Origin of the sequence: Haemophilus haemolyticus (assembly GCF_003490935.1) — a bacterium.
Classification (GTDB): Bacteria; Pseudomonadota; Gammaproteobacteria; order Enterobacterales; family Pasteurellaceae; genus Haemophilus; species Haemophilus haemolyticus_M.
In genome coordinates this window covers 57,672-115,342 of the sequence record NZ_QQGD01000005.1, presented here as the reverse complement: position 1 = coordinate 115,342, position 57,671 = coordinate 57,672, and the positions used below count along the sequence as shown (strand labels likewise).

Annotated in this window: 57 protein-coding genes, 3 tRNA genes and 1 other annotated feature (2 of these 61 cut by a window edge); of the genes, 25 read left to right on the top strand and 35 right to left on the bottom strand. The window is 38.2% G+C overall.

Annotation, left to right across the window (positions count from 1 at the left end; all coding sequences use genetic code 11):
- Positions 1-206, bottom strand: partial view of a cystathionine beta-lyase gene (gene metC / locus DV417_RS07380; protein WP_118879249.1) — the start only. Its footprint begins 982 nt before the window's first position; the window shows 206 of its 1,188 coding nt (coding positions 1-206); its start codon is at positions 204-206; the stop codon falls past the left edge of the window.
- 136 nt (positions 207-342) lie between these two features.
- Between metC and DV417_RS07375 the strand changes: the two genes are divergently transcribed.
- The 5 genes from DV417_RS07375 (at position 343) to DV417_RS07355 (ending at position 2,050) form a co-directional block, all read left to right on the top strand.
- Entirely contained in the window at positions 343-945 is a 603-nt protein-coding gene (locus tag DV417_RS07375) for a peroxiredoxin C (protein ID WP_005625599.1), read from the top strand.
- 100 nt (positions 946-1,045) lie between these two features.
- Positions 1,046-1,603 carry a CDP-diacylglycerol--glycerol-3-phosphate 3-phosphatidyltransferase gene (gene pgsA / locus DV417_RS07370; protein WP_118879248.1) on the top strand — a complete coding sequence of 186 codons (558 nt, stop codon included), beginning with the start codon at positions 1,046-1,048 and terminating at the stop codon, positions 1,601-1,603.
- A 154-nt stretch (positions 1,604-1,757) separates the two neighbouring features.
- Positions 1,758-1,833: transfer RNA gene (locus DV417_RS07365), tRNA-Gly, on the top strand.
- Positions 1,834-1,837: 4 nt separating this feature from the next.
- Positions 1,838-1,924 (top strand) — tRNA-Leu (locus tag DV417_RS07360).
- Positions 1,925-1,974: 50 nt separating this feature from the next.
- A tRNA-Lys gene (locus tag DV417_RS07355) sits at positions 1,975-2,050 on the top strand.
- A gap of 207 nt (positions 2,051-2,257) precedes the next feature.
- On the opposite strand, the gene thrC is transcribed toward DV417_RS07355, so the two are convergent.
- From thrC to thrA, 3 genes are read right to left on the bottom strand one after another with little or no spacing between them, the layout of a single operon-like run.
- A complete protein-coding gene (gene thrC / locus DV417_RS07350) occupies positions 2,258-3,532 on the bottom strand; it encodes a threonine synthase (protein ID WP_118879247.1) in 1,275 nt (424 codons plus the stop codon).
- Between the two features lie 31 nt (positions 3,533-3,563).
- Complete coding sequence (gene thrB, locus DV417_RS07345; protein ID WP_118879246.1) at positions 3,564-4,514, bottom strand: homoserine kinase; 951 nt, start codon at positions 4,512-4,514, stop codon at positions 3,564-3,566.
- An 11-nt stretch (positions 4,515-4,525) separates the two neighbouring features.
- On the bottom strand, positions 4,526-6,973 hold the full coding sequence (gene thrA, locus DV417_RS07340; RefSeq protein WP_118879245.1) for a bifunctional aspartate kinase/homoserine dehydrogenase I: 2,448 nt from the start codon (positions 6,971-6,973) through the stop codon (positions 4,526-4,528).
- A 35-nt stretch (positions 6,974-7,008) separates the two neighbouring features.
- Positions 7,009-7,127: a sequence feature (Thr leader region), on the bottom strand.
- Between the two features lie 170 nt (positions 7,128-7,297).
- Between thrA and DV417_RS07335 the strand changes: the two genes are divergently transcribed.
- The gene (locus DV417_RS07335) at positions 7,298-7,999 is read left to right on the top strand and encodes a YggS family pyridoxal phosphate-dependent enzyme (protein ID WP_118879244.1); all 702 of its coding nucleotides are present in this window, start codon (positions 7,298-7,300) and stop codon (positions 7,997-7,999) included.
- A gap of 77 nt (positions 8,000-8,076) precedes the next feature.
- Here the strand turns inward: DV417_RS07335 and DV417_RS07330 are convergent, their stop codons facing one another.
- The 7 genes from DV417_RS07330 to DV417_RS07300 form a co-directional block, all read right to left on the bottom strand.
- Positions 8,077-8,832 carry a class I SAM-dependent methyltransferase gene (locus DV417_RS07330; RefSeq protein ID WP_118879243.1) on the bottom strand — a complete coding sequence of 252 codons (756 nt, stop codon included), beginning with the start codon at positions 8,830-8,832 and terminating at the stop codon, positions 8,077-8,079.
- A gap of 132 nt (positions 8,833-8,964) precedes the next feature.
- Positions 8,965-10,110, bottom strand: a complete 1,146-nt coding sequence (gene nagA, locus DV417_RS07325; protein ID WP_118879242.1) for an N-acetylglucosamine-6-phosphate deacetylase — start codon at positions 10,108-10,110, stop codon at positions 8,965-8,967.
- A gap of 57 nt (positions 10,111-10,167) precedes the next feature.
- Complete coding sequence (nagB, locus tag DV417_RS07320) at positions 10,168-10,971, bottom strand: glucosamine-6-phosphate deaminase (protein ID WP_009500377.1); 804 nt, start codon at positions 10,969-10,971, stop codon at positions 10,168-10,170.
- Between the two features lie 178 nt (positions 10,972-11,149).
- Entirely contained in the window at positions 11,150-12,028 is an 879-nt protein-coding gene (gene nanA / locus DV417_RS07315) for an N-acetylneuraminate lyase (protein WP_118879241.1), read from the bottom strand.
- Positions 12,029-12,038: 10 nt separating this feature from the next.
- Entirely contained in the window at positions 12,039-12,905 is an 867-nt protein-coding gene (locus tag DV417_RS07310; protein WP_005625613.1) for a MurR/RpiR family transcriptional regulator, read from the bottom strand.
- Positions 12,898-13,800, bottom strand: coding sequence for an N-acetylmannosamine kinase (locus DV417_RS07305; RefSeq protein ID WP_118879240.1), 903 nt, complete (start codon positions 13,798-13,800; stop codon positions 12,898-12,900). The genes DV417_RS07310 and DV417_RS07305 overlap by 8 nt, the downstream gene beginning before the upstream one ends.
- Positions 13,801-13,844: 44 nt before the next feature.
- On the bottom strand, positions 13,845-14,531 hold the full coding sequence (locus DV417_RS07300) for a putative N-acetylmannosamine-6-phosphate 2-epimerase (protein ID WP_118879239.1): 687 nt from the start codon (positions 14,529-14,531) through the stop codon (positions 13,845-13,847).
- A gap of 359 nt (positions 14,532-14,890) precedes the next feature.
- On the opposite strand from DV417_RS07300, the gene DV417_RS07295 reads away from it, so the two are divergent.
- The 5 genes from DV417_RS07295 to DV417_RS07275 all read left to right on the top strand — a co-directional run bounded on the left by DV417_RS07295 (position 14,891) and on the right by DV417_RS07275 (position 21,100).
- Positions 14,891-15,877, top strand: a complete 987-nt coding sequence (locus tag DV417_RS07295) for a sialic acid TRAP transporter substrate-binding protein SiaP (protein ID WP_118879238.1) — start codon at positions 14,891-14,893, stop codon at positions 15,875-15,877.
- A 71-nt stretch (positions 15,878-15,948) separates the two neighbouring features.
- Positions 15,949-17,799, top strand: a complete 1,851-nt coding sequence (locus DV417_RS07290) for a TRAP transporter large permease subunit (RefSeq protein ID WP_118879237.1) — start codon at positions 15,949-15,951, stop codon at positions 17,797-17,799.
- 123 nt (positions 17,800-17,922) lie between these two features.
- A complete protein-coding gene (locus DV417_RS07285; RefSeq protein ID WP_192878566.1) occupies positions 17,923-19,050 on the top strand; it encodes an N-acetylneuraminate epimerase in 1,128 nt (375 codons plus the stop codon).
- A gap of 88 nt (positions 19,051-19,138) precedes the next feature.
- Positions 19,139-20,602 (top strand): N-acetylglucosamine-specific PTS transporter subunit IIBC, encoded by a 1,464-nt coding sequence (gene nagE, locus DV417_RS07280; RefSeq protein ID WP_118879235.1) that lies wholly within the window; start codon positions 19,139-19,141, stop codon positions 20,600-20,602.
- 63 nt (positions 20,603-20,665) lie between these two features.
- Positions 20,666-21,100 (top strand): methyltransferase family protein, encoded by a 435-nt coding sequence (locus DV417_RS07275; RefSeq protein WP_118879234.1) that lies wholly within the window; start codon positions 20,666-20,668, stop codon positions 21,098-21,100.
- A gap of 42 nt (positions 21,101-21,142) precedes the next feature.
- Here the strand turns inward: DV417_RS07275 and hflC are convergent, their stop codons facing one another.
- The 14 genes from hflC to yceD form a co-directional block, all read right to left on the bottom strand.
- Entirely contained in the window at positions 21,143-22,030 is an 888-nt protein-coding gene (hflC, locus tag DV417_RS07270) for a protease modulator HflC (RefSeq protein WP_005625632.1), read from the bottom strand.
- The gene (hflK, locus tag DV417_RS07265; RefSeq protein WP_192878565.1) at positions 22,030-23,265 is read right to left on the bottom strand and encodes an FtsH protease activity modulator HflK; all 1,236 of its coding nucleotides are present in this window, start codon (positions 23,263-23,265) and stop codon (positions 22,030-22,032) included. The genes hflC and hflK overlap by 1 nt, the downstream gene beginning before the upstream one ends.
- Before the next feature lie 752 nt (positions 23,266-24,017).
- Entirely contained in the window at positions 24,018-24,206 is a 189-nt protein-coding gene (locus DV417_RS09375) for a hypothetical protein (RefSeq protein ID WP_153063336.1), read from the bottom strand.
- A gap of 292 nt (positions 24,207-24,498) precedes the next feature.
- Positions 24,499-24,717, bottom strand: a complete 219-nt coding sequence (locus tag DV417_RS07255) for a hypothetical protein (RefSeq protein ID WP_118879231.1) — start codon at positions 24,715-24,717, stop codon at positions 24,499-24,501.
- 252 nt (positions 24,718-24,969) lie between these two features.
- Entirely contained in the window at positions 24,970-25,353 is a 384-nt protein-coding gene (locus tag DV417_RS07250) for a hypothetical protein (RefSeq protein WP_118879230.1), read from the bottom strand.
- Positions 25,354-25,440: 87 nt separating this feature from the next.
- Positions 25,441-26,148, bottom strand: a complete 708-nt coding sequence (locus tag DV417_RS07245; RefSeq protein WP_118879229.1) for a 4'-phosphopantetheinyl transferase family protein — start codon at positions 26,146-26,148, stop codon at positions 25,441-25,443.
- A gap of 60 nt (positions 26,149-26,208) precedes the next feature.
- Positions 26,209-27,540 (bottom strand): anaerobic C4-dicarboxylate transporter, encoded by a 1,332-nt coding sequence (locus tag DV417_RS07240; protein WP_118855280.1) that lies wholly within the window; start codon positions 27,538-27,540, stop codon positions 26,209-26,211.
- Between the two features lie 204 nt (positions 27,541-27,744).
- Positions 27,745-27,975, bottom strand: a complete 231-nt coding sequence (gene acpP / locus DV417_RS07235; protein ID WP_005627318.1) for an acyl carrier protein — start codon at positions 27,973-27,975, stop codon at positions 27,745-27,747.
- Between the two features lie 272 nt (positions 27,976-28,247).
- Complete coding sequence (gene fabG, locus DV417_RS07230) at positions 28,248-28,976, bottom strand: 3-oxoacyl-ACP reductase FabG (RefSeq protein ID WP_046949580.1); 729 nt, start codon at positions 28,974-28,976, stop codon at positions 28,248-28,250.
- Between the two features lie 12 nt (positions 28,977-28,988).
- Entirely contained in the window at positions 28,989-29,927 is a 939-nt protein-coding gene (fabD, locus tag DV417_RS07225) for an ACP S-malonyltransferase (RefSeq protein ID WP_118879228.1), read from the bottom strand.
- 625 nt (positions 29,928-30,552) lie between these two features.
- Positions 30,553-31,503, bottom strand: coding sequence for a beta-ketoacyl-ACP synthase III (locus DV417_RS07220; protein ID WP_118879227.1), 951 nt, complete (start codon positions 31,501-31,503; stop codon positions 30,553-30,555).
- A gap of 20 nt (positions 31,504-31,523) precedes the next feature.
- A complete protein-coding gene (gene plsX, locus DV417_RS07215; RefSeq protein ID WP_118879226.1) occupies positions 31,524-32,543 on the bottom strand; it encodes a phosphate acyltransferase PlsX in 1,020 nt (339 codons plus the stop codon).
- 21 nt (positions 32,544-32,564) lie between these two features.
- Positions 32,565-32,735: a 50S ribosomal protein L32 gene (gene rpmF, locus DV417_RS07210; protein WP_042593587.1), complete on the bottom strand. Its 171-nt coding sequence runs from the start codon at positions 32,733-32,735 to the stop codon at positions 32,565-32,567.
- Between the two features lie 22 nt (positions 32,736-32,757).
- Positions 32,758-33,282: a 23S rRNA accumulation protein YceD gene (gene yceD, locus DV417_RS07205; protein ID WP_118879225.1), complete on the bottom strand. Its 525-nt coding sequence runs from the start codon at positions 33,280-33,282 to the stop codon at positions 32,758-32,760.
- Between the two features lie 464 nt (positions 33,283-33,746).
- Between yceD and DV417_RS07200 the strand changes: the two genes are divergently transcribed.
- The 5 genes from DV417_RS07200 to yedF all read left to right on the top strand — a co-directional run bounded on the left by DV417_RS07200 (position 33,747) and on the right by yedF (position 39,782).
- On the top strand, positions 33,747-36,413 hold the full coding sequence (locus DV417_RS07200) for an autotransporter outer membrane beta-barrel domain-containing protein (protein WP_118879224.1): 2,667 nt from the start codon (positions 33,747-33,749) through the stop codon (positions 36,411-36,413).
- A gap of 139 nt (positions 36,414-36,552) precedes the next feature.
- Positions 36,553-37,422: an archaetidylserine decarboxylase gene (gene asd, locus DV417_RS07195; RefSeq protein WP_192878568.1), complete on the top strand. Its 870-nt coding sequence runs from the start codon at positions 36,553-36,555 to the stop codon at positions 37,420-37,422.
- 24 nt (positions 37,423-37,446) lie between these two features.
- Positions 37,447-38,070, top strand: a complete 624-nt coding sequence (locus DV417_RS07190) for a BamJ family beta-barrel-assembly machinery protein (RefSeq protein WP_118795585.1) — start codon at positions 37,447-37,449, stop codon at positions 38,068-38,070.
- A 204-nt stretch (positions 38,071-38,274) separates the two neighbouring features.
- On the top strand, positions 38,275-39,495 hold the full coding sequence (gene yedE, locus DV417_RS07185) for a selenium metabolism membrane protein YedE/FdhT (RefSeq protein WP_118788835.1): 1,221 nt from the start codon (positions 38,275-38,277) through the stop codon (positions 39,493-39,495).
- Positions 39,496-39,512: 17 nt separating this feature from the next.
- Positions 39,513-39,782, top strand: a complete 270-nt coding sequence (yedF, locus tag DV417_RS07180) for a sulfurtransferase-like selenium metabolism protein YedF (RefSeq protein ID WP_065249346.1) — start codon at positions 39,513-39,515, stop codon at positions 39,780-39,782.
- A gap of 47 nt (positions 39,783-39,829) precedes the next feature.
- Here the strand turns inward: yedF and DV417_RS09695 are convergent, their stop codons facing one another.
- The 6 genes from DV417_RS09695 to suhB form a co-directional block, all read right to left on the bottom strand.
- Positions 39,830-40,012, bottom strand: a complete 183-nt coding sequence (locus DV417_RS09695) for a hypothetical protein (protein WP_420897221.1) — start codon at positions 40,010-40,012, stop codon at positions 39,830-39,832.
- A gap of 221 nt (positions 40,013-40,233) precedes the next feature.
- Positions 40,234-41,439 carry a BaiN/RdsA family NAD(P)/FAD-dependent oxidoreductase gene (locus DV417_RS07170; protein ID WP_118879222.1) on the bottom strand — a complete coding sequence of 402 codons (1,206 nt, stop codon included), beginning with the start codon at positions 41,437-41,439 and terminating at the stop codon, positions 40,234-40,236.
- The gene (nrfF, locus tag DV417_RS07165) at positions 41,436-42,593 is read right to left on the bottom strand and encodes a heme lyase NrfEFG subunit NrfF (RefSeq protein ID WP_118879221.1); all 1,158 of its coding nucleotides are present in this window, start codon (positions 42,591-42,593) and stop codon (positions 41,436-41,438) included. Before nrfF ends, DV417_RS07170 begins: the two co-directional genes overlap by 4 nt.
- Complete coding sequence (locus DV417_RS07160; RefSeq protein ID WP_118879220.1) at positions 42,590-43,120, bottom strand: DsbE family thiol:disulfide interchange protein; 531 nt, start codon at positions 43,118-43,120, stop codon at positions 42,590-42,592. Before DV417_RS07160 ends, nrfF begins: the two co-directional genes overlap by 4 nt.
- Entirely contained in the window at positions 43,120-45,027 is a 1,908-nt protein-coding gene (nrfE, locus tag DV417_RS07155; RefSeq protein ID WP_118879219.1) for a heme lyase NrfEFG subunit NrfE, read from the bottom strand. Before nrfE ends, DV417_RS07160 begins: the two co-directional genes overlap by 1 nt.
- 239 nt (positions 45,028-45,266) lie before the next feature.
- Complete coding sequence (suhB, locus tag DV417_RS07150; RefSeq protein ID WP_065246117.1) at positions 45,267-46,070, bottom strand: inositol-1-monophosphatase; 804 nt, start codon at positions 46,068-46,070, stop codon at positions 45,267-45,269.
- A 199-nt stretch (positions 46,071-46,269) separates the two neighbouring features.
- Between suhB and DV417_RS07145 the strand changes: the two genes are divergently transcribed.
- From DV417_RS07145 to degS, 8 genes are all read left to right on the top strand, one after another.
- Positions 46,270-46,788, top strand: coding sequence for a type II secretion system protein (locus DV417_RS07145; RefSeq protein ID WP_065246118.1), 519 nt, complete (start codon positions 46,270-46,272; stop codon positions 46,786-46,788).
- Positions 46,782-47,498: a PulJ/GspJ family protein gene (locus DV417_RS07140; protein ID WP_065246142.1), complete on the top strand. Its 717-nt coding sequence runs from the start codon at positions 46,782-46,784 to the stop codon at positions 47,496-47,498. Before DV417_RS07145 ends, DV417_RS07140 begins: the two co-directional genes overlap by 7 nt.
- Complete coding sequence (locus DV417_RS07135) at positions 47,498-48,181, top strand: DUF2572 family protein (protein ID WP_065246119.1); 684 nt, start codon at positions 47,498-47,500, stop codon at positions 48,179-48,181. The genes DV417_RS07140 and DV417_RS07135 overlap by 1 nt, the downstream gene beginning before the upstream one ends.
- Positions 48,174-48,461 (top strand): DUF5374 domain-containing protein, encoded by a 288-nt coding sequence (locus DV417_RS07130; RefSeq protein ID WP_065246120.1) that lies wholly within the window; start codon positions 48,174-48,176, stop codon positions 48,459-48,461. The genes DV417_RS07135 and DV417_RS07130 overlap by 8 nt, the downstream gene beginning before the upstream one ends.
- Before the next feature lie 46 nt (positions 48,462-48,507).
- Positions 48,508-51,858, top strand: coding sequence for an exodeoxyribonuclease V subunit gamma (gene recC, locus DV417_RS07125; protein WP_118879255.1), 3,351 nt, complete (start codon positions 48,508-48,510; stop codon positions 51,856-51,858).
- A gap of 83 nt (positions 51,859-51,941) precedes the next feature.
- On the top strand, positions 51,942-52,391 hold the full coding sequence (gene nrdR / locus DV417_RS07120) for a transcriptional regulator NrdR (protein ID WP_005627362.1): 450 nt from the start codon (positions 51,942-51,944) through the stop codon (positions 52,389-52,391).
- A gap of 2 nt (positions 52,392-52,393) precedes the next feature.
- The gene (gene ribD / locus DV417_RS07115) at positions 52,394-53,512 is read left to right on the top strand and encodes a bifunctional diaminohydroxyphosphoribosylaminopyrimidine deaminase/5-amino-6-(5-phosphoribosylamino)uracil reductase RibD (RefSeq protein WP_118879218.1); all 1,119 of its coding nucleotides are present in this window, start codon (positions 52,394-52,396) and stop codon (positions 53,510-53,512) included.
- A complete protein-coding gene (gene degS, locus DV417_RS07110; RefSeq protein WP_005636938.1) occupies positions 53,513-54,535 on the top strand; it encodes an outer membrane-stress sensor serine endopeptidase DegS in 1,023 nt (340 codons plus the stop codon). It begins immediately after the preceding gene.
- A 61-nt stretch (positions 54,536-54,596) separates the two neighbouring features.
- Here degS and mutM read toward each other — a convergent pair whose 3' ends face one another.
- From mutM to radC, 4 genes are all read right to left on the bottom strand, one after another.
- Positions 54,597-55,412 (bottom strand): DNA-formamidopyrimidine glycosylase, encoded by an 816-nt coding sequence (mutM, locus tag DV417_RS07105; RefSeq protein WP_118879217.1) that lies wholly within the window; start codon positions 55,410-55,412, stop codon positions 54,597-54,599.
- Positions 55,413-55,483: 71 nt separating this feature from the next.
- Positions 55,484-55,654, bottom strand: a complete 171-nt coding sequence (rpmG, locus tag DV417_RS07100; RefSeq protein ID WP_005613503.1) for a 50S ribosomal protein L33 — start codon at positions 55,652-55,654, stop codon at positions 55,484-55,486.
- 11 nt (positions 55,655-55,665) lie between these two features.
- Positions 55,666-55,902: a 50S ribosomal protein L28 gene (rpmB, locus tag DV417_RS07095; protein WP_005542826.1), complete on the bottom strand. Its 237-nt coding sequence runs from the start codon at positions 55,900-55,902 to the stop codon at positions 55,666-55,668.
- Positions 55,903-56,115: 213 nt separating this feature from the next.
- Positions 56,116-56,781, bottom strand: a complete 666-nt coding sequence (gene radC / locus DV417_RS07090; protein WP_118879216.1) for a RadC family protein — start codon at positions 56,779-56,781, stop codon at positions 56,116-56,118.
- 163 nt (positions 56,782-56,944) lie between these two features.
- On the opposite strand from radC, the gene coaBC reads away from it, so the two are divergent.
- Positions 56,945-57,671 carry the 5' portion of a bifunctional phosphopantothenoylcysteine decarboxylase/phosphopantothenate--cysteine ligase CoaBC gene (gene coaBC, locus DV417_RS07085; protein WP_118789836.1) on the top strand. 476 nt of this gene lie beyond the right edge of the window, so 727 of the gene's 1,203 nt are visible here — the first part of the coding sequence; the start codon lies at positions 56,945-56,947; its stop codon lies off the right edge, out of view.

Here is a 57,671-nt window from a genome sequence, read left to right as displayed (position 1 = left end):
TCTTGTAAAGCAAAATGTGTTAGTGTACCTCTTCTGCCATAAAATAATTCGCCTTTTGCTCTATGTTTAGTGGCATGTTTTTTATCTTCAATACTGTCAAATACTAATGAAGAAGCTCGTTGTAAAACGGGGTTTACAGCTCCTTGTGAAAAGCGTTTTTTACGCCCTGCATGGACAAATGTTGTTGAGAGATTGTGTTGTTGCATATTTCCACCTTATTTTAGATAAGATTAATTGCTTTAATAGATAAAATCGAGTATAAAATGTCGGCGTTTCAAATAGAACCGCGCCGCTATTTTGTGTGGCAAAACTTTAACTTAACTTTATATAGGAATTATGACTATGGTATTAGTAACCCGTCAAGCACCAGATTTTACTTCATCTGCTGTATTAGGCAATGGCGAAATCGTTGATAACTTCAACTTTAAAAAACACATTGCTGGAAAAGCTGCAGTAATCTTTTTCTACCCATTAGACTTTACCTTTGTTTGCCCTTCTGAGTTAATCGCATTTGACCACCGTTATGAAGAATTCAAAAAACGTGGCGTAGAAGTAGTTGGTGTTTCTATCGACTCTCAATTTACTCACAATGCATGGCGTAACACCCCAACTGAAAATGGTGGTATCGGCCAAGTTAAATATGCATTAGCAGCAGACGTAAAACACGAAATTGCTCAAGCATACGGCATTGAACACCCAGAAGCAGGCGTTGCATTACGTGCTTCATTCTTAATCGACAAAAATGGCGTCGTTCGTCACCAAGTTGTAAACGATCTTCCATTAGGCCGTAACATCGATGAAATGTTACGTATGGTTGATGCATTACAATTCCATGAAGATCACGGTGAAGTTTGCCCTGCCCAATGGGAAAAAGGTAAAGAAGGGATGAAAGATAACCCTGAAGGCGTTGCAAAATACTTAAAACAAAACGCTGATAAACTTTAATCCGTAATTATTTACAAGAAAGCCACATAATGTGGCTTTTTTTATAGTCTTAGATACTTTAGAATAGGCGTATCTCTAACACCAAGAGCGGTTCATTTCTATGAAATTTAATATTCCTATTTTCCTAACGATGTTTCGCGTAATCCTGATTCCGTTTTTCGTGATTGCATTTTATTTACCTATCGGATCCTCTCCTTTTATTACTACATTCATATTCTTTATTGCCGGTGTTACTGATTGGCTTGATGGTTATTTGGCTCGTAAATGGAAACAAACTACAAGATTTGGCGCTTTTTTGGATCCTGTTGCAGATAAAGTAATGGTTGTCGCAGCCTTGGTTCTCATCGTTGAATACCAACACTCTCTTTGGATTACGATTCCTGCCATTATTATGATTTCTCGCGAAATTATTATTTCTGCATTACGTGAATGGATGGCTGAACTCGGAGAACGTAGTAAAGTCGCTGTTTCTTGGTGGGGAAAATGGAAAACAACCGCACAAATGTTAGCCCTAGGAGGATTATTATGGCGTTACAATAACTATATGGAAATTGCCGCTATAATCTTGCTTTACATCGCAGCCATTTTAACAGTATGGTCAATGATCCAATATTTACAGGCAGCAAAAGGTAGCCTACTAGATGATCTAAAACTCTAATTCTGGATAAAGCGCGGTATTTTCTACCGTACTTTTATTATTTTGTCTTATTTTTAATCAAACAAAGTTTTTTTTTATTTTTTCATTTGACACAAGACTATAAAACCGTAAAATACGCCCCGTTGTCATACAGCAATGCTGATTGATGATAAATGCGGGAATAGCTCAGTTGGTAGAGCACGACCTTGCCAAGGTCGGGGTCGCGAGTTCGAGCCTCGTTTCCCGCTCCAATTTGCCCGAGTGGTGGAATCGGTAGACACAAGGGATTTAAAATCCCTCGCCTTTCGAGGCGTGCCAGTTCAAGTCTGGCTTCGGGCACCATTTAAACACCAATTCAAAGATTTTAAAATTTACTTTAAAATCATCTAATTGGGTCGTTAGCTCAGTCGGTAGAGCAGCGGACTTTTAATCCGTTGGTCGAAGGTTCGAATCCTTCACGACCCACCACTTAAAAATAAAGTAAGCACCGAAAGGTGTTTTTTATTGCCTAAATATAGTACTACTTTTCAAATTACTGGCTTATTGAAAAATAGCTATTCTCTCTATCCAATCTAAAATAATTAATATATTTTATTGCTACGTATATTTTCTAAAATAAAATAGCGCCTGAAAATCAAGCGCCATCAAAATACAATAAAAATTTACCGCACTTTATTACTTCAATAAGTAAGCCCGTAGTTGTGCAAAATCATTATCCATTTCATCAGAAAGCAATGGCAGCTGATTATGTTTATCTAGAGCTTCTGGCAATGGTAACTGAATACCAAGAATACGTTCTACGGATTCTTTAAATTTTGCTGGATGTGCTGTACATAGGAAGATTCCTGTCTCACCCGCTTTAAGTTGATCTTTCAACACCTGATAAGCAATCGCTCCGTGCGGTTCACATAAATAACCTTTTGCCTGCATCGCTTTTAAGGTATCTTCTGTTTCGCTATCACTTAGCATTCCCGAACCTAAATCAGTTAAATCCCAACCATTTCGTTTAAACAGTTCTTCCACTCTTGGCCAGTTATTTGGGCGACTTACATCCATTGCATTAGAAAGGGTTGCAACTGTCGTTTTAGGATCCCAATTACCCGATTTCAAATAACGTGGCACCGTATCATTTGCGTTTGTTGAGGCGACAAAGCGTTTTATTGGCAAGCCTAAAGTTTTTGCAATTAACCCCGCAGTTAAGTTACCAAAATTACCACTTGGCACAGAAACCACAACATTATCACGTTTTTCTTTTGGCAATTGTGCGACAGCCTCAAAGTAATAACAAACTTGAGCTAATAGGCGACTAATATTAATAGAATTTGCAGAATTAAGCCCGATAGCTTGGCGCAATTCAACATCATCAAAGGCTTGCTTAACTAAAGCCTGACATGCATCGAAATCAGCGTTAATCGCAACTGTACGAATATTCCCACCTAAAGTACAGAATAGCTTTTCTTGCAATGGACTGATTTTACCTTTTGGATAAAGGATAACTACATTAATATTTTCTAATCCATAAAACGCATGTGCTACAGCAGCCCCAGTATCGCCAGACGTTGCCGTTAAAATAGTAATTTTGCCATCACCACGAACTGCTGCAAGCGCCTGAGCCATAAAACGGCCCCCAAAGTCTTTAAATGCCAATGTAGGCCCATGAAATAATTCAAGTGCATAAATATTATCTTCAACTTTTTCTAACTGTGCGGTGAAAGTAAACGCATTTTTCACCATCTCATCTAACGTTGCTTTCGGTAATTCTTCACCAATTAATGCACCTAGAATTTTTTGGCTACGCTCAATAAGAGGTAATTCAAGTAATTCATCAATGTTATTAAGTTGAGGAATAACTTCAGGAAAGAATAAACCTTGATCCCGACCAAGCCCTTGCCGAACAGCCTGAGAAAAAGTGACTTGTTCTTCGGGATGTTTGATATTGTATAAATTCATATTTAATCCGTTTTTATCTGATTTTATCTATTTAAATTAATTTAATTTCTCTTGCGCCTTCGTTATCGACCTTACATACATGCACAAAACCTTCATTATTTTGTAAATAATGATTCTCTAAATAAGTTGAAAGTTTAATTGCAGTTTGTAAATCTGGGGCAATAGAGAAAATTGTTGGGCCTGAGCCTGAAATACCTGTGGCAAGTGCACCTAAATCGCGTGTAGCTTGTTTTACTTCAGCAAAATTAGGTAGCAGAGATTCACGATAAGGCTCGGCAATGACATCTTTCATCATAATCGCCGCAAGGTTTTCCTGATGGGTATGGCAAGCATGCACAAAGCCACCTAAATGACGACCATGGGCAATCACGTCTTGTCGAGTATAGCTTTTCGGTAAAATTGCTCGAGCTTCAGCAGTAGAAACTTCAATTCCCGGATATGCTAACACCCAATACCAATTATCAAAAAATGGCAATTTTTGACAAATATTGCCGAGCGATTGCACCATAAATTGCACACCGCCAAGATAGCAAGGTGCGACATTATCATAATGGATAGAACCAGAAATACGCCCTTCCAATTCGCCCATCATTTCAAGCAATTCCATTTTCGAAAAAGGTTCATTATGAAACTGATTTAATGCTACTAATGCAGCAACAATAGAACAAGCACTAGAGCCTAAACCAGAGCCTATAGGCATATTTTTTTCGAGCGTTAAACGCAAAGGCTTCACATTTCCTCCGCGTAATTTTAATTGCTCGCTAAATAGCACATAAGCTTGGTAAACAATATTTTTTTGTGGTTCTTTCGGTAATTTGCGAACAAAATAGCCCGCACTTTCTAACTCAAAACCACTTGAAATAGATTCTATTTGAACCACATCACCTAACAGAGAACCATCAATAGGAGAGATCGCGGCGCCTAAAGTATCGAAACCTACGCTAATATTCGCGCTAGATGCAGGGGCGTAAATTCTTAACATGGGAATCCTTATTAATGTTGTAATGTTCTTAAAATATCTGCAAAGATACCTGCCGCAGTAACCGCATTGCCTGCGCCATAACCACGTAATAAAAGTGGGATAGGTTGGTAATAACGAGTATAAAATGCCAAAGCATTTTCACCATCTTTCACTTTATAAAGCGGGTTATTCTGATCGACTGCAACAATAGATACTTTACATTTACCTTCACAAATTTTTCCAACATAACGCAATACTTTGCTTTCAGCTTTAGCGGTGGAAACACGAGCTTTAAACTCTTCATCAAGCTGTGGCAACATTGCCATAAATTCATCTGCAGATTTTCCTTCAGAGAAGCCTTTCGGCAATACACCTTCAACTTCAACATCAGAAAGTTCAAGCTCAATTCCTGCTTCACGAGCAAGAATTAATAATTTGCGCGCTACATCTTGTCCAGAAAGGTCATCTCGAGGATCAGGCTCAGTAAAGCCTTTTTCTCGAGCAAGTGCGGTGACTTCTGAAAGAGAAAGTCCCTCTTCTAATTTACCAAAAATAAAGGAAAGGGAGCCAGATAAAATGCCTTCAAAATATTCAAGTTCATCACCCGCAGCAAGTAAGTTTTGAAGATTTTCAATTACTGGTAAACCAGCGCCCACATTCGTTTCATATAAGAATTTATGTTGGCTTGCTTGAGCGTTTTGGCGTAACTCATTGTAATAAGCTAATTCTCGTGTATTCGCTTTTTTATTTGGCGTGACTACATGGAAACCTTCTTTTAACGCACGAGCATAAAGCCCCGCTACAGATTCGGCTGAGGTACAATCTACAAATACTGGATTCACCACATGATGTAATTTAATGAAAGAAAGCAATACATCAAAATCTGATGGCTGAGTTGCATTTTCTAAATCGGTTTTCCAATCGTCTAAACATAATCCATTTTCATCGAGCAACATACGGTTGGAATTCGCAATAGCACAAACTCGGATTTCAACATTCTTCTTTGCTAGATACTCCTTTTGGCGCTTTACCTGCTCAATTAATTCTCCGCCTACTCCACCAACGCCCACTAAAAACATATCCACTACTTTTTTATTATTGAAAAGCGCCTGATGAGTAGCTTTCACTGCTTCAATTGCTTTATTTTGTGGCACAACCGCAGAAATTGAACGTTCACTAGAACCTTGTGCAATCGCCACAATGCTAATATTTGCCTGTGCTAACGCAGAGAAGAAACGAGCAGCAATGCCTTTCGCTTGCTTCATTCCATCGCCCACAACAGAAATAATGGATAAATCTTTAATCACTTCAATTGGTTCTAATTGATGTTCATTTAATTCATTAGCAAACTCAGTTTCTAGTACGGTTTTCGCGACTTCTGCAGATTTCACTGGCACGCAGAAGCTAATACTATATTCAGACGAAGACTGGGTAATTAAAATGACTGAAATGCCTGCACCTGACATAGCTGAAAATACGCGAGATGCCATGCCTACCATGCCTTGCATACCAGGGCCTGATACATTAAACATCGCCAAGTTATCTAAGTTAGTGATACCTTTGACTTGTAAACTTTCTGATTTCACATTGCCATCAATAATCGAACCTGGTGCAGAAGGATTTCCTGTATTTTTAATGACACAAGGAATATTTTGTGGCAACAATGGGCCAATCGTACGAGGATGAATCACTTTTGCACCGAAATAAGAAAGTTCCATCGCTTCACGATAAGAAAGAGTTGGTAATAAACGTGCATCAGGCACTAAACGCGGATCACAAGTATAAACGCCATCCACATCGGTCCAAATTTCGCATACACTTGCGCCTAAACAAGCGGCTAAACAGGCTGCAGAATAATCTGAGCCATTACGACCGAGCAGCACCAACTCACCTTTTTCGTTACCCGCAGTAAAGCCTGCCATAAGCACCACTTTATCTTTTGCGATACTTGCTGCATCAACACGTTTTGTTGATTCTTCAATTTCAACTGAAGACTCAAGATAACCGCCTTTTGCTAATAATTGTTTGACCGGATCCACAATATATACGCTATAGCCACGCGCTTCAAACCAAGCTTTCATCATTGCGATAGAAAGTTTTTCACCACGGCAATCAATCGTCGCTTTAACTGCATCTTCTACTTTTCCTGCCTGACGAATTTCTTCTAATAATCCTTTAATTTGAGCAAATTCAGCATCAATAAGCGCTTTGGTGCTATTTAAGTCGAATTGATTATTTTCGGCATGTAAGCCATTGATGATGTTATAGAAAATTTCGATTGCTTCGTTGAAATGCGTATCGATTGGTTGATTTAATGCAGCTTTTTCAGAAAGGGCGACGAGATGATTAGTTATTTTTGCTGGTGCTGATAAAACACCTGCAGCCTGCTCTTCTAAATGAGCTTGCTCGATCAATTTCGCTGCTTGGGAAAAACGTTCCGGATTTGCAAGCGAAGTGCCGCCAAATTTAAGTACGCGCATGATTGGTTCTCCTAGAGATATTGTGTTTTTAAATTTATAAAAAAACCCGCTATTCAGTTGAATCGCGGGTTTTCTGTATCCTGTTTTTTGGTGCACTAACCCGCGCCATTAATCATAGTAATGGTCATCATAATGGTGGTAATCGTGCTAATGATTACGGATAAAGTGCGGTTATTTTTCATTGTGTTTTATCTTGAAAAACGAATGCGTAAAGAAATACCGAAATTTCCCGAGCTTGTCAAACAGAAAGTAACAAATTTTTCAGAAATTTTCTCAGTAAATAAATTTCGTGTAAACTAACCGCACTTTTATAAAGGAGAACCTATGGATATTCAACATAATCTCAACCTAATTCATCAAAAAATTGAAACGGCTTGCGAAGAAGCTAAACGCAATCAAAATACCGTAAAATTACTTGCCGTATCTAAGACCAAACCTATTTCCGCGATTCTTTCAGCTTATCGGGCTGGACAAAGGGCTTTTGGTGAAAATTATGTGCAAGAAGGTGTAGAAAAGATCCAATATTTTGAGTCTCAAGGTATTAACCTTGAATGGCATTTCATCGGTCCATTACAATCGAATAAAACACGTCTCGTTGCAGAACATTTTGATTGGATGCAAACACTTGATCGAGCAAAAATTGCAGAGCGTTTAAATGAACAACGACCGACGAATAAGGCACCGTTGAATGTCTTGATTCAGGTTAATATCAGTGATGAAGAAAGTAAATCAGGTATTCAACCTGAGGAAATGTTAACACTGGCAAAACACATCGAAAATTTACCGCACTTACGCTTACGTGGCTTAATGGCAATACCCGAGCCGACCGATAAAATCGCAAAACAAGAAGCTGTGTTCAAAAAAATGTCAGACCTATTTGAACAACTTAAACAAGCCTTACCCAATCAACAAATTGATACACTTTCTATGGGAATGACGGATGATATGCCGAGCGCAATAAAATGCGGCTCTACTATGGTACGTATTGGTACTGCGATTTTTGGTGCAAGGGATTATTCAAAATAAATCTAAAAAATTCTATTGAAAAAATTGTCGTAAGAAAAAAATGAACCGCACATAAAAGTGCGGTTCATTTTTTTATATTATTTTTGGCTACATACAGCAATAAAATGTAATTTATGTTCAGGATCATTAAAGGTTTTGAACATTCTTTTAAATTGCTCACGATTTTCCGCTTTCATGGCATTACGGATGATTTTTAACGTCCCAAGAAGACCCTCATCATAAATCATCCCTTTTGGTGAAAGTAAGGTCATCTCACCAGAGAAAGTATCGACATTTCTAAAGCCACTTTCTTGGAATATTCCTTTCCATCCATCTTTCGTTAATGGCGTTACCGTCACGTTAATCGCTTTGCGCATATTTTCTAGAATCGTTTGATGATCATTCCCCACCAGCATAACATCGTGAGTAAGCAATAAACCATTGGGTTTTAACACTCGAAAATATTCTGCAATGGCTTTTTTCTTAGCTTCCACGGGTAACATTGTGAGCATCGCTTCATTGATGACAATATCAAAACTTTCATCCTCGAAAGGCAACTTCATCGCATTCGCTCGCTGCACATGAATTTTTTCTTGCAAGCCATTTGCTTCGATATTTGCTTGTGCTTTTTCTAATGCATGTTCGTCTAAATCAACACCTTCAATATGGCAACCAAATTGTTTCGCCAATCCAATTGCTGTCGTTCCCATATTACAGGCAACCTCTAACACTTTTTTATCTTGGCTAAAATCGCCATTGGCTATTAACCAATCTGTCGCTTTTTTACCGCCTGGACGCAAACGAGTTTTACCTAAACGTGCAAGAAAATTATGCCCTACTTCATCTTTTGCCATATCTATCTCCTAGTAATTAACTTGGTTTTTATATTATAGATGAAAATTATTCTTATTAAAGTAGTAAAGCAAAAAATAACCCAACCGATTGGCTGGGCTATAAAAAATCAGGAAAATTTACCGCACTTTAAATCAATTAGGTTTCCATTCACCATTGAGCACGGTTGCTGTCACTTTATAATCTGACGTAAACACGGCTAAATTCGCGATTTTTCCTTTTTCTACCGAACCTAAACGATCATCCACACCAATTGCTCGTGCTGGATAAAGGTTACTCATTCGAATTGCTTCAGCAAGCGGAATTTCTACAAACTCCACTGCATTTTTAATAGACTCGATCATGGTAATTGATGCACCAGCGATCGTACCATTTGCATCAAAACAGCGACCATCTCGGATATAAATAGTTTTTCCTACGAAGGTGAAGGTTTCCAATTCAGGTGGGGCACCTGCTGCAGCGAGAGAGTCAGTCACAATACAAAGTTTGTCACCTTTGATTTTTTTATCAATGCGAACATTGCCGTAATTGATATGCACACCATCCACGATAATACCGGTGTAAACATCAGAATCTAGTACCGCACCTACTACGCCCATAGCACGACCAGAACTAATTGGCGACATTGCATTATGCAAGTGAGTCGCAAAAGTTGCGCCTTTGTGGAATGCAGCTTTAGCGACTTCATAGCTTGCATTGGAATGCCCTACAGATACAATAATGCCAGCTTTCACAAAATCAGGTGTATAGTTAATGGTTGGGTTTTCTGCGGCAATGGTAATTTTTGTAATAACATCACCATTTTCACAGAGGAAATCCTTCATTTCAGGCGTAATTTCACGAATATATTCAGGACGGTGTACACCTTTTTTCTCAACACTGATAAACGGCCCTTCAATGTGTAAACCAAGTGCTTGGTTTTTATGCTTATTTAGATATTCACGCATAATTTTCACCGCACTTTTTATGTTTTCATCTGGTGCCGTGATAAAAGTAGGAAGGAAACTTGTACAACCTGATTTCAAGTTAGTTTCCTGCATAATTTCCAAGGTTTCAACGCTAGTTTGGTCGTTAAACATCACACCACCACAACCATTTAATTGAAGATCAATAAAACCAGCCGTTAAATTATTACCTTGTAAATCAATGGTTTTGATACCTGTTTCTAATTCAGCTTGTGGAACTACCGCTTCAATAATTTCACCGTTAATAATTACAGCAAAATCACGTAAAACATCATATTTTGTGTAAATCACACAATTCGTTAATGCATATCTCATTTTTTGTCCTTAAATAAAATAATCAGAAAAATTACCGCTCTTTTGAGCGGTAGGATCTTATAACACGCTATGAATGGCGCGTTGTTCTAATTCAGTAAAATATTTAACAGTTTTTACTTTCAATTCTTGTTGAGCAGGTTCATCACAAACTAACACAAAATGGCGATGTAGCTGAAGTGCACTCACTGTCCACATATGGTTCACACCACCTTCTACAGCAGCTTGAACTGCAAGTGCCTTATGATGGCCTGTCGCAAGGATCATCACTTCTTCGGCATCTAATAATGTGCCTACGCCAATAGTTAAAGCATATTTAGGCACTTTATTCACATCATTATCAAAGAAGCGTGAATTTGCGATCAGTGTGTCTTGAGTTAACGTTTTAATACGAGTACGGGAACTTAATGATGACGCTGGCTCATTAAAGGCGATATGACCATCATTACCTACTCCGCCCATAAATAAATTAATTTTTCCGTAAGATTTAATTTTTTCTTCATAACGGCGACATTCCGCATCATGATCATCCGTGTTGCCATTAAGAATATTGATATTTTCTGGCTGAATATCGATATGATTGAAAAAATTGTTATACATAAAACTATGATAACTTTCAGGATGTTCCTCTGGTAAACCCACATATTCGTCCATATTGAATGTTACCACATGCTTAAAGCTCACCTCTCCCGCTTTACAAAGTGCGATTAATTCTTGGTAAGTTTTTAATGGCGTACCACCAGTTGGTAAACCGAGAACAAAAGGGCGTTCAGCCGTAGGATTAAAATGATTGATACGATCAACAATATGGCGTGCAGCCCAACGACTCACCTGTTGTTCGTTGTGTAGAGGAATAAGACGCATACTATACTTCCTTTATTTTCAATACCGTGGATAAACAAACCAACGGTTAAACATAATGGTTCCCCACTACGAAATAGAAAAACTGAGAAGCAGGAAACGAGAATTGCTACCCCAAAAGGGATAAATTATGAGTAACCTAGGGAAATCACTCCCCTAGGTTCTCACGATATTCCATTAATTATAAAAATTTCGCTTTCAACTCTTTTGCTTTAGCAAGCTGAGCATCTGTTGCTTTTGCTGTCATTGGCTCACGGCAATAACCCGCATCCACACCTTCTAATTTAAGCAATTCTTTGATGGTTAAATATAAACCGTTTGCTAAAATACCTTCGATTAAATCGTTGGTTACATGTTGAATTTCTAACGCTTCGGCTAATTTACCCGCTTTGGTTAATTCAAAAATTTGACGAGCACGAACGCCGTTTACGTTGAAAGTTGAACCAATTGCACCATTCACACCAAGTGCGGCCGCAGGTAACATCATTTCATCGAAACCTGCCCAAATTAAGTGGTTTGGATAAGCTTTTTTCAAACGTTCTAATAAATAGAAATCACCTGCTGTGAATTTTACCCCTAATACTTTCGGGTTTTTGTAAAGTTCACCAAATTGTTCAATTCCCATATTCACGCCAGTTAAGAACGGAATAGAATACACGATCATATTATTGCCCGTTTCTGCAATAATGGTGTCATAATAATGCTTGATTTCAGGAAAACTAAATTTATAGTAGAACGGAGTAACTGCAGATAAGCTATCGTAGCCTAATTCTGTTGCATATTTACCTAATTCAACTGCTTCTTTTAAGTTTACGCTACCCACTTGAGCAATTAGCGCGATTTGATCTTTTGCTTCATCTTTTGCAATACGGAAGATTTCTTTTTTCTCTTCAGTTGAAAGCATAAAGTTTTCGCCTGTTGAACCACCCACATATAAACCATCAACTTTCATTTTGTCGATATTATGGCGGATAATTTGACGTAAACCTTTTTCATTAATTGTGCCATCTTCATTAAATGACACTAATAATGCACTGAAAATACCTTTTAAATCACGCATAAGTTTTCTCCTATTTTATACGTTGTTCAAGAATCACATTGAGAGTTTTTTGCTTGGTTTGAGCAGCAAGTTCTTCTTCGCCCTGCACTAACAAAGCATAAATTAAATCTAATACAAAAAGCTGTGCAATTTTGGTACCAATGGAGTCACCTTGTAGCTTCCCTTGTTTATTACCATTTACCAAAACATAATCAGCATATTCTGTAACGGGGGAACGCAAACTGTGAGTTAATGCCACTGTCGTTGCACCATTTTGTTTAGCAATTTTGAGTGTGTGCGCTGTTTCTGCGGAATATCCTGAATGACTTAAACCAATTGCCACATCAGAAGACGTAAGTAATGCCGCCTGCATATACATAAAATGATTATTACCTGTTGCATCCACTTGGAAACCGATACGCATCAACTTATTTTTTGCATCTTCAGCTGTCACACCAGATGATCCCACGCCGAATAAAAAGATACGACGTGCTTTTTTAATGGCTTTAACCACTTGTTCAAGCTGTTTTAAATCTAATAAATTAACCGTTTCTTCCATTACATTAGAAACTGCCGCTTGCAACTTTTGTGCAATCGTTAAAGAATCATCGCTCGGCATAATTTCTGTTTCGAGCACAGTTTCATCATTGTTATCTTTCGTAGCAAGCTCAATGGAGAGTTCTAATTTAAAATCGCTGAAACCTTTAAAACCAATGGTTCGACAAAAACGGACGAGCGTAGCTTCTCCAACTTCCAAATGCTTAGCGATTTCTGAAAGGGGGCATTGGGACACCAAATCAGGCGAACGCAAAATCGTATCGGCAATTTTTTTCTCTGATTTGGTTAGGCTGTGGTAAAGCGAACTAATGGTGTTTAACACATTTCCGGATTTAGCCATAAATGGTTCCTTTTGGTTTATCAAGCAGAACATCTTTCACCCAATAAGCTGCGCCCACTAATCCAGCATCTTGACCAAATTTAGCAGATTCAATGTCACAGCTATATACAGCAGGCATATCCTGTAAGAAACGTTTGACTAATGGTAAATAACCTTCAGCCAACCCTACACTACCACCTACAACAACTTTTTGAACATCCAACCCAATCACTAAATCTGCCACTAAATTGGCAATGGCTTGGGCTGAACGTTCTATAAGTGCGGTAGCTTTTTCATCATTTTTTCTAAAACGTTCAAAAACTTCTCTTGGCTCACAAGGATCGTCCCATTGGGAAGATACCGCTTCAATAGCACGACCCGCAGCAACTGCTTCTACACAACCACGACGACCACAACCACACATTGGGCCATTAGGATCCGCTAATGTATGCCCGATATGTCCCGCGATTCCCTTTGGACCAGTTTGTAATTGTTGGTTTAATATGACACCGCCACCCACGCCAGTTGAAACAGTAATAAAAACAAAGTTTGATACTTTTTCTGAATCTTGAAGTTGGTATTCCGCATAGGTTGCGGCTTGCGCATCATTTAATAAGCCAATTGGTTTATCCGTGTGTTTAGCAATACTTTCTTTTAGTGGAAATTGATTCAAACCACCTAAATTTTTAGGATTAAGTGCGGTTAAAACACCGTCATTTATAATACCGGTTGAAGCCACCGCCACATAATCAAATTGACCCGCATAATGAGTAAGAAGTTGTTCTAATGCTTGATGCATTCCTTCTACCACATTTTCACGCGGTGTATGAATTTGTTGGCGTTGTTCAACTTCGCCATTTTTTACGATAGCCGCTGCGATTTTTGTACCGCCAATGTCTAGAGCTAAACAACGCATAACTTATCCTTATAGTATGAAGTATTTTCTCACACGTCTTACGACTATCTTGCTGATTTTACAGAATTAGCAAACCAACTCACGATATGCTCAAGGCGAGTTAAGGCTGAACCAACAGTGACGCAATCTGCGCCAATTTCAATGGCTACTTTTGCCAATTCAGGGGTGTTATAGCGACCTTCTGCCATCACAAAACAGCCCGCTGCCTTTAAATCTTTCACTAATTGATAATCAGGTTCTTCGGGTACTGGACCACCTGTATAACCGGACATTGTGCTGCCCACAATATCAAAACCGAGTTTTTGACAATACAAGCCTTCTTCTAAATTAGAACAATCTGCCATGGCCAAACAGCCCATTTCATGGATTTTTTTCACCGCACTTTCAATATCAACTGGACGAGGACGGCTAGTGCCATCTACCGCAATAATATCTGCCCCAGCATTGGCAAGATCTTCAATATCTTGCAGGAATGGCGTAATACGAATCGGACTATCAGGTAAGTCACGTTTTACAATACCGATAATTGGAATGTTTACGAAAGGACGTGTCGCTTTAAGGTTATCTACACCTTCAATACGTAAACCTGATGCGCCACCAGCAACAGAAGCTTGGGCCATAGCAGAAACAATTTCTGGTTTATCCATTGGGCCATCATCAACAGGTTGGCAAGAAGCAATGAGACCATATTGAATTTGAGAAAGCACATCTTGATAAGATAATTTCGACATAATATCACTCCTAAATATATTGAGGCCGATAATGCTTAAATGCTTTATTACAAGCCATCTAGGCGTTAGCATTATTTAGACTCAATCATCCTCAAAAATATAACTGAGCCCGCATTTTCGTCAGTGCTCAGCATTATATAAAAACATAACTCCATTTTAAAAGTTTTTTTGAAGTATTTTTTTGTAAATGTGATCTACCTCTCAATTTTGAAATAAAACTTCAAAGAGCAGTTCAAAAAGTATTTTTTTACTTTAGAATAGCGCCCGAGTAGTTTTTTTGATGTCTAGAACATCAAGCATTCACTTTCAATCCAAGCCAATTATGGCTTATATCAACATAGGTTCACACAGGAGCGAACATTATGAAATTTACTAAACTTTTCCTTGCAACTGCTATCACATTAGGCGTTTCTTCAGCCGTTTTTGCCGCAGATTATGACTTAAAATTTGGTATGAATGCGGGTACTTCATCTAATGAGTACAAAGCAGCAGAAATGTTTGCAAAAGAAGTAAAAGAAAAATCACATGGTAAAATTGAAGTTTCACTTTATCCAAGTTCACAACTTGGTGATGACCGTGCAATGTTAAAACAATTAAAAGACGGTTCTCTTGACTTCACTTTTGCTGAATCAGCTCGTTTCCAATTATTCTATCCTGAAGCAGCAGTGTTCGCATTACCCTATGTCATCACCGACTACAATGTTGCACAAAAAGCATTAAAAGAAACTGCATTTGGTAAAGATTTAGTTCAAAAAATGAATAAAGAATTAGGCTTAACCTTATTATCACAAGCTTATAATGGTACTCGCCAAACAACTTCAAATAGAGCAATCAACAGCATTGCAGATATGAAAGGTTTAAAACTTCGTGTACCAAATGCGGCAACTAACTTAGCTTATGCAAAATATGTAGGCGCATCTCCAACACCTATGGCATTCTCTGAAGTATATCTTGCACTTCAAACTAACTCTGTAGATGGTCAAGAAAATCCATTAGCAACAGTACAAGCACAAAAATTCTATGAAGTGCAAAAATTCTTAGCGATGACTAACCACATTTTGAATGACCAACTTTATTTAGTGAGTAACGAAACTTATAAAGAATTACCTGAAGATCTTCAAAAAGTAGTCAAAGACGCCGCTGAAAATGCAGCAAAATACCATACTAAATTATTCGTAGATGGCGAAAAAGATTTAGTGACATTCTTTGAAAAACAAGGGGTGAAAGTAACTCGTCCTGATTTAACGCCATTCAAAGATGCGATGAAACCATTCTATGCTGAGTTTGTAAAACAAACTGGTGAGAAAGGTGAAAAAGCATTAAAAGAAATCCAAGCTATTAAATAATCTCTATCACGTGCGCCAGCAATTTGGTTGGCGCACTCATTTTCGTTCTCCACAATCTCTCGGAGTGAAGTATGAAATTTTTTAACAAACTTGAAGAATGGATTGGTGGCGCACTGTTCCTTGTGATCTTCGGTATTCTTGTAGCCCAAATTCTATTCCGTCAAGCTTTCCACTCGCCGTTAATTTGGAGTGAAGAACTCGCTAAACTATTGTTTGTTTATGTAGGAATGCTCGGTATTAGCGTGGCAATTCGCAAACAAGAACACGTTTACATTGATTTCTTAACCAATTTGATGCCACCTTCAGTTAAAAAAGTCGCAAACTCTTTTGTACAGTTAGTGATTTTCCTTGGTATTATTTTCTTTATTCATTTTGGTATCAAAACTTTCCTAGGTTCTAGTTTTCCGATTGATGCATTAGGTGGAATTTCAGAAAAATGGATTTACGCTTCTTTACCGATCATTTCTATTCTAATGTTAGTGCGTTTTTTCCAAGCACAAGCGGACAATTTTAAAGAAGATAAAAGCTATTTACCTGCAACCTTCTTTATTGTAAGTGCGGTCATTTTATTAGGCATTTTATTTACGTTCCCAGAGTGGTACAAAGTATTACGCATTACAGAATATGTGAAGTTTGGCTCAAACGCAGTATACGTTGCCCTAATATTCTGGCTGGTTATTATGTTCCTCGGCGTGCCAGTAGGTTGGTCATTATTTATCACCACATTACTTTATTTCTCAATGACCCGATGGAACGTAGTAAACGCAGCGGCTGAAAAACTGACTATGAGTTTAGACAGTTTCTCATTACTTGCTGTGCCGTTCTATATCCTAACGGGTATTTTAATGAATACTGGAGGTATCACAGAACGTATCTTTAACTTCGCGAAAGCCTTACTCGGTCACTACACTGGTGGTATGGGTCATGTAAATATTGGCGCAAGTTTATTGTTCTCAGGCATGTCTGGTTCTGCACTTGCTGATGCGGGCGGCTTAGGTCAGTTAGAAATCAAGGCTATGCGCGATGCAGGTTATGATGATGATATTTGTGGTGGTATCACAGCAGCATCTTGTATCATTGGTCCATTAGTTCCACCAAGTATCGCCATGATTATTTACGGTGTAATCGCCAACGAATCCATTGCGAAACTCTTCGTTGCAGGTTTTGTACCAGGCGTACTCGTTACGATTGCTTTGATGATCATGAACTACTACGTATCCAAAAAACGTGGTTATCCAAGAACACCAAAAGCAACTCGTGAAGAACTTTGCACATCATTCAAAAAAGCATTCTGGGCAATTTTAACCCCATTACTCATCATCGGTGGTATCTTCTCTGGCTTATTTAGCCCAACAGAATCTGCCGTTGTTGCTGCGACTTATTCCGTAATCATTGGTAAATTCGTTTATAAAGAATTAACCATGAAAATGCTCTTTAATAGCTGCATTGAAGCTATGGCAATTACTGGTGTGGTTGCATTAATGATTATGACCGTGACCTTCTTCGGAGATATGATCGCACGTGAACAAGTTGCAATGCGTATAGCAGATGTATTCGTTGCCGTAGCTGATTCTCCACTTATGGTATTAGTCATGATCAATGCGCTCTTGCTCTTCTTGGGTATGTTCATTGATGCATTAGCATTGCAATTCTTAGTCTTACCAATGTTAATTCCAATCGCAATGCAATTTAATATCGACTTAGTATTCTTCGGTGTAATGACTACTTTGAATATGATGATCGGTATCTTAACACCGCCAATGGGTATGGCTCTGTTTGTGGTGGCGCGTGTGGGTAATATGTCAGTATCCACTGTGACTAAAGGTGTATTGCCGTTCTTAATACCGATATTCTTAACATTAGTATTAATTACGATTTTCCCACAAATTATTACTTTTGTACCAAATCTATTGATGTCTTAACACTAAAGTGCGGTTAAAAAAAGTAAAGCTTTTATAACCGCACTTTTTTTATAAAATAAATCCTATTCAATGCGGTTTTATGAATAGCAAACCATAAACATAACTTAATAAATGAGGTTTATTATGACATTGACAAAAACAGCATTATGCGCCGCACTTTTTGCAACTGTTGCATTTTCAGCTAACGCACAAGCCTATCCAGATTTACCAGTAGGCATCAAAAGCGGAACTGGCGCACTCATCGGCGATACCGTATATGTAGGCTTAGGTTCGGGTGGCAATAAATTCTATTCTTTAGACTTAAAAGATCCTGCTGCACAATGGAAAGAAATTGCAGCATTCCCTGGTGGTGAACGTAATCAACCTGTTGCAGCAGCTGTAGATGGAAAACTTTATGTATTCGGTGGTTTGCAAAAAAATGAAAAAGGTGAACTACAACTTGTTAATGATGCTTACAGCTACAATCCAGCTGATAATACTTGGGTGAAACTTCCTACTCGCTCTCCGCGTGGATTAGTCGGTTCAAGCAGCGCATCTCACGGCGATAAAGTTTATATTTTAGGTGGTTCTAACCTCTCTATATTTAATGGTTTCTTCCAAGACACCGTGGCAGCAGGTGAAGATAAAGCGAAAAAAGATGAAATCGCAGCAGCTTATTTCGATCAACGTCCAGAAGATTATTTCTTCACAACAGAATTATTGAGCTATGAACCATCAACCAATAAATGGCGCAATGAAGGTCGTATTCCATTCTCTGGTCGTGCTGGTGCGGCATTCACCATCCAAGGTAATGACTTAGTGGTGGTCAATGGTGAAGTGAAACCAGGTCTTCGTACCGCAGACACGCATCAAGGCAAATTCACTGCTAAAGGTGTGCAATGGAAAAACTTACCTGACTTACCTGCGCCAAAAGGTAAATCACAAGATGGTTTAGCCGGTGCACTCGCAGGCTATAGCCATGGCCATTATTTAGTCACGGGTGGCGCAAACTTCCCTGGTTCAATTAAACAATTCAAAGAAGGCAAACTTCATGCGCATAAAGGTTTAACCAAAACATGGCATAACGAAGTTTATACTTTAAATAATGGTAAATGGAGTATCGTTGGTGAATTACCAATGAATATTGGCTATGGTTTCTCTGTATCTTACAACAATAAAGTATTGCTCATCGGTGGTGAAACTGACGGTGGTAAAGCGTTAACCAGCGTCAAAGCCATTAGCTACGATGGTAAAAAATTGACCGTTGAATAATTTGGCATAGAATAATATATAAGGCTTGAGGCAAAGAATGGGCTCAAGCCTTTTGATTTCATCAAAATATAAAAATTAAGGAGATTATATGAGTGTACTTAGTTACGCACAAAAAATCGGTCAAGCCTTAATGGTGCCTGTAGCAGCCTTACCTGCTGCGGCATTATTAATGGGTATTGGCTATTGGATCGACCCAGATGGTTGGGGTGCAAACAGTCAATTAGCAGCATTATTAATTAAATCTGGCGCAGCAATTATTGATAACATGGGCTTACTCTTCGCTGTAGGCGTCGCGTTTGGTCTTGCAAAAGACAAACACGGTTCCGCCGCACTTTCAGGTCTTGTTGGTTTCTACGTAGTAACCACCCTACTTTCCCCTGCAGGTGTAGCACAATTACAACACATTGATATTAGTGAAGTGCCTGCCGCATTCAAAAAAATCAATAACCAATTTATCGGGATTTTAATTGGTGTGATTTCAGCTGAACTTTACAACCGTTTCTATCAAGTTGAATTACCAAAGGCACTTTCGTTCTTTAGCGGAAAACGCCTCGTCCCAATTTTGGTTTCTTTCGTGATGATCGCCGTATCATTTGCCTTACTCTATATTTGGCCGCATATTTTTAACGCGCTCGTTTCATTTGGTGAATCCATCAAAGATTTAGGTGCAGTCGGTGCGGGGATCTACGGTTTCTTCAACCGCTTATTAATTCCTGTTGGCTTACACCATGCCTTAAACTCTGTATTCTGGTTTGACGTAGCTGGTATCAACGATATTCCAAACTTCTTGGGCGGCGCTAAATCCATTGCCGAAGGCACTGCCACTGTGGGTGTAACTGGCATGTATCAAGCTGGTTTCTTCCCTGTGATGATGTTTGGTTTACCGGGTGCTGCTCTTGCAATTTATCACTGTGCAAAACCAAATCAAAAAGTACAAGTGGCCTCAATTATGCTTGCGGGTGCATTAGCTTCTTTCTTTACAGGGATCACTGAACCGCTTGAATTCTCATTCATGTTCGTTGCGCCTGTACTTTATGTATTGCATGCATTATTAACGGGTATCGCTGTATTTATTGCAGCCACCATGCACTGGATTGCAGGATTCGGATTTAGTGCTGGTTTAGTGGATATGGTACTTTCTAGCCGCAATCCACTTGCCGTTAGCTGGTATATGTTACTTGTACAAGGTATTATATTTTTTGCTATCTATTATTTTGTGTTCCGTTTTGCAATTAATGCCTTTAATCTCAAAACGCTAGGACGTGAAGATAAAGCAAAAACAGCTGCAGCCCCAACACAAAGCAATCAATCTCGCGAAGAAAGAGCGGTGAAATTTATCGCTGCTTTAGGTGGTTCAGAAAACTTCAAAACTGTAGATGCTTGTATCACGCGCTTACGCTTAACTTTAGTTGACCATCACAATATTAATGAAGATCAACTTAAAGCGCTTGGTTCAAAAGGTAATGTAAAATTAGGTAATGATGGATTACAAGTCATTTTAGGGCCTGAAGCTGAACTTGTAGCAGAAGCGATTAAAGCAAAATTAAAATAAATTTTGACCGCTCTTTACATGCCGCCTATCACTAGGCGGCATTTTTATTAATGAGATTTAACGATGTTGTTTATTCCACCACCACTACTCTGTTTATTAATTGGCACAGCAATGTATTTTTTGCCAAAAGTTGCCAGTTATTCTGTCCATTTTGCAGTTATTGCCTTTGTCATTACTCTTTCATTTTTGATTGCAGGGGGCAGTGTGCTTCAATTTTTTATCCGCAAAACGACTATCAATCCTCATGACTTTAAACATACAACACAATTAGTTTCTACAGGCATATTTCGATTTAGCCGTAATCCAATGTATTTAAGTTTGCTGTTAATGTTAATTGCGTGGGCTCTTTGGTTAGGTAATAGCGTGGCTTGGTTAGGCGTGATTGTCTTTATACTAGTTATGAATCGCTTTCAAATAGCCAGAGAAGAAGCCTATTTGGAAAGTAAATTTGGCGATGAATATCGTCGTTACAAACAAAAAGTAAGACGCTGGCTATAAAAAAACACCTTCACAAGGAAGGTGTTTTTATCAATTTTAAATCTATTTCTTCGGTGCCTGCATAAAGCGGAAGAAATCACTATCTGGTTTTAAAATCATCATATTGTCAGAGCTTGCAAAACTCGCTTCATAGGCTTTTAAGCTACGTACAAAAGTAAAGAATTGTGGCTCTTGTGCAAAAGCATCTGAATATAATTTTGCCGCAGCTGCATCGCCTGAGCCTCGTAATTCTTGTGCAGTTTTATTTGCATTAGCAAGAATCAACGTCACTTTACGATCTACATCAGCTTGGATAAATGCAGCTTTTTCTTTACCTTGAGAACGGTGTTCACGCGCGACTGCATCACGTTCTGCACGCATACGTTGATAAATTGAAGAAGATACTTCGTCCGGTAAATTAATTTGTTTTACACGCACATCAATCACTTCAATCCCTAATTCTGCCGTACTATCTTGCCCTGAATTTAAAGCTTTTTTTGCCCCTTCCATTAATTCACCACGCGTACCAGAAACGATATCTTTAATGGTTCTTGTACCAATTTCAGAACGCAAACGGTCATTTACTTTACGGCTTAACAAGCTTGAAGCTTGGGTATAATCGCCACCACCAGTAGATGTGTAAAATCGACCAAAATCACTAATTTTCCATTTCACATAAGAATCTACTAGCAAGTCTTTTTTCTCAACAGTAACAAAACGTGTTGCCGATCCATCTAAAGTACGAATACGCGCATCTAAAACTTTAATGCTATCAATCAAAGGCACTTTAAAATGCAAACCTGGTTCATATACAACCACTTTGTTATCTGCATCACGTTGTACTTTGTTGAATCGCAACATAATACCGCGAGTACCTTCCGTCACGACCACGACACTGGAATACACTACTGCCGCAATGACAAAAATAGCTGGTAATAAAAATTTACGCATTAGTTAAATCTCCCTTGGCGAATCGGCTCAACAATGCTTGGTAGCTGGCTTGAAGAATGATTAATACGCTCTGGCTGTGATAAAACAGGCGCAGATTCTACCGCTCTTTCTGTTACGGCTGGCGCTTTAGCTGATACTTTTTTACCCATGATTTGTTCTAAGGGTAACACGGTTAAATTGTTACCATTATTGCCATCAAGCATCACTTTTGGGGTATTTGCCATGACTTTTTCCATGGTTTGAATATATAAACGCTCACGCAGTAAATCTGGCGCAGCTTTAAATTCAGGCAACAAACGCTGCAAACGTTCCACTTCGCCTCGTGCATCTAACACGATACGATCTTTATAAGCTGTCGCTTCTTCAATAATACGTTGTGCATCACCACGCGCAATCGGCTCTTTCTCACGGGCATAAGCTTCCGCTTCACGAATGAAACGCTGTTCATCTTCCTGCGCTTTAATTGCATCATCAAAGGCATCTTTTACTTCTTCAGGTGGGCGCGCAGATTGGAAGTTCACATCAATCACCTCAAGTCCCATATCATAGGATTTAATAATGTCATTTAACGCTTTCCACGTATCTTCACGAACAACCGCACGGCCTGTTGTTAAAATATCATTCATTGACATATGACCGATCACATAACGCAATGCACTATCAGTCGCTTGACCTAAACTATCATCAGCATTCGTCACGCTAAAACGATATTTAGCAGGATCTTGCACACGATATTGCACGGTCATTTCTACACGAACCATATTTTCATCTTTAGTCAGCATTGAACCCTGTGTGCGAAGTTCTTTAACTTGCTCTACATTCACTGGCAATACTTTATCTACAAATGTTGGTTTCCAGTTTAAACCTGGTTGAACAATAGAATGCAATTCACCAAAACGAAGCACTACACCACGCTCAGCCTCTTTAATAGTGTAGAAACCACTTACGCCCCAAATAATCGCACCAATCGCCACGGCAAGCGGCACCACTTTTCCAAAATTAAATGGCGTATTGTTTTGAGAACTACCATTATTTTGACCGCTCTTTTTATTTCCACCACCTAATTTTCTGAGAAGGTTATTAAAAATCTCCTCAATATCTGGCGGAGACTGTTCTTGATTCCCACGATTTTGATTGTTATTCCATCCATTATTATTGGATGAATTTCCCGGCTGTTGGTCATTGCTTTGCCCTGGTTTACTCCAAGGATCGCGATCTGAACCGTTCTGTGACATTTCATTCTCCATTTGTCAAAAAATTGTTAAGAGTTTAGCTAAATAAATGGGGCGCGTCTATGAAAATGCAAGAGGGGATAACCATTAATTTCGCCGCACTTTCAAGTTATGCCCCTTAGGAGCGGAGATTTTTTGCCGTTAGTGTTAGATAGCTTTTACTATTTGCTATCGTAGCAGTTACTGCCTTAACAGATTTTTAAATTAAGATTGCCTTTAATAGCAATACGCACATTTTCAGAAAAAGCGATGTTAATTCTCATCGCAGCTTAGGTGTCTTGCTCTCTCGTGATATTTCCGTAGAAAATCGGATATGCTTACGCTAGATTGGATGTAAAATTATAAGGTTTGATTAACACAAGCATCGTTTAAAATACAAAAGTGCGGTCAATTTTTGAGAAGTTTTAAAACTCTTTGAAAATTGACCGCACTTTGTACTTCAGTATTTTAAATTGTAGTCTATTTAAATATCAAACAGACTACAAATTTCTAATAACTTAACATCAGAAATTAAACACTTTCTATACTATCCACCTCTTAGTTTTTTAGATATAAGAATTGATAATACTATTAATGGCGATAATCTGGAAAAACCATATAAGTTAAATGACAATACGTCAAGAATATCTTTCATAGAGATATTTCCAAAACTCACAATAAATTTAAATAATATAATAAGAGAAGAAATACCAACAAAACAAAATATAAACACGAACAAAGAATAACCAGTAAAATAAACTAAAAAACTCATTAATCTACTTAGCATATAAACGCTCTCTGGAAAAATTTCTAATATCTTGCTCATTGCTTTCTAAAAATTTATTTAATGACTCACCTGTAAACGAGTCAGCTGCAACCCCCACGATGGCGCGCGTCTCCTGACGCGTGCCAAAAATATCAATTTCGTTTAATGATGATTTTACTATTTTCATTAACAACTTCATTTTGTTTATTTTTAGATAGATATAAGCACGCGTCAGGAGACGCGCGCTATCTTGAGGGCTTGTGTTATCTGAGGATTATTTTCTATAGAAACATAAAATTGAAACAAAAAATATAAAAACATGCATAAGAATCATTTTTAAGCGCTCAATAAAACCATCATTAAAATAATCCAATAAATGTATATTAAATAAATCCATATTATTTTCAAAATTATAAAGAATTCTGGCAATCAAAAACATTGAGATACTTAATAGAAAACTTCCAAAAATAATTATTAAGATATATAAAAATTTATTTTTCATTATTTTTACCTTTCCAATTACTATATTCATATTGAAACCATCTATTACTTGATTCTCCACCTAAAGCTCCTCCGATGCTAGGTATAATATTTCTTCTATATACATCAACATAAGGAACTTTATCATTTAAAGGCTGAGAGTTATATTTAGCCCACATGCGATCCAGGTTAATCTTCTTATCTAACGATACTTCAATGGCTTTACCCATACCGTAACCAATAGCCGAACCAATACCGCTAAAGATTGCACCATTGAATACAGATTGATCGGTGACATAAGAATTAATTGCCCCTTCTGCTGTATTTCCCCTACAGTAATAATAGCTCCTTTTCCTTTTAATAAGTAAGCCGTAGTTAAATCTATTCCTAGCATTTTATATCAATAGTGCAAATTGCTTATAGTTAAAATCTTTAGTTATTCTGGACTCTATTATATTCCACAATACTTGTTTAGGATTTATTTATCCATCTACAGTCTCTTTGCAATAATGATCATCATATGAATACCTTAATAAGGTATTTTTATTCAAATATAATACTTTTATTGAATTACCATCTTTACAAAAAGTTAAATTATCCATTTTTAGATAACCATGCTTAATAATAAAACTCTCATATTTATCTTTTTCTCCAGATAAAGTTATATTAATTTCATAAAACCTAAAATTATCTACATTCAATATATCCCTAGATAAATTTTCTTTATATAAAAAATTTAGTAATCTTTCTCCAGCTTGTGACCTATATGTAACTAACTTCCCCTTATCACTACATGAATAAATAGATGTTATTGTAAAAAATAAAATAAGAAATATCACGACAGCTATACTTTTTACTCTCCCCATCTTTTCATACCCTCTCCGCCTAAAGAATATCCCCACCTAATCCAAAACCTATCGTTTGGTGAGGTTTTAAAGATAATAATAATCCCTCTAGTTCACACGATAAAAGCTGAATTCTTGTAGTATTTTAAGTTGCAATTGTTCTCCACTCCATTCATAAAAGTGCGGTAATTTTTCTTGATGATTGACAAAAGCGGCTAAATAAACAGAGAGTTCATCTGTAAACCACAACTGGCCTTGAGGACAATAATCTGAAAAAATTTTTTGTTGTTCAGGAAAATGACGAACATTGGATAACTTTACGATTCCAAATCCTTGGGATTTCAATACAGCTTCTCGCAAACACCAACAACGATAAAAAGTCTTCAAAGAATCCTGCTGATGATGAAACCAATCAATTTCTTCCTTTGGTGCAATATGTTCCATCAACGCCGTAAAATTTCTTATTTTAGGAAATTCAATATCAATTCCCACCGCACTTTTTTCTTCATTTCTAATATCTAATATTACCGCCACCCAATCACCAGAATGGCTAATATTAAAATCTATTCGCTCATCAAGAAAATAGGGTCTGCCACTTTCGGTACGATGAATTTGAGATAAAAGTGCGGTGGATTTTCCTGATATTTTTAAAAGTTGGAAAAGTAATAAGTGAGCAAGCCTGCGGCACTGATGACGCTGAAAAACACGCGAGCTATCCGTTTCAGTTTGATATAGATTTTCTGGAATCAATTCATCGGGTAATGATTCCAAAGAAAAAGGTTGATTTATATTGCCGTAGGCGATGTAGGTTGTCATAAAAATAAAAGCACCATTTAAAGGTGCTTTTATATTAAAAGGATTTAGTTTGTGTGTAAATTAGCGAATCACTAATTCTGCTACAGAAACACCGACCAAGCAAGCAACAACAACCCCAATTAAACCTGGCACCATGAAACTGTGGTTAAAATAATATTTACCAATTTTCGTTGTACCCGTTACGTCAAAGTTTACTGTTGCAATGTCTGATGGATAATTTGGAATAAAGAAATAGGCATAAGTTGCTGGCATTAAACCAACCAAGATTGGTGCTGGAATACCTAAACCAATACCAACAGGTAATAACATAACTGCGGTTGCAGCTTGGCTGTTAATTACGACAGAAACTGCAAATAATGCTAACGCGAATGTCCAAGGATAAGTCTGAACCATATCAGTAATCGCGGCTTTAAATTCTGGCATTGCATATTGGAAGTAAGTATCACTCATCCAAGCAATACCATAAATCGCAATCGCTGCCACCATACCAGACTTAAATACCACGCCATTTGGCACGATTTGAGGATTTGTTTTCGTTGCAAGTAAAATCACACCACCAAAGCAAAGCATCATCATTTGGATGATTAGCGACATGGAAATTGCTTTTCCGCTACCGATAGTACGAATTTCAGGAATCATCGCAATCGCAACAATCACAACTAATGCTAATAAGAACAAATACACTGATTTTTTAGCACCTTGTGGAAGGGCTTCATTCAATGTTGTGCTTGTGGTATTTAAAATACGTTCGCTCCATACGGGATCTTGTAAACGACGTTGATATTCAGGATCTTGTTCTAACTCTTTACCACGACGCATACTATATAAAGAAAGCGCAATAGTACCCGCTAAAGTTGCAGGAACTGTTACACAAATAATATCTAACAAACTAATATGCTCAAAACCAGGCATTGCAGTAATTTTACCTAGATAGAAGACAACAGCTGCAGAGAGTGGACTAGATGTGATGGCTAATTGAGACGCTACGGAAGACGCAGCCATTGGGCGCTCTGGACGGATTTTGTTTTTCAGTGCAACATCACCAATGATTGGCATGATTGTGTAAACAGAGTGACCAGTACCAAGCATAAACGTTAATAAATACACGACCAATGGACCTAGTAAAGTTACACGTTTTGGATTTTTACGGAGAATGCGTTCGGCAATTTGTAACATAAATTTCAAGCCGCCTGCAGCTTCAAGCACGGATGCGCAAGTCACTACTGCAAGAATGATGAGCATTACATCAATTGGTGCTTTCCCTACTGGCATACGGAATACAAAAACTTCGATAGCAAGACCGATACCAGACACAACACCTAAACCGATACCGCCGTAACGGCTTCCCATATAAAGCATTAATAATAAGAATAAAAATTCTAAATAAAGCATAAGTACCTCAAAAATAAAAAAACTGTAAAAATAATACCCTTTTTGAGGAATAAAACTAGATATTTTTTAAATTTTAGAGCAAGAATTGAATTAAAAGGTAATTCAGATCAATTTTACAATGCAGGAATAAGAGAAAAGTGCGGTGATTTGAGAAAGAAATTTTTGAAAAAAATTAGGCGACTTAAAAAGTCGCCCAACTTGAAATTATTGATTGTTTTGCACGTAGTCAATCGCAGATTGAACAGTTGTGATTTTTTCAGCTTCTTCATCTGGAATTTCGATATCGAATTCTTCTTCTAAAGCCATTACTAATTCAACTGTGTCTAAAGAGTCCGCACCTAAATCTTCAACGAAAGAAGCTTCAGACTTAACATCTTCTTCTTTAACACCTAATTGTTCAACGATGATTTTTTTCACGCGTTCTTCAATACTCATTTGTTTTTCCTATTTTGTTGGTTTTAACTCATAAAAGAGCGGTTAGTGTATGTATTTTTTATCAACTTGCAACTATTTTATAGGCTGGTCGCACCACAAAATGGGCAATCTGAATACACACATTAAAAATAGTTACGTACCTTTGCATACGCTCAAGGCGTAACCAAGCTACACTGCGAATGGGATTCTAACATTATCTAAAATCTTTGGCTATGATTTTGTGTTTAGAACGCCACTCAAGTCTAAATAAAGAGAAATGCTGATTTTCAGCATTAGCTCATATATAAACCACCATTTACATGTAACGTTGTGCCTGTAATGTAAGCTGCATCATCAGAAGCTAAGAAAGCAACAGCTTTAGCAATATCTTTGGCTTCGCCTAAACGACCTGCTGGAACATTAGATAAAATACCCGCTTTTTGTTCATCAGTAAGTACTTCTGTCATATCCGTTGCAATAAAACCTGGTGCAACCACATTTACAGTAATACCACGTGCAGCCACTTCTTTCGCTAAAGATTTAGAAAAACCAATCACACCTGCTTTTGCGGCACAATAGTTGGCTTGTCCTGGGTTACCCATTGAACCCACCACAGAACCAATATTGATGATACGACCAAAACGTTTTTTCATCATTGAACGTAACATGGCTTTAGAAAGATGATACACCGAAGTTAAGTTAGTTTGCATAATATCAAACCACTCATCATCTTTCATACGCATCAATAAGTTATCGCGAGTAATACCTGCGTTATTCACGAGAATATCAATATCGCCAAAATCATTTTTAATTTGTTCAAGTACAGTTTCAATAGATTCTTTATCTGTGACGTTTAAAACTAAACCTTTACCTTTATCTCCTAAATATGCAGAAATTGCTTCTGCACCTTTTTCAGATGTTGCAGTACCAATTACAAACGCACCTTTTGAACTAAGTTCTTCTGCAATCGCACGACCAATACCACGAGTAGCCCCTGTCACTAAAGCAATTTTACCTTGCATTTTTTCTTCCTTTTACGCTAAAAATTCTTCTACGGCATTGAATGATGCGACATCATTTACAGATATTGCTTGTAAATCACCTACAATGCGTTTGGTTAAACCATTTAATACTTTACCCGGTCCCACTTCAACAAGCGCTTGAACGCCATCTTGCGCCATTTTTTCAACTGTTTCAGTCCAACGAACTGGGCTATATAACTGACGAATAAGTGCGGTACGAATGTCTGCACCTTCAGTTTCTGCTTTCACATCAACGTTATTTAATACCGATGTTGTTGGTGTATTAATTTGAATATTCTCAAGTGTTACCGCTAATTGTTCGGCTGCTGGTTTCATCAATGCGCAATGAGAAGGCACACTCACCGCTAACGGCAATGCACGTTTCGCCCCCGCTTCTTTACATAATGCAGCCGCACGCTCAACTGCAGCTTTCGCGCCAGCGATAACGACTTGGCCTGGTGAGTTAAAGTTCACCGCAGATACAACTTCTCCTTCCTCTGCTTGTTTACAAGCATTAATAATTGCTTCATTATCTAAACCAATAATTGCATACATTGCACCAGTGCCTTCAGGCACAGCTTGTTGCATTAATTTTCCGCGCAATTCCACTAATTTAATCGCATCTTGGAAATCTAACACGCCAGCACAAACCAAGGCAGAATACTCACCTAAGCTATGGCCTGCCATTACTTCTGGTTTTAATTGAGGAAATTTTTCTTGCCATACGCGATAAATAGCTACTGACGCGACCAAAAGTGCGGGCTGAGTTTGCCATGTTTTATTAAGTTCTTCAGCAGGTCCTTGTTGAACAAGATGCCATAAATCATATCCAAGCGCATCAGATGCTTGTTTAAATGTTTCAGTAACGATTGGATATTCAGTTGCAAGATCAGCAAGCATACCGACAGTTTGGGAGCCTTGGCCTGGGAAGACCATTGCGAATTTTTTCATTATGTTTTGTCCTATTGTTTTAATTAAAAATATTTTTCGATAATTGACATCAGGATTTCGCCTGACGGCGACCTACTTTTCTTTGCTTGTGCAAAGCAAAGTAGGCAAAAGAAACACTCCCCAATTAAATCGCTGATCTTTGCTTTGTTTCAATTTTCTTTACGGCAATTTGCTGAACTCGCTTCGCTCAAACAGACGCAAATTGCCTAAAAATTGAAAGTCACAAAGGCGATTTATATGGGGACCAAATTTAATCGGAGCATTATTTAAAAAGTGCAGTTGATTTTGAGTTCATTTTTAGAGTGAAAAACATTTTGAATTTTCACCGCACTTTACATCGAAGAAAGAACAAATCGGGTTCCCTTCTTTGCCGCCTGGAAAAATAGAAATTTGTAGGAAATTTGCGTCTGTTTGAGCGAAGCGAGTTCAGCAAATTTCCGTGAAGCAAATTTCTATTTTTTCAGGAAACAAGGCAAAGCAGGGTTGCTTTTCTTTTTGCTTACTTTTTCTTTGGCAAAGCAAAGAAAAAGTAAGTCGCCGTCAGGCGAACCCCTGACTCTTTAACAGAAAAAGTGCGGTCAAATTTTACCGCACTTTAAAATCATCAATAATTATATCAAATCAACTAAAATCTCACTAACGCTGAACCCCAAGTCCAACCACCGCCAAAGGCTTCTAATAATAGTAACTGCCCACGTTGAATACGGCCATCTCGAACAGCCTCATCTAAGGCAACTGGCACAGTTGCTGCACTGTTGTTAGCGTATTTATCTAACGTTACCACCACTTGCGACATATCCATTTCTAATTTTTTAGCTGTCGCTGTAATAATACGTAAATTTGCTTGGTGTGGTACAAGCCAGTCTAAATCTTTTTTATCTAAATTATTTGCTAAAAGCGTTTCTTCCACCACATTTGAAAGTTCACGAACTGCCAGTTTGAAGGTTTCGTTACCTTGCATCTCGATATATCCAGATTTTTCTATACCACGTTCTGGCTGAGCTAAAACAAGCGCATTATTTTTATCTGCTGAAGCATGTAAATGAGTAGAAATAATCCCTTCTTGTCCACTCGCTTCAAGAATGACCGCGCCTGCACCATCACCAAATAGCACAACAGTGCTGCGATCAGTTTCATCTAATTTACGAGAATTGAGATCTGAGCCTATCACTAAGGCTTTTTTCACTTTGCCTGCACGAATAAATTGATCAGCTACGCTCAAAGCATAGACAAAGCCTGTGCAAGCTGCGGCTAAATCAAAAGAAATCGAATCATCAATATTTAATAAACCTTGTACTTGGCACGCGGCACTTGGATAAGCATGTGAGTTACTTGTTGTTGCAACAATAATCAGTTCAATATCTTGAGGATTAATTTCAGCAGCTTCGATCGCATTTTTTGCTGCTTCAAAACCCATTGTTGCAACAGTTTCATCTGCCGCTGCAATACGACGTTCACGAATACCGGAACGAGTGACAATCCATTCATCTGATGTATCAACCATTTTTTCCAATTCCGCATTTGTGCGAATGTAGCTTGGTAAATAACTACCAGTAGATAAAATTCTGCTATTCATAATAAATAAAAATTAAGTCATTAATAACGAGCAAGCCCAGCCAATATTTTTTCTGGAAGTTGCTGGCGAGCTTGGAAAGCGGCATCAGCAATAGCATGTGCAAAAGCATTAACATTTGCGCTACCGTGACTTTTTACCACCACAGCTTTTAAGCCAATAAGTGATGCGCCATTATATTCATCAGGATTAATTCGTTTCAAGCATTTATAGCGTTGTTTAAATACAAAGCGAAAAAGCCAAGCAAGAATGGGCTTTATAAAACGTGAATTCGCTTTATCTTTAAACAGAGATAACAAATTTCTCACTGCCCCTTCTAAGGTTTTCAAGGCTATATTGCCTGCAAATCCATCACTCACAATCACGTCGGCTTTCCCATTCAGTAAAACATCACCTTCGATAAATCCGACATAATTAAGTGCGGTTGATTTTTGCAGTAAATTAGCGGCATCACGAATAGATTGATGGCCTTTAATTTCTTCAATACCTATATTCAATAATCCAATTCGCGGGTACACCAAATTAAGTCGAGCTTCAGCAAAAATCGCACCCATTATAGCAAATTGATAAAGATTTTCCGCACTACACTCAATATTTGCACCAAGATCCAACATCACTGATTTTTCACCATCAATGGTCGGAATCAAAGAAATCAATGCTGGGCGTGCAATGCCTTGTAAAGGCTGCAATAAAATCTTCGATAATCCCATTAATGCCGCTGTATTGCCCGCACTGACACAACCTTGCGCTTCGCCACGTTGTACAGATTCCAATGCTAAACGCATTGATGTACCTTTACTATGACGCAACGCATAAGATATGCCTTGATTATTTTCTATAACACTTGAGCAATGTTGAACTTGTATTCGTTCTAAAACTGATTGAGAACAGTTATTGAGAAGAGGAGAAATTTGTTGACTATCGCCAAAGAGGATTAAAGAAAGCTCAGGATCATTTTCCAACGCTAAAAGAGAGGCAGGGATAGTAATACGGGGACCAATGTCCCCGCCCATCACATCTAACGCCAAGGTTAGACGAGTCAAGTGAATACCTATAAGTAAAAATTACTTATCGATCACTTTACGACCACGGTAGTAACCGTCTGCAGTTACGTGGTGGCGTAAGTGAGTTTCACCGCTTGCTTTATCTACTGATACAGCAGCAGTTGTTAAAGCATCGTGTGAACGACGCATATCACGACGTGAACGAGATTTTTTGTTTTGTTGAACAGCCATTGGCTATACTCCTAAATTTAATTTACTTTTGCTTTAAATTAGCTAATACAGCGAACGGGTTCGGTTTTTTTGCCAATTCTTCCGGCAATTCGCCAAAAACCTGTTCCTGCGCGGACACTTCACAGTGTTCAGATGAATGCATTGGGACAAGCGGTAGAGCTAAAATAAGTTCGTCTTCCACTGTACCAATTAAATCTATTTCGCCAAACGCATTAAATTCGATTGGTTCATAAATTTCGGGCAAGTCATCAGCCTGATCCCAATTAGCCACTGGACTATAAATAAACTCACACTCCAATGTTTGTTTGTAAGGCAAATTACAACGCTGACATTCAAGCTCGACATCAACCTGTACTTTACCTTTCATCACCACTAATTTTTGTGGATCAACATAAAACGATAATGTTACCTGTGCATCGCTGAGCACGTTTACCACTGATTCCGCCAAACGCTCAAGCTGATTAGCAGCATAATAGCCAACATAATTAAGCCGTCTTTGAGCATCTTTTACCGGGTCAACGGTTAGGGGTAGTTTTACCTTTTGCATAGGGCGTGAATATTACCTGTTGTTTCGAAGATAGTCAAAGAGAAATCGTGGATTTTCTAAAATTTACGCTGTAGCAACCGCACTTTTGACTCAATTTTATAATTTTCATCTTAGTTCACGTCGATTTCATTTACAGGAACGTCCAGAAGCAACGCGATTAACGCGATTAAAAAAACACCTCAAACAGCTCAAAAAAAACAATTAAGATTGGAATAGGATAAAAAACATACACCGCAAACATAAAAATGATCTAAAATAACAAAACCTTTTTTAGCGCATAAAATAATACCCCAAAAAAATATCCTACTGAGAACGGTTATCAATGAATAGCCTATCAATACATCTCAAGTAAGAAAATCAAAGGGAAAAATAACTATGAAAAATGAAACAATCGCCCTCTGCCTCCTTTCTGGCTGCCTGCTGGCTGCGGGTATGGAAAAAGCATTGCCGCTTCCGGTACGATTTTGGAAAAACCCAATCATACGGCGGCGATAGCGGGCAAAAATCAGACCAACGAACATACTTTCGATTATTCGGGCGAAACTGCCGTCACGCCGATTAATTCCCTAGTTATTGCCGCCTATGACAAAGGCGCGAAAAATACCATTACAGTCAAGGGCAACCCGTCTGTCGGGGAAAAGGATTTGAAAGATGCAAGTGGTGAAGCGTCGTTGAAAGATGCAAGGGGCGAAGTGTTGAAAGAACCCGCGCATTGGACCATCGAAAAGACAAAACCTATAGGGCAGGTGCACAGCGGTCGATACACGCTTTCGTCAACTGTTGCTAATGCTGGGATTTTGTTGGCAGACAAAAGCTATGAAGGGAAGAACAATATTACTTTGGAAAACGTATCCGTCAAAAATACCTCCTCAAAGAATGCCATTCACGCAAACGATACTTTGACAGCCTCTGGTTTCGGTATGTCGGACACAACCCTGACTTTTAAGGGAAACAACTATCTTTATACAGACGGCACCAAAACAAGCGACAAAACCCAAGGGAACGGCATACATTTATTCAAGAATAATGGAACCAAACAATCCACAGAAACCAAAAACCATACCAAAATCGAGTCGGAAGCGGGTTCCAATCTGAACATATACGTCAAATCCGGAACGTCTAGAGGGCGCGGCATCGGGGTAACGCAATATAAGGACGTAATCATCAACACGTCGGGACCGAGAAAAACGGTTATCAATCAGACCGAAATGGATTTTCGCGGCGCGGTCAGCATCAAGGTGGATCGCGGCGATAATAAGAACGCCGAAAACTATGGTGTTTATGTGGGGAATCTGCCGAGAAAAATCGGAAACAGCGAGGATGTGCCGGACGATTCGTACAACCGCGTTACCTTTCATAGCGATGTGAAAATAGATGTGCAACCTGTACTTGATGAAGAGGGAAAACAAAAATCTATTGGAGATGCTTTCAATGTTGATGGTAAAAACAGTAAAGTTGAAGTTAAAGGCGATGGAAAAGTACAAATCGACGGTGATATTCACGTTCTGAATGGGGGTAAAATTGAATTAAATCTAAAAAACAAAGACTCCTATTTCCACGGAGAAGCTCATATTGGTAAACGACAATATGGTGGTGATCCAGATGACCCGAACGATAAACCAAATGGACAAAATCTGTTTGATGAAAACCGTGATGGTTCAGATCCTGATAAAGCTAATACTAAATTTAATTTTACTATGACCAACGGATCTCGTTGGGATGCGACGAATACATCGAAGATTAATAATTTTAATATTTCCGATGGTGCTACCGTAAACTTTGGCAATTCTAAGCGGAATATTAATATCTCCGTGGAAAATTTGAAAGGTGATGGTGGTACTTTCAATATGCATGGAAAGATTGCTGATTTTACTAGTGAGAATAAAGGTCAAGGTATAGCTGATAAATTAATCGTTCGTAAATCTAGCGAGGGCGATCATAAAATAATCTATAAAGATGATGGAACTGCGCCTACGAAAGGAAATGAATATATAAAGCTCGTAGAATATGTCACAAAAAATAAAGACGATATTAAAGGACATTTCAAGTTAATTAATGGCACCACTGATCAAGGAGCCTATGAGTTTACATTGACGCGTCCAGATGATTCTAAACTTGTTAAAATTGAAGGTAAAGATGAAAACGAAGTAGTTCGTGATGACTTTTACTTAAATCCAACAGGGCGGTTAAGCACTGGTGCACAAGGTGCGGTAATTTTAGGCGATATTATTTATCAATCTAATTTGACTTTAACTGAAAGTTTACATCAACGCTTAGGCGAAGTGCATTTTAATAAAGACCTCATCAAACAAAAAGATATTTGGGTTAAATATATTAATGGTGAATACAGTGGTTCGCGAAGTATTAAAGTGGGTCAATATACTAATCGTTATCAAGGCTTAAAAATAAGCCATGATTGGGTGAAAGAAAGAGGAAATTGGATAAATTATAATAGTCTATCATTTGGATATATCAGTTCCGCTGCAAAATCACAAATATATCCAGGTAAAATTAAACTTAATGGCTCAGAATTAGGCTTATATTCTTCTTGGTTAAACAAGAAAAATGACTGGTATTTTGATTTCTTTACGAAAGCAATAAGCTATGGTGGCGGTTATGACTTACTTAGCCCGTCAAAAAAATCGGTTAAATCCCCAACAATACACACTTTTACTTATATACTTTCCGCAGAAACAGGGAAACGGATTAACTTAAGTGAAACAGCTAAACGTGTAATCTATTTACAACCAGAGGCTCAATTAGCCTATCATGCCACTGGCGGATATGCGTTTAAAGCATCGAATGGACTTGATATTAAAACAGAAAAAGTCACCAGTTTAATTGGTAGAATTGGTTTTCGTGCAGGGCTGGATTATTTCAATGAGAAAAATCTACATCCTTATATCAAGCTAATGTATGAAAGAGAATTTTTAGGTGAAATGCAACACACATTTAATGAAGTTGCAGTTGAGAGATTCAGTAATAGAGGAAGTTGGTGGGTTTATGGCTTTGGGCTTTCTTATATGAATAAAGCGAAAAATACGCAACTCTATTTCGAGGCACAACGTTCTTCAACGCATAACTTTAAACAAAATTGGCAAGCTCATCTTGGTGTAAGATACTTGTTCTAATTAATACGCCACAATGGCACACGCTTTCAACGTGTGCCAATTTTTTTACCTTGATTATTTCCCCCAATCATCAAAAAAGTTGGCACATTGATAAAAATTGCTATAATCACGCCTCTTTTTTTAACAAGGAAAGATAATGATGACTTCAAATTCTTATTGGCAACGCTTGAAAGTGGCATTTCAATATATCATGCCGCAAATTTATTTAACTCAAATTGCAGGCTGGTTTGCTAAACAAAAATGGGGTGTGCTAACCCATGTTGTAATTAAAGCTTTTGCAAAAAAATACAACATTGATATGAGCATTGCGCAAAAAGAACAATTTTCTGATTACGCAAGTTTTAATGAATTTTTTATTCGTCCGTTAAAAGAAAACGCGCGTCCAATTAATCAAAATCCTACCGCACTTTGTTTACCCGCAGACGGTCGCATTAGCGAGTGCGGTCATATTGACGATAATCTTTTATTACAAGCTAAGGGGCATTTTTTCAGCCTAGAAGACTTACTGGCAGAAGATAAAGAATTAGTGGAAACCTTTAAAAATGGTGAATTTGCTACTACTTATCTTTCTCCTCGTGATTATCACCGAGTACATATGCCGTGCGATGGTACGCTACGCAAAATGATTTATGTGCCGGGTGATTTATTCTCTGTGAATCCATTTTTAGCCCAACATGTACCCAATTTATTTGCACGTAATGAACGTGTGATTTGTGTTTTTGATACTGAATTTGGCACAATGGTACAAATTTTAGTGGGCGCAACTATCACTGCAAGTATTGGCACAACTTGGGCGGGCGTAATTAATCCACCACGCCACAACGAAGTGAAAACTTGGACTTATGAAGGCGAAAGTGCGGTCAAATTATTGAAAGGTCAAGAAATGGGTTGGTTCCAACTTGGTTCGACAGTAATTAATTTATTCCAAGCAAATCAAGTGCGTTTGGCTGATCATCTAAGCGTTAATGAAGCTGTTCGCATGGGCGAAATCTTGGCATATAAAAAATAATTTTTAACAAAAGGAAAACATCAAATGAATTTTGAACAAGTAAAATTAGAAAGCGTTTCTGAAAAAGGTAGCTACGGGATTGGTTTGCAAATTGGCCAACAATTAGCCGATAGCCAAATGGAAATCACCGTTGAAGCTGTGGCGAAAGGGATTTTTGACGCATTAAATCATAATCAGCCAGCATTAGACATCAATGACTTAATGCATTCTGTTCAAGCACTTCAACAACAAGCAACTGAAGCACAACAAGCGCAATTTAAAGCCATTGAAGAAGAAGGCAAAAAATTCTTAGAAGAAAATGCGAAAAAAGCGAGCGTAAACGTAACCGACAGCGGTTTGCAATACGAAATCATGACTGAAGGCAAGGGCGCAAAACCAGCTGCGACAGATAAAGTGCGTGTACACTACACAGGTACATTACCAGATGGCACCGTATTCGACAGCTCTGTGGCTCGTGGCACACCAGCTGAATTCCCAGTAAATGGTGTAATTCGTGGTTGGGTTGAAGCATTACAAATGATGCCTGTTGGTTCTAAATGGAAACTCACTATTCCACACGAACTTGCTTACGGTGAACGTGGCGCTGGCGCATCAATTCCGCCATTCTCAACTCTCGTATTTGAAGTAGAATTATTAGATATTCTTTAATCGAAAAATATGATATTTATAAAGGCAAAGCTATAAAGGTTTTGCCTTTATTGTTAAAATAATGTTATTATTTTATCTGACAAATTTCATTTGTCTTATATCGCAAGTTTTGTGTATAGGAAAATGGGCACTTCTTTTTTTCACTGTATTCATTATTTATACCTTTCTTGCAAATCTTTCTTTTCAATAAATTTAGGTTATCTTATGAAAGAGATTTGGCTACAATTTAAACAAAATTATTTAATTAAATACTGGAATCCGATTGTTGCAGTGACTGCAGCGGGTTTGCTTTCCGCTTATTACTTTGGGGTAACAGGCACTTATTGGGCTGTTACAGGGGAATTTACTCGGTGGGGAGGGCATGCATTACAAGCGTTAGGCGTTGATGTATCTGAATGGAGTTACTACAAAATCATAGGAATGCAAGGTAATATCTTCTCACGTGTTGATGGTGTCATGATCTTAGGCATGTTTGCAGGTTGTATTTCTGCGGCACTTTGGGCAAATAATGTAAAATGGCGCAACCAACCACATAAACGTCGGATTGTTCAGGCTTTAATTGGAGGTGCATTAGCAGGATTTGGTGCACGTTTAGCAATGGGATGTAATTTAGCTTCACTTTTTACAGGTATCCCACAATTTTCGGTACACGCTTGGTTCTTCACTATCGCAACAGCAATAGGTACTTATGCTGGTGTGAAAGTCACATTATTACCAATATTTCGCGTTAAATTAGAACTGAAAAAAGGCGCAGCGAAAATAAAAGAAACAGATCCTAAACAAGCACAACGCCGTTTCTGGATTGGTATGGTTGTATTTTTTGCTTATCTTATTGCTTCACTTTATGTAATGACTCAATCTATTAAACTTGGTTTTGCTATGGTTTGTGGTTTGGCTTTCGGGTTATTAATTGAACGAGCTCAAATTTGTTTTACCTCAGCTTTCCGTGACTTATGGGTAACTGGGCGTGCTTATATGGCAAAAGCTATTATTTTTGGAATATTAGTGGGCACAATTGGTGTATTTAGCTACATTCAACTTGGCGTCTCGCCTAAAATTATGTGGGCTGGCCCCAATGCTATTATTGGCGGTTTATTATTCGGCTTTGGTATTGTACTCGCTGGTGGTTGTGAAACAGGTTGGATGTATCGCTCAATGGAAGGTCAAGTACACTTTATGTGGGTTGGCTTAGGTAACGTAGTCGGTTCAACTTATCTCGCCTATGTTTGGGATGATATCGCTCCTGTTTTAGCACTTGATTACGAAAAACTTAATTTACTAAAATCTTTCGGGCCCGTAGGTGGCTTACTTGTGAATTATGGTTTATTAATTTTATGTTTAATTGCCGTAGTCTGGTGGGAACGTCGTTTCTTAGCCAAAGCAAAATCCCAAATAACCACACAAACTGGCTGTGGATGTAATTAACTAAAAGGAGCATAATCATGGTATTTACTATTGTTCAAAAATTAGATAAAGATCCAAAAGACATTTCACCCGATTATACATTAGATACGTTAGGCGAACCCTGCCCTTACCCCGCTATTGTAATGTTAGAAACCATGCCACAATTACAAAAAGGTGAAATTTTAGAACTATTAAGCGATTGCGCACAATCTATCAACAACATTCCTATTGATACTAAAAATCATGGCTATACACTGCTAAGTGTAGAGCAAGATGGAACAAAATTACGTTACTTAATTCAGCGTTAAAAAATGGCTCCATAAGGAGCCATTTATTATCTACCCATAAAATCAAATTAATCTTCGCCCCAAACCTCTTTAGCGATTTCTTCGCGTGTAGCATAAATGCCCATATTCCACTGGATAGGATACATTAATTGATTGGGACTAGGGATGGTGTATTTAACTATGCCACGATCACCAACAATAACATTCAATTTCTTTAAATGCTCAATAAATAGATGATTTGGATACCTCATCTAACTGAGCTTGGACTAACTTTGTAATTGCTTGATCTTCAATCTCAGTTAATTGTTCACAAGAGATTTCACCTTATGCAAATTTAAACGAGTTTCTTTTAATGCTTGTGAACGTAAATAAGAGCCTACTGTGTCTGCATGTAATAGGAGGATTTTTGATATTTTACTTCCTTATTTTATGATTTAATTAAAAGAATTCTAACGTATTTTCAACATCCCTTCTATTTTTCACTAATTCCTTGTGAACAAGCATAAGCCGAGCTCCACGCCCATTGGAAATTATAGCCGCCGAGCCAGCCTGTCACATCCAATACTTCACCAATAAAATATAAACCGCTTACTTGGTTGCTTTCCATTGTTTTAGAAGAAATTACTTTAGTATCCACACCGCCCATTGTCACTTCAGCCGTTCGATAGCCTTCCGTGCCATTTGGGGTAAATTCCCAGTGATGAATAAAATCCACCAGATTTTTTACCCGCACTTTGCTGATGTTAGCGATAACTTCATCTTGCACAAGGCCTTGCTCAATCCAAAGCTCGACCAATTTTTTCGGCAATAATCGAACCAAGATGGTTTTCAACATTTGTTTTGGTGAATGTTGTTTTGCTTGATTAATTTCCTCCTCCACATTGTGGTTCGGTAATAAATCGATTTCCACTGACTCAGTGGGCTGCCAATAATTGGAAATTTGCAACACCGCAGGGCCTGAAATACCACGGTGAGTAAACAAAAGCTGGTTGTGAAAAGATTTTCCGCACTGTGCTGTGATCATTACTGGCAAGCTAATGCCTGAAAGTGCGGTTAAAAATTTATCTGTTTCTCGATACGTAAAAGGTACCAAACTCGCTCGTGGAGGAATAACAGGAATACCAAATTGTTCTGCGATTTGATAACCAAATGGCGTTGCGCCAAGCCCTGACATAGAAAGCCCGCCCGTCGCGACAATCAAATTTTTACATTGCCATTGGGTTGAATTTATCTGTAAAACAAACCGCACTTTTTCATCATTTTGAATCCGTTCAACTTGAGAAACTTCGCTACGCAATAAAATCTTAGCACCATATTTATCGCATTCAGATTTCAGCATTTCAACGATTTGTTCTGCGCCCTCATCGCAAAATAATTGCCCCAATTCCTTTTCGTGATAAGCAACCCCCTGCTCCGCCACTAAAGAAATAAAATCCCAGTTGGTATAACGAGCCAGTGCCGATTTGACGAAATGAGGATTTTGCGAAAGATAATGAGCAGGCGTAACCTCTAAATTGGTGAAATTACAAAACCCACCGCCCGACATCAAAATCTTACGTCCGATTTTTTTGCCGTTGTCCAAAACTGTCACCGACTTGCCTAACTTAGCCAACTGTGCGGCACAAAATAATCCTGCCGCACCTGCACCAATAATAATGTTTTCAGAATATTGGCTCACGGATTTTGTCCTTTTTCACCACGTTGTAAAAAATCCAACATCTTCATTCGTTGAATAACAGAACGACGATCCACTGCCGCATTACCAGAATCTAATAATTGTTGTAAATATGCACCGGCTTGCTGATATTGACGATTTTCTAAGGCAATCGTCGCTAACAAAGAAAGACTCGATACTTCATTTTTATCTTTTGCCAAAGCTTCATTTAAAAGTTGCTCGACTTTTGGTGTCACTTGCTGACCTGCCTGATAATAAAGTGCGGTGGCTGCCAAGCCTAAAATATTAGGTTTACTGCCTGATATTTTTTCCGCATTAGAATAAGCCACAAGCGCACTATCAAATTCATTATTCTGCACATAGGCTTCCCCAAGTTGAAGCCAAGTTTCCGCATTATTCGGATCAGTTCTCAGTTTATTTTGGATCTTCTCAATCACATTTTCATTTTTGTGTTCATCATTCATTTCAACATTTTGATTATGTTGCTCAATCATCGATTGCTCGCCTTGTTGAACACGACTAAAACGATCAAGGGAAAAATAATAAACGGTTGGAATAGCAATTAATAAAAAGAAAACCACAAAAGAAAGTTTGTGATTACTTTCCCCAAAGAAATCTGTCTTTTGTTCCTTTTGCTTAGGATCCGAATAAGACTCAGCATCAACAGAAAAATATCGCTGTTCTTTTTCCAAAGCACATTCCTGCTCGACTGAAGATAGAGCCGATTTTTTTCTATTTGAGAAATAAAGCAATGCGGCAGCTAAAATTAAAAGAGCGATTGGCAATAGCCATAACAACGCCGTATTCCATTTGAATGGCGGTTTGTAATTCACAAAATCACCAAATCTAGCCGTCATTTGATCGATAATTTGCTGATTGGTTTTGCCCTCATCCACCATTTTGTACACTTCAAGACGCAAGTCATAAGCAATAGGAGAATTAGATTCCACCAAATTTTGGTTTTGACATTGTGGGCAGCGTAAAGATTTTGCCAACTCTACGGCGCGAGTACGATCATCTTGATTTTGGAATTGATAGGTATCCACCATTTCCGCTTGGGCGAATAAGGAAAATGCAAATAAAAGTGCGGTCGCAAAAAAGACTGTTTTTTGAACCTGAATAAAACCGCGAATAAAAATATCTAATATGCTTTTCATTTGTTCTTCAATGCTTCAATTTTTGGCAAAAATACCGTTTGCCAAGTTTCTTTATCCAGTAAACCAGAATGACGATAACGAATCACACCATTTTCATCCACAAGATAAGTTTCTGGCGCGCCATCTACGCCCAATTTTAATCCCAATTCACCCTGGCTATCATCAATGGTGAAGACAAACGGATTGCCCATTCGCTGGAGCATTTCAATACCATTTTGAGGGTTGTCGCGATAATCCACGCCCACAATAGGCAAGGTTTTTGCAACCTCAATTAACAGAGGATGTTCTTCCTTGCAATAACCACACCAGCTGCCCCACACATTTAATAAAAATGGCTGTTTAGGAAAATCTTTCGGGCTTACGATTTGTGATGGCTCATGTAAATTAGCCTGATAAAACTCTGGAACAGGTTTATCAATTAAAGCCGACGCAATTTTTTTCGGATCTTGATTTAACCCTGCAATTAATAATACACACACGCCTAAAAGCACAAAGAGCGGTGTAAAAAAGATAAGTTTTTTGTTCATTATTTTTCCTGTTTTCTGCGTAATCCGAAAACGCTAAAAAGTGCGCCAAAGGCCATTAAAATACCGCCAGCCCAAAGCCAACGAATCAGTGGTTTATAGTGTAAGCGGAAAGTAAATTCTCCTTTGCCGAGAGAATCGCCCATCACAATATATAAATCGCCCCAGAAACCGCCATCAAGCCCCACTTCACTCATTGTCATTGTTCGCACATCGTAATAACGGCGCTCTGGGATAATTTCTGCATAAGGTTTGCCATCTTCAGTTACATCAAAAAAAGCGACTTCTGCCGTAAAGTTTGGCCCGATTTCATTAGAAAATTGGCGATAGTGAAATTCATATTGCCCCAATTTTTGACTTTGTTGCGGTGCTAAACGCACGCCAATCTCGCTGCCAAAATAACCGCTCATCACCGCACCAATAGTCACAATCGCCACGCCACAATGAGCTAAAATCATACCAAATTGAGACAAATGAATTTGTCGCCAATTTTGCCATAAAGTGATGAACAAAAGCCAAATCGCAAGAGTTAATAACACAAAGGCGAAAGCATGGAAATTTAATGCAGAATTATTGCGTAGCTGTTGCCAAATCATCAGGCCAGCAAGAATTAAAGACGGAATAAGAAACCATACGCAACGTACCAATAATGTGCGCTCAAATTGCACCCAACGAATGGTGAGTGAAATCACCATTAGGATTAAAATCACTGTAATAATTGGGAAGAAAATACTATTAAAATAAGGACTTCCCACCGAAATTGATCCCCAATTCATTGCTTGGAATAACATCGGGTAAAAGGTGCCTAAAAAAGTAGAAACGGTGGCAATGGTAAGCAAAATATTCAGCAATAAAATGCCGCCAGATTTAGAAACGAACTGAAATTTCACCGCACTTTCTGATGAACTTCCCGCTCGTAAGGCGAATAATCCAAAGGCTAACACTGTCAAAACAAAGAAAATTAATAACAACACATAACCGCGCGTGTTATCCAATGCAAAAGCGTGCACAGAAGTGAGTGCGCCAGAACGAACAATAAACGTGCCTAATACGCTAAAGGCAAAAGCAAGCAGAGAAAAAAGCGTGGTCCAATAACTAAATACACCTTGTTTTTCCGTCGCCATTAAACTGTGCAATAACGCCAAACCAAGCAACCAAGGCATTAAAGACGCATTTTCTACGGGATCCCAGAACCACCAACCGCCCCAGCCGAGCTCGTAATATGCCCACCACGCACCGAGCACAATGCCAATGGTTAAAAACAACCAAGAAACCAACACCCAGCCACGCATTGAGCGTGCAATTTGTCGTGCTGACTGGTTATAAATCAACGAACTTAAACTCATTGCAAAATTCACAGCAAAGCCCACATAGCCAACATATAACAACGGTGGATGGAAAATAAGTCCCACATCTTGCAACATTGGATTGAGATCGCGCCCTTCTGCCGGTGCAGGGAAAATGCGTCCAAATGGATTGGAATAAAATAAAATAAACACCGAAAAACCAAAACAAATCAATCCCAATAAAGATAAAGATTGAGCGGAAAAAGTGCGGTCATTTTTTCGATTAAAAAAAGCAAAGGCAGCAAGCCATAAACTCAATGAAAATAACCAAAACAACATTGAACCTTCATGTCCGCCCCAAGTGGCAGCCACTTTAAAAAATGTAGGTAATTGAGAATTAGAATGTGCCGCTACATATTCAAGAGTGAAATCATCCACCGCAAAAGAATAAGCAAGCAAACCAATTGAGAACGTCGTCGCAAGGGTAAAAATATAACTAAGCGACCAAGCGGCATTAATTAAAGTCGAATTTTTTTTGAATAACCCAAATTGAGGTACTAACGCAAGAAAAAATGCGCTAGCTGTTGCGAGTAAAAGAAGGAAAAAGCCAAGTTCTGGAAGCATAATGTCGTCGTTTTCTTCGTTGAGGTTCAGATTCGTCCACTGACGAGTTATTTACTAATTAAAAAACACATGCCAATTTAAATTCGCATTAAAGTGCATTTTTCTCATCCAAATTCTACCGAAAATACTAAATATTGCACGTGGTTTGTGATTAACTTTAATAGGATAAATGTGATTTGTACGGTAGATTTTTTATAAAAAAATAGCGCCCTATTGGCGCTATTCCAGTTATCAAAGAATTAATTATTAAATTCAGCACCTAAACAAGGGCGGATTTTATTTAACATTTCTTTTATTACGCGTGATGGTGCGGCAATAATATTGCCGCTACGTAAGTAGCCATTACCAGCATCAAAATCACAGACTAAACCACCCGCTTCACGCACGATTAAATCGCCAGCAGCGCAATCCCATGCTTTTAAGCCCATTTCAAAATAGCCATCAATACGGTTTGACGCCACATAGCATAAATCCAATGCGGCAGAACCAGTGCGACGGAAATCCGCGGCATCTTCAATTAAGGCATTCATCATTGCAAATTGAGTTGGCATCAATTTTGGTTGTTTGAATGGGAAACCGGTCGCTAAAATTGAACCTTGAATTTCACGTTTACTATCTACACGCAAACGTACTTCATTTAATTTTGCACCTTCACCACGCACAGCAGTAAATAACTCATTGCGGATAGGATCGTAAACAACCCCGACTTCAGTGCGGTTTTTTACACGAATTGCGATAGACACGGCAAAATGAGGAAGGCCCGTCATAAAATTACGGGTACCATCTAGTGGATCAATCACCCATTGTACATCGCTATCTTTGCCTTCAAGCGCACCTGTTTCTTCGCTAATGATGGTGTGGTCAGGATAAGATTTACGAATAATTTCAATGATTTCTGCTTCTGCCGCTTTATCAACGTTTGTTACATAATCATTAATACCTTTTTGTGTGCTTTCGATAGCATCACGGCGTTCATAATTTTTAGCAATCACATTGCCCGCTTTTCGTACTGCACGAATTGCGATATTTAACATTGGATTCATATTTCCACCAGATTTTAAAGAACAAAAAAATTCCGCGCCATTATAGCGAAATTTGCCAAAATAACCAGTTGAAAATCATAAAACAATGGTTTTTATAGTTTTTCAGGAAAAGTTTGCGATACAGATCGCAAAAATAGTATGAAATGATTTTTCCACTGATTATTTGCCATTAAAGTGCGGTAGAAAATTGGAGCGTTTTATGCAGAAAGGTGTGACATTAGTGGAATTATTGATTGGGTTAGCCATTATCAGCATTGCGCTGAGTTTTGCCGTGCCATTATGGCAAACGGATTTACCTAAAACGATTTTAGCCAAAGAGCAACATCGCCTGTATTTATTTCTACGCCAAATTCAGGCTCGTGCAGAAAATTCATCGGAAGTGTGGTTTTTACTTATCAATCGTAACCTTGCGACACAACAATGGTGTTTAACGGCACAAGTAAAAAATGATCAAACTTGCGATTGTTTAAACCCAACAAACTGTCCGAAAGAGGCCTATGCACATTTTTACTATCCTTATTTTCCTAAAAAAACGATGATTCAGAGCCATTATATTTATCCCAAAGAAATCACGCGGTTTTATGGTGCTCGTAATACGAGTGTTACTCGTTGCTTTATTCTGCAAGCGGAAAATGAACGTACATTATTTTCATTTTTCAATGTTGGTAGTATTCGTTTGAAAACCAATCAAGCGGCTAGTGCATGCAATCAATCATGAAAACATTATTAAAAGGGCAAACCCTATTAGCACTAATGATTTCTCTGGCGTTATCGTCTTTATTATTGCTAAGCATTTCGCATTTTTATGTGCAAATTCAAACTCAAAATCAACACATGCTATTGCATTTAAAACTACAAGCAGAATTACAACGAACATTACAACTTATTGGTAAAGATCTTCGTCGATTAGGATTTAGAGCATTAAATACAAAAGGAACAGAAAGCAATTTATCTTTATTTGAATTAGATGAACAAGGCACATCTATTTTCATTAGCCAAGAAGATAGCGCACTACCTAATAGCTGCGTATTGTTCTTTTATGATTTAAATAAAAATGGATGTATTGGCAAAGATTCACCGAAAACCTGTATGAAAAATGGGAAAAATACCTCCAAAAACAGTACAGAAGAATTATTCGGTTATAAAGTGAGTAACAAAATGATAAAAACCAAACTGACTTATCAAAGTGTTATTCCTACTAATTGCACAGCTGAAACTTGTAAACGTGCTTTTCAACAATCGGCTTGCAACGCTGGAGGCGGTTGGACGGATTTATTGGACAACAATGAATACGAAGTCACCACCCTGCAATTTAATTGGTTAATGGAAGGCAAAGGATTAGAAATCAAGTTAAAAGGAAATTTAAAACAAACCCCAAATATCAGTTATGAAACATCCCTTGTCGTTGCGCTTTGGAACCAAAAATAATGACAATACAAAAAGGCATTATTACGCTGACTATTCTGATTTTTATTTCAGGTTTATTAACCGTAATCTTATTGTTGGATGACAGTCATTTAAGTTTTTTTCGTGCGCAACAAAATCAACGAAAACACTATGTAGAAAGAACATTACAACTACAAAAAATGACAGAGGAGAAAAAACAAACTGCCTGCCTTGATTTACCGTTAAATAATAATGAAAGTGTAAAGCAAATCAGCATCACGCTTGATGGCACCACCGATGCAATTCAATATTTTCTTTGGTGTGAAAGAATGAGCCTATTTAAAAAATCGCCCACAAGAGGCAATAATCAGGGTGCATTGAAAGATTTTATTCACACAGAAAAACTCACAGATTTTCGACCGCACTTTTCTTCCCCGCCCAGAATTTTAAACGCAAATAAAACACCTAAACTTTATTGGTTTTCAGATTCACAAGCGGAAGTTGAAATTAATGGCATCGTGTCTGCCGTATTAATTGCAGAGGGAGATTTAAAACTAACGGGCAAAGGACGGATTAGTGGCACGGTACTCACCAATGGGAATTTAACTTTAGATGGGGTGACGTTGGCCTATGGCAAATCTGTCGTAACAACCTTAGTGCAACAATATAGTCAGTGGCAGTTGGCAGAAAAAAGTTGGAGTGATTTTAATGTTACGGATGAATAAAGGCATGTCGCTCACTACCCTATTATTTTCTTTAGCTTTATTTAGCGTTTTATTTATTGCTTTCAATCAATGGACGACAAGCCAAAGAAAAAGTGCGGTGAAAACTTATCAAGATTTTCAGGCAATACAGGTTGCGGAGAATCAAGCTCAACGCCAATTTTTAGGATTAGCTTGTGAACAATTAATACAACAAAATAGTTTTACTTTTCGTGTTCAATGTCAAAACGAACGCGTCATTGTGCGTTATCCTATGGGTGAAATTTCGATAAAAACTAAGTAGAATGGCATTGTCTTTTTCTAGATTAAATCATCAAAAGGTCGCCATTGTGTTCATTGTTTACTACTCTAATCAACTCGAAAAACAAAAAGAAATTCTTTCGTCCTTATTCAAATCTTTACCGCCTGAAGATCCTTTTCAGCAAGATATTATCTTGGTGCAAAGCCCGGGTATGGCGCAATGGCTGCAAATTGAATTAGCGAAAGACACAGGCATTTCAGCGAACCTAAAATTTCCTATGCCAGCAAGTTTTATTTGGCAACTTTATGCTCAGAACTTACCCGCAACGGCATTGGAAAATCCTTTTGGTAAAGATTCAATGACATGGCGTTTAATGCGTTTAATCCCGACTTTTCTCGAGAAAGAAAGTTTTTCACCTTTACGCAATTATTTAGCGTCCTCGCCACATTCTGAACAATACAAACTTTATCAACTCAGCAGCAAAATTGGTGATTTATTTGACCAATATTTGGTTTATCGACCTGAATGGATTTTTGCTTGGGAAAAAGGTGAAGATGAACAAATCACTGATCAAATACAAAAACAGCAACCTAACCTAAACAATACTTTGTTTAAGCAAATTCAAGGCAATACAAAATGGCAAGGTGAGTTATGGCGTGCATTGGTTGTCGATGTTAAATCAGATGTTGGTGATGCCACACATCGAGCGGCTTTGCATAATCAGTTCTTAGCCTTGCTTGCCGATAAAAAAGCACCGAAAAAATTACCTTCACGCATATTTATTTTTGGTATTCCTGCGCTTCCAACTGCTTATCTCAATATTTTGCAAGCCATGTCCTCTGAAGTGGATATTCATTTATTTTTTAATAATCCATGCCAAGAGTATTGGGGAGATATTAGAGATTTACGCCTTGATTATTTGAGTTCTCGCAATCGTTATCAATTCAATAAACAAGATGAAAATCAACCGCTCTTTTCCGAGGATCAACTTTCTCAACTAGAAAACGCTCAGTTTGACGTCACTTATCAAAAAGAAAACCTTCAAGTAGGCAATCCGTTACTGGCAGCTTGGGGAAAAATGGGGCGAGATTTTCTTTACACCTTGGTGCGAGATGAAGAACATATTCCAACTTATCCTGTCAATGCCTATCAAGAAATAGAATCGAACAGTTTACTTGGACAATTGCAGTCTCAAATTCTGCATTTAGAAAATAAACCGCTAAATATCGCAAAAAATGACCGCACTTTAACCCTACATTCTTGCCACAGTGCTATGCGTGAAGTGGAGGTATTGCACGATTATTTACTGGATTTATTCAATCAAGATCCTAACCTTACGCCAAAAGATGTGGTTGTGATGGTTGCAGATATAAACCAATACACACCTTATATTCAGGCAGTTTTCGGGCAAAAAAATGGGAATGCACCACAAATTCCATTTTCACTTTCGGATAATAAACTTTCAGAAAGCGATGTGTTGGTCTCAAGTTACTTAACTTTATTGCGCTTAAAAGAAAGCAATTTTAGTGCAGAGGACGTCTTAGCGTTGCTGGATATTCCTGCGATGCGAGAACGATTTAATCTTTCTCTTGCTGATTTGCCATTAGTGCGAGAATGGGTGGCGGATTCAGGGATTCGTTTCGGTTTGCAAAAAAATCAAGATGGAATAAATTTCAATTCTTGGCAGGCTGGATTAGAAAGAATGATTTTAGGCTATGCGATGCGTGAAGAACACGGTATTTGGCAAGATAGTCTTGGGTTAAACAGCAGCTATGGCTTAAAAGGTGAACTTGCTGGAAATTTATCTCACTTTTTCTCCTCACTTTCCGCGCTGCATGAAACGCTGCAACAAGCACATTCCATCGAAAAATGGCAAGAAATTTTAACCGCACTTTTATCAGATTTCTTCGTGCAAAATGAAGACACAAGCGACACGATTTTCTATATTCAAGAGAAAATTAATGAATTAGCTGAGCATCTAAAATCTCTCCATTTTACTGAAGAATTACAGGCAGATGTGATTGCCGATGTCATCACAATGAAATTGGAAGATGTGCCAAATAGCCTCAAATTCCTCGCAGGAAAAGTAAACTTCTGCACCTTATTACCAATGCGTTCAGTGCCATTCAAAGTAGTTTGTTTACTTGGAATGAATGATGCGGATTACCCTAGAACACAAACACCAAACAGTTTTGATTTAATGCAATATCACCATCAAAAAGGCGACCGTGTCCGCCGTGATGATGATCGCTATTTGTTCTTAGAAGCCTTATTGGCAGCACGTGATTATTGCTATATCAGCTATGTAGGACGTTCCATCACAGATAATCAACCGAAAGAACCTTCTGTATTGGTAAGTCAACTCGTGGATTATATTAATCAAGGGCAAACCGAAAATACTCTTACGGTGATTGAGCATCCAATGACGGCATTTAGCCCAGATAATTTCAAATATAACGAGAAATTCACCCGCTCTTTTGCGACAAAATGGTTGCCAATAGCACAATTTAACGCAAGTTCCAACAATTCAGAATTTGCCGTCCCTATGACTGAAAATCCAGAAAAAATCGAAGAAATTGAACTGGATCGTTTAGTCAGCTTTGTGGAAAATCCAGTGAAATTTTTCTTTGAAAAACAACTCGGTGTCTATTTCCGTGATGAAAATGATCGTATTGCCGACAGTGAAAACTTTACCTTAAGCGGATTAGATAATTACGCGCTCAATAATGACTTAATCTATCTTGATGAACAAAATTTTGCTGATTATTTTAGACAAGCGGAAGTTAAAGGCGTATTACCTCGAGCCGAATTTGGAAAAGTTTATGCTGAAAATATTCGAGACAATGTTTTGGAATTTAAAAAGAAAATAGCAGATCTTGGCGAAGCCAAACATACTTCCGTCGATTTCAATCTATCCGTAAATTGGCACAATGAAAATCAAGAAATTCGTCTATTTGGTTATATAGAGCCTTTATTTGGCGATGATTCACAGGTGATTCAGTGGCATTTTGCGAGATACAAAGATCGCTATTGCATCCGTCCTTGGATTTATTATTTGATTCAATGTGTTACACAAGAAAATGCGGTTCCCCCAAAATTAATTACGCAAGATCAAGTTATCGAATTACCGCCTATTGAGCGTGAAACTGCTCTCGCTCAATTAAAAACTTACGTAAAAGATTATTTACAAAACCAAATAGAAATCCAATTGGTACCAACCATAAGAAATATTAATCATTTTATTGTGGACGATGAAAGTGCGGTAGATTTTGACAACATTTCTACAAAACTTCAGGAACTGGGCGAAGAAAGCTACGGTGCTCCAGCAGATCCATATTGGTCACGCATATTGGCGCAGACCTCAAGATTTGAACAAACTGAAAATATTGAAAAATTATTAAAACAAACAAAAGATTGGTTTGGCTTATTATTCGTATAAAAGAAGACAAGAAAAGCATAAAGCTAATCGTCAAAGAACCGATTTTTTGCTAAGATAACGGCCCTTTTTACGGAGAATTGTCTATGCGCTGTCCATTTTGTTTTACAGAAGAAACCAAGGTAATTGATAGCCGTTTGGTATCGGATGGCTATCAAGTTCGTCGCCGTCGTGAGTGCGGTCATTGTCATGAGCGTTTTACCACCTTTGAAACAGCCGAATTAATCGTACCAAAAATTATTAAAACTGACGGCACTCGAGAACCGTTCAATGAAGATAAATTACGCAGTGGTATTCAGCATGCGTTAGAAAAACGCCCTGTAAGTGCGGACGATGTTGAACAAGCAATTAACCATATAATTTTTCAATTACGCGCGACGGGTGAACGTGAAGTACCAAGTAAACTGGTGGGAAAACTCGCAATGAATGAGTTAAAAAAACTCGATAAAGTGGCTTATATTCGTTTTGCATCGGTCTATTTGAGTTTCGATAATATTAATCAATTCACCAAAGAAATTGAGAGCTTAAAGGATTAACCATGAGCGAATTTTCTGCACAAGATCGCAAATTTATGCAACGCGCCTTGGATTTAGCCGCCAAAGGTCAATATACCACCACACCTAACCCATCGGTAGGATGCGTATTGGTAAAAAATGGTGAAATTGTGGGGGAAGGCTTTCATTTTAAAGCAGGGCAACCTCATGCTGAACGTGTTGCCTTAGCTCAAGCTGGCGAAAATGCCAAAGGAGCAACCGCTTACGTCACCTTAGAGCCCTGCTCTCATTATGGTCGCACTCCGCCTTGTGCATTAGGATTAATCGAGGCAGGTATAGTGAAAGTCATTGCTGCTATGCAAGACCCAAATCCCCAAGTAGCAGGGAAAGGCTTGAAAATGTTGTCTGATGCCGGCATCGAAAGTGCGGTGAATTTATTGAACGATCAAGCGGAAAAAATAAATAAAGGCTTTTTAAAACGAATGCGTCAAGGTATGCCTTTTGTTCAACTCAAACTCGCGATGAGTTTAGATGGACGAACAGCAATGGCAAGTGGAGAAAGTAAATGGATTACGGGCCCTGATGCTCGTTCGGACGTACAAAAAATGCGAGCAAAATCATCCGCACTTTTATCCACTTCTGCGACAGTAATTGCAGATGATCCAAGCCTTAATGTACGCTGGGACGAATTTCCTGAAAATCTTAAAACAGAATATAAAAAAGAAGATCTTCGCCAGCCTGTGCGAGTCATTTTAGATTCACAACATCGCATTCAGCCGACTCATAAACTTTTTTTAACGCATTCTCCTGTTTGGTTAGTTTCTCATGAAACACGAGATTTAACAGGCTTTCCTGATTTCTGCGAACAAATTATTCTTCCAAAAGAAAATTTACTAAAAGAATTAATGCGAGAACTGGGAAGACGCCAAATAAATACCCTTTGGGTAGAAGCTGGGGCAAATTTAGCCGGTAGTTTAATTGATGCGAAATTAGTCGATGAGTTGATTATTTACGTTGCACCCAAATTACTTGGCGACAATGCTCGTGGTCTATGCCAATTACCGAATTTAACTCAACTTGCCGATGCACCACTATGGCAACTTAATGAATTAGAACAAATCGGTGACGATATAAAATTAACTTACACACCGAAAGGAATCTAAATGCTTAAAAAACTTTTCCATTCCGCACTTTGGGGCTTGGCTGCTGCGGGCGTGATTTTGTTTGCGGTTCCAAGACTGAATAACAGCAATATCTTCACTTCAGACGATATTGTATCGTTCAAAAATGCTGTACGTATTGCCTCACCTGCGGTAGTAAATGTTTATAACCGCTCTTTTTCTTCCGCCAGCATTAATGATAATGATCAGCTACAAGTGAATAACTTAGGTTCTGGCGTGATTATGAGTAAAGATGGCTATATTCTGACGAATAAACACGTTATCCAAAATGCGGATCAAATTGTAGTAGCGTTACAAAATGGAAATATTTTTGAGGCCAGTCTTGTTGGTTCAGATAATCTCACCGATCTCGCTGTTCTCAAAATTCGTGCAAATAATCTTTCAACCATTCCACAAAATTCAAATCGTCAAGCTCACGTTGGTGATGTGGTATTAGCAATCGGTAATCCCTACAACTTAGGGCAAAGCGTGTCTCAAGGTATTATTAGCGCAGTGGGACGTAATGCGGTAGGTGATTCTGTTGGCAGACAAAACTTCATTCAAACAGACGCCTCAATTAACCGTGGCAACTCAGGTGGCGCATTAATTAATTCTGCAGGTGAATTAGTTGGAATCAGCACCCTTAGTATTGGCAAAACTGCCAATGAAATCGCAGAAGGACTAAATTTTGCGATTCCAATGGATATTGCAAATGATGTTTTACAGAAAATTATACGAGATGGACGTGTTATCCGAGGATATTTTGGTGTGCAAAGTGACATCAGCTCAAGTAGTGAAGAAGGCATAGTCATCACTGGAGTGAGCCCGAATAGCCCTGCAGCCAAAGCAGGCATTCAATTAGGTGATGTCATTTTGAAATTAAATAATCAAGAAGGCATTTCAGCCCGAGAAATGATGCAAATTATCGCAAATACAAAACCTAATTCAAAAGTTCTCGTTACCATTCTACGATTAGGCAAAATTTTACAACTTCCTGTTGTCATTGAAGAATTTCCAGTAAATTAAAAATAGCGGTCATTTCTGACCGCTATTTTCATCTCTCTTTTCCATCGAACACCTATTCATCCTAGCCCATTTTCTGACATTTCGGGCAAAAGAAACTATTACGCTGCCCTATCACTAAACTTTCAATGTTTGTACCGCACTTCGGACAAGGTTTATCTTTATTACCATATACTAATAATTCTTGTGCAAAATAACCTGGGCGCCCATCTGGCTGTAAAAAATCTTTAAGTGTCGTTCCACCTTGAATAATGGCTTTTGTCAATACATCTTTAATTGTGTTCACTAAGGAAATACATTGATTGCGGGTCAAATTTTTAGCGAGTTTAAGTGGATGAATACCACAAATAAACAAACTTTCATTCGCATAAATATTTCCAACGCCCACCACCACAGCGTTATCCATCAAGAAAGTTTTAAGTGCGGTCGATTTTTGACGAGATTTTTTGAATAAATATTCTGCATTAAATTCATCAGAAAGCGGTTCAGGCCCTAGCTTTAAGAAAAGATGAAAGTCATTTAAATTCTCCGTCCACAACCATGCACCGAAACGACGAGGATCGTTATAACGTAATAATTTGCCATTGTTCATTACAATATCAATATGGTCATGTTTATCTATTGCACTATCCTGTGGCACAATTCGCACCGAACCTGACATGCCCAAATGCCCGATGATATAGCCTTTTTCCGTGTGAATAATCAAATATTTTGCTCGACGAGTGAGATCTACAATTTTTACATGTTTAAGGGTTATCAATTCCTCTGATACGGCCCAGCGCAATTTAGGCTGGCGCACGACAACTTTCTCAATCGTAAAATTCTTAAGATAAGGGCTAATACCACGTAGTGCAGTTTCGACTTCGGGAAGTTCCGGCATGATTTGTTCCTTAATAAATCTGGGATACAAAAAAACCCGAACAATGTCGGGCTTTTTCTAAATAAGCAAAATTATTTGATTTTTGCTTCTTTATAGATAACGTGTTTACGCACTACTGGATCAAATTTTTTGATTTCCATTTTTTCAGGCATATTACGTTTATTTTTATCAGTTGTGTAGAAGTGACCGGTCTCTGCAGTAGAAACTAAACGGATTTTCTCACGAGCGCCTTTAGCTGCCATTTTTTAGCTCCTTAGATTTTTTCGCCACGAGCACGGATTTCAGCTAATACTGCATCAATGCCTTTTTTATCAATAATACGCATACCTTTCGCAGTTAAACGTAAGGTTACGAAACGGTTTTCACTTTCAACCCAGAAACGGTGAGTGTGAAGGTTTGGAAGAAAACGACGACGTGTCGCATTCATCGCGTGTGAGCGGTTATTACCCACAGCTGGACGCTTGCCTGTTACTTGACAAACTCTAGACATAATAATCTCCAATAATTAAATATAAGCTCGAGCTTACGGTTCGGATTGTTTAAAGCCAGTTAAAACCAGCTTGCTACCTCGTCAGGTCGCGCTAATCCGACCCGCTTACTATATTAAAGGTCGCAAATTATACTGGCTTTGTTTTCATTTCTCAAGTGTAAATGCGATTTTCCTGAATGTAATCGGTAAAAAAATGGTCAACATTATAAAAATTTATAATAAAAAGTTCTCTGCAAAAGAATAGCAATCTGTTTTTCCGACAATTAAGTGATCAAGCACTCTGATTTCCATTAGTTCTGCAGACTCCTGAATTTTTTTAGTAATAAGCTGATCCGAATAACTCGGCTCCGTTATACCCGAAGGATGATTATGCGCCAAAATTAAAGCCGCTGCGTTACAATAAAGCGCCTCTTTAATTATTTCCCGAGGATAAACAGCTGATACATTAATTGTACCTAAAAATAACCGCTCTTTTTTAATCAGACGATGTTGATTATCCAAAAATAAAACCATAAACACTTCTCTTTCCTCATGTTGCAATTCAGTGAGTAAAAAAAGTTTTACCGTTTCAGGATCATTAATAATCGGCGTACTTAACATCTCTTGCTTGAAATAACGCTTGGTCATTTCCGTAATCGCTTGCAATTGAATAAATTGCGTAATGCCTAAGCCTTTTACGGAACAGAAGGCTTTTTCATCTGCAGAAAGTAAAGCATGCAAGGAACCAAAGTGTGATAAGACATTTTTCGAAAGCTGAATGACTGGGCAACCTTTTATGCCAGTTCGTAAAAAGATCGCCAGCAATTCATAATCAGCGAGCGTTTCTACACCAAATTGAAGCAATTTTTCCCGTGGCATTAAATCATCATTGTTTTCCATAAAATATTGAACACAAAATAGAAAAAATTTTGACCGTTCTTTTCTTATTTTACGAGTAACTTATGCAAAGTCTGCGATATGTATCGCAAAAATAGCATTGGGCATTCAATAAAATTAAAGTAAAATAACAGAATTGTGGCTAAGTACTAACAAAGGTTGAAACATGAAATTAAACGGAAAGCATATTGTAGTTGGCATAACTGGCGGCATTGCTGCCTATAAAACAATAGAGTTGATTCGTTTATTACGCAAAGCAGAAGCTGAAGTACGTGTAGTATTAACCCCAGCTGCGGCAGAATTTGTTACGCCTTTAACGTTTCAAGCCATTTCAGGCAATGCTGTCGCACAATCTTTACTTGATCCACAAGCAGAGCTGGCAATGGGGCATATTGAACTCGCCAAATGGGCTGATGCCATCATTATTGCGCCAGCTAGTGCAGACTTTATTGCCCGTCTTACTGTCGGCATGGCGAATGATTTACTTTCAACAATTTGTCTTGCGACTAATGCGCCAATTTTTCTTGCGCCAGCAATGAATCAGCAGATGTATCACCAATCCATTACTCAACAAAATTTAACGACTCTTCAAACTCGAGGGATTGAGCTTATCGGCCCGAATAGTGGTTTTCAAGCTTGCGGCGATATGGGGAAGGGGCGTATGTCAGAACCAGAGGAAATTTTTACCGCACTTTCTGACTCTTTCTCTCAAAAACAAGATCTACAAGGATTAAATGTCGCCATTACAGCAGGCCCAACGCGTGAAGCAATCGATCCTGTTCGTTATATTTCTAACCATAGTTCAGGTAAAATGGGATTTGCAATTGCTGAAGCATTTGCCGAACGTGGGGCGAACGTCACGCTGATTTCAGGGCCAGTGAATTTAACAACAC

What these genes read in the sequence shown, in the direction of transcription:
- DV417_RS07375 (WP_005625599.1), top strand. Translation starts at nt 343, where the DNA reads ATGGTATTAGTAACCCGTCAAGCACCAGATTTTACTTCATCTGCTGTA.
- pgsA (WP_118879248.1), top strand. Translation starts at nt 1,046, where the DNA reads ATGAAATTTAATATTCCTATTTTCCTAACGATGTTTCGCGTAATCCTG.
- thrC (WP_118879247.1), bottom strand. Translation starts at nt 3,532, where the DNA reads ATGAATTTATACAATATCAAACATCCCGAAGAACAAGTCACTTTTTCT.
- thrB (WP_118879246.1), bottom strand. Translation starts at nt 4,514, where the DNA reads ATGTTAAGAATTTACGCCCCTGCATCTAGCGCGAATATTAGCGTAGGT.
- thrA (WP_118879245.1), bottom strand. Translation starts at nt 6,973, where the DNA reads ATGCGCGTACTTAAATTTGGCGGCACTTCGCTTGCAAATCCGGAACGT.
- DV417_RS07335 (WP_118879244.1), top strand. Translation starts at nt 7,298, where the DNA reads ATGGATATTCAACATAATCTCAACCTAATTCATCAAAAAATTGAAACG.
- DV417_RS07330 (WP_118879243.1), bottom strand. Translation starts at nt 8,832, where the DNA reads ATGGCAAAAGATGAAGTAGGGCATAATTTTCTTGCACGTTTAGGTAAA.
- nagA (WP_118879242.1), bottom strand. Translation starts at nt 10,110, where the DNA reads ATGAGATATGCATTAACGAATTGTGTGATTTACACAAAATATGATGTT.
- nagB (WP_009500377.1), bottom strand. Translation starts at nt 10,971, where the DNA reads ATGCGTCTTATTCCTCTACACAACGAACAACAGGTGAGTCGTTGGGCT.
- nanA (WP_118879241.1), bottom strand. Translation starts at nt 12,028, where the DNA reads ATGCGTGATTTAAAAGGTATTTTCAGTGCATTATTAGTGTCATTTAAT.
- DV417_RS07310 (WP_005625613.1), bottom strand. Translation starts at nt 12,905, where the DNA reads ATGGCTAAATCCGGAAATGTGTTAAACACCATTAGTTCGCTTTACCAC.
- DV417_RS07305 (WP_118879240.1), bottom strand. Translation starts at nt 13,800, where the DNA reads ATGCGTTGTTTAGCTCTAGACATTGGCGGTACAAAAATCGCAGCGGCT.
- DV417_RS07300 (WP_118879239.1), bottom strand. Translation starts at nt 14,531, where the DNA reads ATGTCGAAATTATCTTATCAAGATGTGCTTTCTCAAATTCAATATGGT.
- DV417_RS07290 (WP_118879237.1), top strand. Translation starts at nt 15,949, where the DNA reads ATGAAATTTTTTAACAAACTTGAAGAATGGATTGGTGGCGCACTGTTC.
- DV417_RS07285 (WP_192878566.1), top strand. Translation starts at nt 17,923, where the DNA reads ATGACATTGACAAAAACAGCATTATGCGCCGCACTTTTTGCAACTGTT.
- nagE (WP_118879235.1), top strand. Translation starts at nt 19,139, where the DNA reads ATGAGTGTACTTAGTTACGCACAAAAAATCGGTCAAGCCTTAATGGTG.
- DV417_RS07275 (WP_118879234.1), top strand. Translation starts at nt 20,666, where the DNA reads ATGTTGTTTATTCCACCACCACTACTCTGTTTATTAATTGGCACAGCA.
- hflC (WP_005625632.1), bottom strand. Translation starts at nt 22,030, where the DNA reads ATGCGTAAATTTTTATTACCAGCTATTTTTGTCATTGCGGCAGTAGTG.
- hflK (WP_192878565.1), bottom strand. Translation starts at nt 23,265, where the DNA reads ATGTCACAGAACGGTTCAGATCGCGATCCTTGGAGTAAACCAGGGCAA.
- DV417_RS09375 (WP_153063336.1), bottom strand. Translation starts at nt 24,206, where the DNA reads ATGAAGTTGTTAATGAAAATAGTAAAATCATCATTAAACGAAATTGAT.
- DV417_RS07255 (WP_118879231.1), bottom strand. Translation starts at nt 24,717, where the DNA reads ATGGGTAAAGCCATTGAAGTATCGTTAGATAAGAAGATTAACCTGGAT.
- DV417_RS07250 (WP_118879230.1), bottom strand. Translation starts at nt 25,353, where the DNA reads ATGGGGAGAGTAAAAAGTATAGCTGTCGTGATATTTCTTATTTTATTT.
- DV417_RS07245 (WP_118879229.1), bottom strand. Translation starts at nt 26,148, where the DNA reads ATGACAACCTACATCGCCTACGGCAATATAAATCAACCTTTTTCTTTG.
- DV417_RS07240 (WP_118855280.1), bottom strand. Translation starts at nt 27,540, where the DNA reads ATGCTTTATTTAGAATTTTTATTCTTATTATTAATGCTTTATATGGGA.
- acpP (WP_005627318.1), bottom strand. Translation starts at nt 27,975, where the DNA reads ATGAGTATTGAAGAACGCGTGAAAAAAATCATCGTTGAACAATTAGGT.
- fabG (WP_046949580.1), bottom strand. Translation starts at nt 28,976, where the DNA reads ATGCAAGGTAAAATTGCTTTAGTGACAGGGGCTACTCGTGGTATTGGT.
- fabD (WP_118879228.1), bottom strand. Translation starts at nt 29,927, where the DNA reads ATGAAAAAATTCGCAATGGTCTTCCCAGGCCAAGGCTCCCAAACTGTC.
- DV417_RS07220 (WP_118879227.1), bottom strand. Translation starts at nt 31,503, where the DNA reads ATGAATAGCAGAATTTTATCTACTGGTAGTTATTTACCAAGCTACATT.
- rpmF (WP_042593587.1), bottom strand. Translation starts at nt 32,735, where the DNA reads ATGGCTGTTCAACAAAACAAAAAATCTCGTTCACGTCGTGATATGCGT.
- yceD (WP_118879225.1), bottom strand. Translation starts at nt 33,282, where the DNA reads ATGCAAAAGGTAAAACTACCCCTAACCGTTGACCCGGTAAAAGATGCT.
- asd (WP_192878568.1), top strand. Translation starts at nt 36,553, where the DNA reads ATGACTTCAAATTCTTATTGGCAACGCTTGAAAGTGGCATTTCAATAT.
- DV417_RS07190 (WP_118795585.1), top strand. Translation starts at nt 37,447, where the DNA reads ATGAATTTTGAACAAGTAAAATTAGAAAGCGTTTCTGAAAAAGGTAGC.
- yedE (WP_118788835.1), top strand. Translation starts at nt 38,275, where the DNA reads ATGAAAGAGATTTGGCTACAATTTAAACAAAATTATTTAATTAAATAC.
- yedF (WP_065249346.1), top strand. Translation starts at nt 39,513, where the DNA reads ATGGTATTTACTATTGTTCAAAAATTAGATAAAGATCCAAAAGACATT.
- DV417_RS09695 (WP_420897221.1), bottom strand. Translation starts at nt 40,012, where the DNA reads ATGAGGTATCCAAATCATCTATTTATTGAGCATTTAAAGAAATTGAAT.
- nrfF (WP_118879221.1), bottom strand. Translation starts at nt 42,593, where the DNA reads ATGAAAAGCATATTAGATATTTTTATTCGCGGTTTTATTCAGGTTCAA.
- DV417_RS07160 (WP_118879220.1), bottom strand. Translation starts at nt 43,120, where the DNA reads ATGAACAAAAAACTTATCTTTTTTACACCGCTCTTTGTGCTTTTAGGC.
- nrfE (WP_118879219.1), bottom strand. Translation starts at nt 45,027, where the DNA reads ATGCTTCCAGAACTTGGCTTTTTCCTTCTTTTACTCGCAACAGCTAGC.
- suhB (WP_065246117.1), bottom strand. Translation starts at nt 46,070, where the DNA reads ATGAATCCAATGTTAAATATCGCAATTCGTGCAGTACGAAAAGCGGGC.
- DV417_RS07145 (WP_065246118.1), top strand. Translation starts at nt 46,270, where the DNA reads ATGCAGAAAGGTGTGACATTAGTGGAATTATTGATTGGGTTAGCCATT.
- DV417_RS07135 (WP_065246119.1), top strand. Translation starts at nt 47,498, where the DNA reads ATGACAATACAAAAAGGCATTATTACGCTGACTATTCTGATTTTTATT.
- DV417_RS07130 (WP_065246120.1), top strand. Translation starts at nt 48,174, where the DNA reads ATGAATAAAGGCATGTCGCTCACTACCCTATTATTTTCTTTAGCTTTA.
- nrdR (WP_005627362.1), top strand. Translation starts at nt 51,942, where the DNA reads ATGCGCTGTCCATTTTGTTTTACAGAAGAAACCAAGGTAATTGATAGC.
- ribD (WP_118879218.1), top strand. Translation starts at nt 52,394, where the DNA reads ATGAGCGAATTTTCTGCACAAGATCGCAAATTTATGCAACGCGCCTTG.
- degS (WP_005636938.1), top strand. Translation starts at nt 53,513, where the DNA reads ATGCTTAAAAAACTTTTCCATTCCGCACTTTGGGGCTTGGCTGCTGCG.
- mutM (WP_118879217.1), bottom strand. Translation starts at nt 55,412, where the DNA reads ATGCCGGAACTTCCCGAAGTCGAAACTGCACTACGTGGTATTAGCCCT.
- rpmG (WP_005613503.1), bottom strand. Translation starts at nt 55,654, where the DNA reads ATGGCAGCTAAAGGCGCTCGTGAGAAAATCCGTTTAGTTTCTACTGCA.
- rpmB (WP_005542826.1), bottom strand. Translation starts at nt 55,902, where the DNA reads ATGTCTAGAGTTTGTCAAGTAACAGGCAAGCGTCCAGCTGTGGGTAAT.
- radC (WP_118879216.1), bottom strand. Translation starts at nt 56,781, where the DNA reads ATGGAAAACAATGATGATTTAATGCCACGGGAAAAATTGCTTCAATTT.